Source organism: Streptomyces sp. NPDC014861 (genome assembly GCF_043081625.1).
Classification (GTDB): Bacteria; Actinomycetota; Actinomycetes; order Streptomycetales; family Streptomycetaceae; genus Streptomyces.
Genome location: NZ_JBIBWV010000029.1, coordinates 1 through 55,824, shown reverse-complemented (window position 1 = coordinate 55,824; position 55,824 = coordinate 1). Strand labels below are relative to the sequence as shown.

Sequence of the window (55,824 nt, the reverse complement as noted above, 5' to 3'; positions counted from 1 at the left end):
TGCGTTCACGGTGGGTACGGCCTTCCGTTCCAGTCCTCGGCGGGTACCGGACGATTTCTGGTCATGCTACGCCAGCGTTTCGTCCCTCCCCCGGTCGCCCGAAAGTCGTGAGCGGCGGCGTGGGTGACGGTGTGATGATCTGCCCATGGATGTGGATGGACTGCCACCGGAGACGCCCGGTGAGGTGACCGGCCCGACCGCCGCGGAGACGGCCGGCGAAGCTGCCGGGGAGGCGCCCGACGCGGGTGCGGCGCGGCGGTACCGGGCCCAGGTGTGGGGCGGGGCCGCGCGCTCGCTGTGGCGCCCCTCCGTGGAGGGCACGGTCGGCGGCCGGCTGCGCGCGCTGGCCGACTGGGCGGACGCCGCGGGGCTCGCCGACGCGGCTCTCGACGTGTACGGCGACGGGCTCGTGGAAGTGCTGGAGGAGCGGATCGCCGCCGAGCTGGGCATGCCCGCGGCCGTCTTCTTCCCCACCGGCACGATGGCCCAGCAGGTGGCGCTGCGGTGCTGGGCGGGGCGCACCGGAAGCCCGGTCGTCGCGCTCCACCCGCTGGCCCATCCCGAGGTCCACGAGGGCGGTGCCCTGGGAGCGGTGTCGGGGCTGCGGACGGTGCACCCGACGGACGCGCCCCGGCTGCCGACGGCCGAGGAGGTACGCGACCATCCGGAGCCCTTCGGGACGCTGATGCTGGAGCTGCCGCTGCGGGACGCGGGCTTCGTGCTGCCGTCCTGGGAGGAGCTGACCGCGACGGTCGACGCGGCCAGGGAGCGGGACGCCGTGGTCCACTTCGACGGCGCCCGGCTGTGGGAGTGCCCGACGCACTTCGGCCGTCCGCTCGCGGAGATCGCCGGGCTCGCGGACAGCGTGTACGTCTCGTTCTACAAGTCCCTCGACGGGATCTCCGGGGCGGCGCTCGCCGGACCCGAGGAGCTGGTGGCGGAGGCGCGGGTCTGGCTCCACCGCTACGGGGGCCAGGTCTTCCAGCAGTACCCGGTGGCGCTCTCGGCGCTGCGCGGCCTGGACGCCGAGCTGCCGCGGCTGCCGTCGTACGTGGCCCACGCGCGCGTGGTGGCCGACGCCCTGCGCGAGGTGCTCGCGGAGCGGGGCGGTCCCGGCTGGTTCCGGATCCACCCGGAGGCGCCGCACACCCACCAGTTCCAGGTGTGGCTCCCGTACGAGCCGGACGTCCTCACGGCGGCGGCCCTCGCCCAGACCGAGCGGACCGGGACCTGTCTCTTCCGCCGGTGGTTCACGCCGGGCGCGGCCGGCCCGCCGGGCACGGCCGTCACGGAGGTGACGGTGGCCGCAGACGGGCTGGAGTGGACGGCGGAGGACGTCAGGACGGCCGTACGGGACTTCCTGGCGCTCGTCGCCGGCTGAGGCCCCGCACCAGCCGGGCCAGGGCCGCGGCGAGCGGGCCGCCGGCGGGGCGGCCCGCCACCACGCGCGTGAAGCGGCGGTGGTCCCGGAGCTCGCGCAGCACGGCCAGGTCACGGGTGCCGGGTGCGGGCGGTGCGGGCTCGCCCCGCCGCGCGGCCCGGTAGCTGTCGAAGAGGTGCTGTTGCAGCGCGTCCATGGCCTCACCCTGGGGCCGCCGCCCGCCGTCCCGCGCTCCGATTGACGGCCCTCGTCAATCGGGGCGACGGACCGCCCGGTGCGTCCCGCAGGATGGGGGCGTGAGCGTGACCATCGACATCACCGGAGTGCCGCCCGAGCGGATCGTGTTCTGCCCCTCGCCGCTGGCCGAGCTCGGCAACGCCGTCCACGTCCTGGCGGAGCCGGGCCACCATCCCGGCCACCACGCGTGGGCGACGGCGACCACCGCCGCCCTGGAGCCCGGCCTCGCCGACCGGCTCCTGGAGGCCGACTTCATGTGGCGATCGACCCGCTCGGACTTCCTGCTGCCGGCGCGGCCCCGGGAGACGCTGGCCGAGGAGCTCGACGACCTGGACCGGCTGGACGACGAGAGGTTCGTCGGCGCCGCCCTGGAGATCTCGTGCAGCCCGCTCTACGCCCGGGGCGGCATCCCGTCGCCGCTGGTCGACGAGCGGTCCGCGCGCCGGGCCCTGGACCTGGCCGCCGCGCGCGGCCCGCGGCAGGCCGCCTTCGTGGAGCGGATGCTCTCCGCGCCGACCGCCACGCGCGCGTGGATCCGGCGTCTCCTGGAGGACTGCGACGAGGCGTTCTTCGCCGAGGCGTGGCGGCGGATCCGGGTGCAGCTCGCCGCCGACGCGCGCCACAAGACGGAGCTGATGCGCCACAAGGGTCTCGCCGAGGCCCTCGCGGACGCCTCGCCGGCGCTGAGCCTGGAGGAGGACGGCGAGAGCGCCCGGATCGTGGTCGACAAGCTGATGGAGGCCCGGGCGGACGCCCGGACCGGAGCGGTGACGCTGGTGCCGAGCGTCTTCGGCCGGCCGCACCTGATGGCCCTGTACGCGCCCGGCTGGCAGCCGGTGATCATGTACCCGGCCGCGAGCCGCGAGGTCGGCGGCCTGGAGTCGGTCGAGACGGTGCGGCTGCGCCTCGACGCGCTCGCCCATCCGGTGCGGATGCGGATGTGCCGCAGTCTGGCGCGCGGCCCGTACTCGACGAGCGAGCTGGCGGACACGTACGGCATCACCGCGCCGGAGGTCTCCCGGCACCTGGCGGTGCTCCGCAAGGCCGGGCTCCTCACCACCCGCCGCCGGGGCCGCTACGTCCTCCACCAGCTCGACTTCTCGGTCGTCGCCCGCCTGGGCAGCGACTTCCTGGAGTCGGTGCTGCGCTGAGCCGGGGCGCCGCCCCGGAGGCGGGCCGCGCGGGCCCGTCAGCCCTTGGCGCCGCCGCCCGCGCGGACCAGGCCCGTCTCGTACGCGAGGACGACGACCTGGACGCGGTCGCGGAGGCCCAGCTTGGTGAGGATGCGGCCCACGTGGGTCTTGACCGTCGCCTCGGAGAGGACCAGGCGGGCGGCGATCTCGCCGTTGGAGAGGCCCTGGGCGACGAGGAGCATGACCTCGCGCTCGCGGTCGGTCAGCTTCTCCACCTCGCGGTGCTCGGGCTCGCGGCCGGAGGACGGCAGCATCGGGGAGAAGCGGTCCAGGAGGCGGCGGGTGGTCGAGGGGGCGACGACGGCGTCGCCGCTGTGCACGGAGCGGATCGCGCCGAGGAGCTCGGCCGGGGGCACGTCCTTCAGCATGAAGCCGCTCGCGCCCGCCTTCAGGCCGGAGAACGCGTACTCGTCCAGGTCGAAGGTGGTCAGGATGAGCACCTTCGGGGCGTCGGGCTCGGCGCAGATCCGGCGGGTCGCCTCCACACCGTCGAGGCGCGGCATCCGGACGTCCATGAGGACCACGTCGACCCGGGTGGCCCGCAGCACCTCCAGGGCCTCCGCCCCGTCGCCCGCCTCCGCCACGACCTCCATGTCCGGCTGGGCGGCCAGCACCATGCGGAAACCGGTGCGGAGGAGCACCTGGTCGTCGACGAGCATCACGCGGATGGACATGCGGTTCCTTCGGTGAGTGGGGACGAAGCTCGGGTTCTCAGTGTGCTGGCTTGAGCGGAAGCAGCGCGCTGATCCGGAAACCGCCGCCCGGGCGGGGTCCCGCGTCCAGGGTGCCGCCGACCATGCCGACCCGCTCCCGCATGCCGATGAGGCCGTGGCCGCGCCCGTCGGCACCGCCGTCCTCGTACATCTCCTGGGGGGCGCCCCGGCCGTCGTCCTCGACGAGCAGGCCGAGGCCGTCGTCGAAGTAGACGAGCCGGACACGGGCGCCGACGTCGGGCCCGCCGTGCTTGCGGGTGTTGGTGAGGGCTTCCTGGACGATCCGGTAGGCGGTCAGGCCGACGCCGGTGGGCAGCTCGCGCGGGGTGCCCTCGACGATGAGGTCGACGGTGAGACCGGCGCCCCTGACCTGCTCGACCAGCTCCTCGATCTGCTCCACGTCGGGCTGCGGCACGTACTCGCCCGCCTCCTTGTGCTCGCCGGTGCGCAGGATGCCGAGCAGCCGGCGCATCTCGGCGAGCGCCTGCCGGCCGGTGGTGGAGATGGTCTCCAGGGCCTGCTTGGCGGTCTCCGGGGAGGAGTCCATGACGTAGGCGGCGCCGTCGGCCTGCACCACCATCACCGACACGTTGTGCGCGACGACGTCGTGGAGCTCGCGGGCGATCCGGGCCCGCTCGGCGGCGACCGCGACCTTGGCCTGCGCCTCCCGCTCCCGCTCCAGCCGGGCGGCCTTCTCCTCCAGCTGGGCGAAGTAGGCGCGGCGGGTGCGGAGCGAGTCGCCGAGGACCCAGGCGAGGGCGAACGGCACGGCCATGATCACCGTGAAGAAGACCTGTCCCGGCACCGAGACGCTGCCCTCCAGCGGCCATCTCAGCTGGGAGAGCGGGGCGGCGACGATGCCGCCGGCGAGGGCGAGCCGGGAGGCCCACCGGGGGCCGTCGTGGGCGGCGACGGTGAAGATCATGACGAGCATGGCGAAGTTCGCCACGAACGGCGCGAGGTCGAGGGCCAGCTGGACGACGCCGAGGGCGACGGTGAGCACCAGCATCCGCTCCGGCGCCCGCCGCCGCAGGGCGACGACCAGGGAGTAGAGCACGGCTACCGCCCCGTATCCGACGGGGTGGCCGAGGCTCGGCGTCGCCCCGACCCACAGCACGGACATCCCGAGGAGGACGACGGCCCAGAAGACGTCGACGCCCGTCGGGTGGCTGCGGATGAAGTCGTAGAGGCGCTGCACGTAACCCAGAGTAGGGAACGGGTACGGGCGGGGGATCAACCGTGCGGTCGATCCTTGCGGCCGGACCCGTACGACCGGGGGTGGAGACTGGGGCCCGTGACGGATGACGTGACGGACGGGACGGAGCCGCCGGCGGGCGACGGGCGGGAGTGGCGGGGCTGGCGGGAGGCCGCGGAGCGGGCGCTGTACGGACCCGGGGGGTTCTTCCTGCGCCCGGAGGGCCCCGCGGGCCACTTCCGCACCTCGGTGCACGCCTCGCCGCTCTTCGCGGCGGCGGTCGCCCGGCTGCTCGTCGCCACGGCGGAGGAGCTGGCCACCGACGAGGTCGCCCTGGTGGACATGGGCGCGGGCCGGGGCGAGCTGGTGACCGGGGTGCTGGCGGCGGTCCCGGCGGGGCTGCGGGTACGGGCGTACGCGGTGGAGCGGGCCGCCCGGCCGGACCGGCTCGACCCCCGGGTGGAGTGGACCGACCGGCCGCCGGAGGGGGTGCGCGGTCTCCTCTTCGCGAACGAGTGGCTGGACAACGTGCCGGTGGACGTCGCCGAGGCGGACGAGGACGGCACGGTCCGGTACGTGGAGGTGCGCGGCGACGGTACGGAGCGGCCGGGCGCCCCGGTCGAGGGCCCGGACGCGGAGTGGCTGGCCCGGTGGTGGCCGCTGTCCGGTCCGGGCGAGCGGGCCGAGATCGGCCGGCCGCGGGACGAGGCGTGGGCGGCGGCGGTCGGTTCGCTGGCGGCGGGCACGGCGGTGGCGGTGGACTACGGACACGTACGGGACTCCCGGCCGCCCTTCGGGACGCTCACCGGCTTCCGGGCGGGCCGCGAGGTCGCGCCGGTGCCGGACGGCCGCGGCGACCTCACCGCCCATGTGGCGATGGACGCGTGCGCGGCGGCGGTGCACGCGCGCGTGGCGGCGGAACTGACGACCCAGCGGGAGGCGCTGCGCCGGCTCGGGGTCTCCGGGGACCGGCCGCCACTGGCGCTGGCCTCGACCGACCCGGTGGCGTACGTGCGGGCGCTCTCCGCCGCCGGGGAGGCGGCGGAACTGACCGCGCGCGGCGGCCTGGGCGACTTCCTGTGGCTGAGCCAGCGGGTCTGAGGGGCGCCGCCGTGGGCGGGCGGGTTCGAGGGGACCGCCTAAGGGGCGGGTGGTCGGCCGGGGCTGAGGGGGCGGGCCCGAGGGGGGCTGGTCGTCCACAGGCCGGGCTCGTGCGGCGGGTTGTCCACAGGCCGGGGACCGGCCCGTCGGAGGGGTGCCGGAGCGGGGGATACTGTGCGGCATGACGGAGACCACGGTCGGCATCGGCGGCGCGGCGGAGAGCACCGACATGGTGCTGAACATCGGCCCGCAGCACCCCTCCACCCACGGCGTGCTCCGGCTGCGGCTCGTGCTCGACGGCGAGGTGATCCGGCACGCGGAGCCGGTCGTGGGCTACATGCACCGGGGTGCCGAGAAGCTCTTCGAGGCGCGTGACTACCGCCAGATCGTCATGCTGGCGAACCGGCACGACTGGCTGTCGGCCTTCTCCAACGAGCTCGGTGTGGTGATGGGCGTCGAGCGGATGCTCGGCATGGAGGTGCCTGAGCGGGCGGTGTGGCTGCGCACGCTGCTCGCGGAGCTGAACCGGGCCCTCAACCACCTGATGTTCCTCGGCTCGTACCCGCTGGAGCTCGGCGGGATCACGCCCGTCTTCCACGCCTTCCGGGAGCGCGAGGAGCTCCAGACGGTGATGGAGGAGGTCTCCGGCGGCCGGATGCACTACATGTTCAACCGGGTCGGCGGCCTCAAGGAGGACCTGCCGGCGGGCTGGCTCGGCCGGGCCCGGCAGGCGGTCGCGGACGTGCGCTCGCGGATGGACGTGTACGACCGGCTGGTCCTCGGCAACGAGATCTTCCGCGCCCGCACGCGCGGGGTCGGCGTGCTGGCCCCGGAGACGGTGCACGCCTTCGGGGTGTCCGGGCCGATCGCCCGTGCCTCGGGCGTCGACTTCGACCTGCGGCGGGACGAGCCGTACCTGGCCTACGGGGAGCTCCAGGACACCCTGCGGGTGGTGGTCCGCGAGGAGGGCGACTGCCTGGCCCGCTTCGAGTGCCTGCTGGAGCAGACGCACAACTCCCTGGAGCTGGCGGACGCCTGCCTGGACCGGCTGGCCGAGCTGCCGCGGGGGCCGGTCAACCAGCGGCTGCCGAAGGTCCTGAAGGCGCCGGAGGGGCACACGTACGCCTGGACCGAGAACCCGCTCGGGCTGAACGGCTACTACCTGGTGTCGAAGGGCGAGAAGACCCCGTACCGGCTGAAGCTGCGCTCGGCCTCGTACAACAACATCCAGGCGCTGGTGGAGCTGCTGCCGGGGACGCTGGTCGCGGACATGGTCGCGATCCTGGGGTCGTTCTTCTTCGTCGTGGGCGACATCGACAAGTGACGGCCGGGGTCGTTCAGGCCCGGTCCACCCGGGCCAGGCGCATCACCACGTAGTCGCGTTCCTCGCGGTCGGGGCGGCGGCGGTCGACGACGGACCAGCCCCAGCGCGCGTACCGCTCCGTCAGTTCCGGCACGTCGAGGGTCATGAGGAGCGCGGGGCCCGCCCCGGCGACGGCCAGCAGGGCGTCGTGGAGGGCCCGGCCGATGCCGCGGCCCTGGTGGGCGGGGGCGACGAGGAGTTCGGCGAGCTCGAAGGCGGGTTCGGCGCCGGAGAGGACGGTGTCGGTCCAGCCCGCAGCGAGGCCGAGGAGTGCGCCGTCGGGGCCGAGGGCCGTCACCGCGTGGAAGTCGGGGCGCCGGGCGGCGGAGTCGCAGAGCCGGTCCGCGGTCCTCACGGCGCCGAGCGGCGGTTCGTGCCAGGGGGCGCCGGCGAAGGCCTGGGCGCACAGGGCGATCAGTTCGTCGCGGCGGGCCGGGGCCTCCTTCGGGAGGAGGAGGCCGGGCCGGTGGGTCACTGGTTGACGGCGCCGCGCAGTTCGGCGAGGTCGAGCTGCTCGGTCTCGTCGTGCGCGGTCAGGTCGATGACCTGGCCGATCGGGCCGGTGGCGGAGGGGCGGACGACGACCGGTTCGTCGGCGGCCGGTTTCCCGCTTCCGGGCTCCTCGGCCGCGGGCTCCTCGCGCCGCCCGGCGGCGGCCGTGGCCGGGACCGGGGTGAGGGCGGGGCCGCGGTCCGGGAGCGCGGCGGCCGCGCGGGCCTCCTCCAGGACCTCCTCGCCCACCACGTCGGCGAGGTCGGTGTCCTGGACGGCCTCGATCGCCGCCGCCTTCTGCGTGCCGAAGAAGTCGAAGCCGCCCTCGGTGCGCTGGACGGGCCGGCGGGCCGCGTACGGGACGATCGCGCTGGCCGCCGGGACGGCCGGGGTGCGGTCCTGGGCCGGGGCCGCCGGGGGCAGCGCCTTCGCGGTGGCCGCGGGGGCGAGGGCGGCCGGTCCCGCCGGCGCGTCCTCGGTGTCCTCGGTGGCCCGGTCGTCCTGGCCGACCGGGCGGGTGTGCTGCTCGGCGGCGTGCCGGCCGCGCGGCTCGTCCGTCTCGGCGGCGCGCTCGGCGAGGTCGCGGGCGCGGGCCGCCTCGGCGGTGCGGCGGGCCTGCTGGGCGGCGGCGTTGCGGGGCAGGTCGCGCAGGGCCTGGGCGGCCCGGCGGTACGCCTCCGGGGTCGGCGTGGAGCTGCCGGCGGGCAGTTCCCTGGGGGCGTCGGCGCTCGCCTGGGCCAGGACGCGGCGGCCCTCCAGGGCGCTGGCCCGCTCGGTCTCCGCGGTCGCGTAGCGGCGCAGCAGGTCGGCGTGCTCGCCGCGCAGCCCGGCCAGTTCGACGCGCTTGGCGCGGAGCTTGGCGTCGAGGCGGATGCGCAGGGCGCGGGACTCCTCCAGGTCCGCTTCCAGTTCGGCGAGGCGCTCGTCGGCCTTCCACTGGTCGGCGGTGCGGGCGCGGGTCAGCTCGGCGACCTGGCGGCCGGCGCTGCGGTCCCAGCCGCGCATGAGGACGGCACCGGTGACGGCGGCGGCCGCCGCCGCGACGGCCAGCAGCCGCACGACCACGAGTTCCCCGGGGATCCAGGCCGCCGCGGCGCACACGGCCGCGGCGCCGGCGACCGCGGAGGGCGGCATCAGCTTGTGCAGAGGCGGGGAATGGCGATGGCGTCCACGTGGCATGGCCTGAAATTTACCGTGCGTAGGGACGGTGTGGGGGGTCGGCCCGGTAATCTCTTGGCCACTTCTCACCGACGGAATCGGAGAGAGGGCGTTCCGCTTCCGCTTCGGGCCGACTTCCCCTCTTCGGCGTCTACTTGCCGACCAGCCCCTTCTCCTTCAGATAGGCGGCCGCGACGTCCTCCGGCTTCGCCCGCTCGGCGTCGACCTTGCGGTTGAGTTCGGCGAGATCCGCTGTGGTGAGCACCTTGGTGATCTTGTCGAGCGCGGCGGTCACCTCGGGAGCCCCGGCCTCCTTCGCGTTCACCACCGGCAGCACGTTGTCCGCGTTCTGCAGCTGCTTGTCGTCCTCCAGGAAGACCAGGCCGAAGCTCTCCACCGTGGCGTCCGTGGTGGTCGTCAGGACCAGCTGGTCCACGCCGTCCTTGACGGCCTGCTTGGCCTGCGGGGTGCCGACCCCCTTCGGGTCGACGCCCGTCACGTCGATGCCGTAGGTCTTCTTCAGACCGGGGGCGCAGAAGGGGCGGACCGCGCATTCGTCACCCGCCGCGATCTTCACCTTCAGCTTCGCCGCTCCGAGATCCGAAAGCGTCTTCAGCTTGTTCTTCTCGGCGAATTCCCTCGACACCGCGAAGGCGTTCTGGTCGACGGCCTCCCCTGCGTCCAGGACCTTCAGCCCACGCGGTTCCGCGAGCTTCCGCAGCGCGTCCACGGTGGCCTTCGCGTCCCCGGAGGCGACCGGCTTCTCCTCGGGCGCCTTCGGGCCGTTGGCCTTCGCGTTGAGGAATTCCGCGAGCGTCGCCGCGTATTCCGGTACGACGTCGATCTCGCCCTTCTCCAGGGCGGGCTCGTACAGCTCCCGGTTCTTCACGGTGGTGACCGAGACCGCGTACCCCTCGTCGCGCAGCAGCTGCGCGTAGAGCTCGGCGAGCACCTTCGACTCGGTGAAGGCGGCCGCGCCGACGACCAGCGAGCCCTTGTCCCCGCCGGAGCCCCCGGACGTCTTCTCCTTGCCCTGCTCCAGGCTGTCGCCGCCGCACGCGGCGAGCGAGACGGCCAGCGCGGCGGCACCCAGCAGCGCGCCGGTGGCGCGCGAGATCCTGTTCACGGATTGGTTCCTTCGCTCTCTCGGTGTCCTGATACGTCAAGTCCGGGGCGGCCGGGGGACGAGCAGCCGGTCCAGGCCGATCAGCAGGCCCTCGACCACGAGCGCGAGCAGCGCCACCAGGACGGCGCCCGCGACCACCTGGGCGGTGTCGTAGAGCGCGAAACCGGCCGTGATGATCCGGCCGAGGCCGCCCTGGCCGACCATGGCGGCGATGGTCGCCGTGGCGACCACCTGCACGGCGGCGGAGCGCACCCCGGTCATCACGACCGGGGCGGCGAGCGGCAGCTCGACCGCGCGGAAGACCTGCCCACCGGTCATGCCCATGCCCCGGGCCGCGCGGACCGCCGCTCGGTCCACCTCGCGGACGCCCACGTACGCGTTGGTCAGCAGCGGCGGGATCGCGAAGAGGACCAGGGCGGTGACGGTCGGCACATAGCCCGCGTTCCTCAGCGGGGAGACCATGAAGAGGGCGAGGACGGCGAAGACCGGGACCGCCCGCCCCACGTTCGACACGTTGACCGCCAGCGCGCCGCCGCGCCCGACGTGGCCGAGCCAGAGCCCGAGCGGCAGCGCGATCGCGCCGGCGATCAGCAGCGCCAGCGCGCTCACGTAGGCGTGCTCGGCGAGGCGCGCGGCGATGCCCTCCTCGCCGCTCCAGTGCGCACCGGTGGTGAGCCAGGCCCACGCGTCCGTCACGGCCCCCATCTCACCCGCCTCCCGGCGCGCTCCGGTCCCGGGACCAGGGCGTGAGCAGCCGCTGGGCCCCCAGGAGGAGCAGGTCGGCGACGACGGCGAGGAGCACGCACAGCACGGAGGCGGCGAGCACCTGCGCCTTGAAGAAGGTGGGCAGGGCGTCCTCGATGAGATTGCCGAGGCCGCCGCGGCCGACGACCGAGCCGATGGTGGTGAGCGCGATCGTGGAGACGGTGGCCATCCGGACGCCGGCCATCAGGACCGGCAGCGCGAGGGGGAGTTCGACCTGCCAGAGCAGGCGCCAGGGGCCGAAGCCGAGGCCGCGCGCGGCCTCGCGGGTCTCCGCCGGGACGGCTTCGAGGCCGGCCAGGGTGTTCCGTACCAGGATGGTCAGCGCGTACAGGACCAGGCCGGTGACGACCAGCGCGGAGGAGAGCCCGAAGACCGGCAGCAGCAGCGAGAACATGGCGAGCGACGGCACCGTGTAGAGCAGCGTGGTCAGTCCGAGGACCGGAGTGGCCAGCCGGGGCCTGGCCCGCACGAGGAGGGCCAGCGGCACGGCGACGAGCAGGGCGATCACCACCGAGGCGGCGGTGATGCCGACGTGCTGGACCAGGGCCTCGGTCAGCTCCTCGCGGCGGGTACGCAGATACTCCGCGCAGATCCAGTCGTTGGCGACCAGGCAGTTCGACGAGCTCATCCGGACCTCCCCCCAGGTCGTCGTCGCTAGAACGTGTGTCTGGACGACCCTAACCGCCACCACCGACAATCCGGCCGATCCGCGGGCCCGCGCCGCCGATCCGCCACGTCGCCGCAACACCGCCTTCACACATGCCCGGTGGCGAGGGGCCAGAATGGGCGCATGATCCGGTTCGAACAGGTGACCAAGCGCTACCCGGACGGCACCACCGCGGTCGACGACCTCTCCTTCGAGGTCGCCGAGGGGGAGCTCGTCACGCTCGTCGGCCCCTCGGGCTGCGGCAAGACGACCACGATGATGATGGTGAACCGACTGGTCGAGCCGACCTCGGGCCGCGTCCTCGTCGACGGTCGGGACGTCGCGGAGGTGGACCCCGTCGCCCTGCGCCGCAAGATCGGCTACGTCATCCAGCAGGTCGGGCTCTTCCCGCACCGCACGGTCCTCGACAACACCGCCACCGTCCCCGCCCTGCTCGGCTGGAAGAAGGCGGCCGCACGCGCGCGTGCCGCCGAACTCCTCGAACTCGTCGGCCTCGACCCCGCCGTGCACGGCCCCCGCTACCCCGCGCAGCTCTCCGGCGGCCAGCGCCAGCGCGTCGGCGTGGCCCGCGCGCTCGCCGCCGACCCGCCGGTCCTCCTCATGGACGAACCCTTCGGCGCCGTCGACCCGGTCGTCCGCGAACGGCTCCAGAACGAGTTCCTCGCCCTCCAGGCCACCGTCCGCAAGACCGTCCTCCTCGTCACGCACGACATCGAGGAGGCCGTCCGGATGGGCGACCGCATGGCCGTCTACGGACAGGGCCGCATCGAGCAGTTCGACACCCCGGCCACCGTGCTGGCCTCCCCCGCCACCCCGTACGTGGCCGACTTCGTCGGCGGCGACCGGGCCCTCAAGCGGCTGGCGGTCACCCCCGTCACGGCCGAGGACCTGGACCCGCTGCCCGCCGGCCCCGCCGGGACGCCCGCCAAGCCCGCCACGCGCGCGCGTGCCGAAGCCGGACCCGCGCCCCGCTCCGTACCCCTCGGGGGAAGCCTCAAGGACGCGCTCGCGCTGCTCCTCCAGGACGACTCCGGGCATCTCACCGTCACCGGCGCCGACGGCCGGCCGCTCGGCACCCTCACCCCCGCGGGGGTGCACCGGGCCCTGCGCCGCGCGGCCTGACCGGGCCGACCGGGCCGGGCCGACCGGACCGACCGGGCCGGGCCGGGCCAACCTGACACCCGGACCGACCCGGACTGGCCCTGCGCGCCCGTCCTGACCGGGCCGCGGGCCCGGACTGCCCCGGCGCGCCCGACCCGGCGCGCCCGACCGGGCCGCGGCCCCGGCCGGGCTGCCCGGCCCGGCCCGGAAGGCGTCGCCTAGTCCGCCCGGAGCTTCCCGCTCATCCACACCAGACCGGGCGGGATCTCGCGGTTCCAGGTGGTGAAGTTGTGCCCGCCGCTGTCCAGCGTGATCGAGGAGACCCGCGCCGGGCTCTTCACCTTCCGGATGAACTCCTCGGTCCCCTTCCGGTTGCCCTCTCCGGACCTCGACGTCGTCACCAGGAACGACGACCTCGGCTGCGGCCGGTGGTCCAGGCTCCACAGCAGGTCGGCCCGGTGCCGCAACGCCTGGTCGCCGTGGAAGAGGTCACCCGTCGTCACGTCCTCCGCCGCCTTGTAGTACGCGGAGAAGCCCGCCCCGGCCACAAACCGGTCCGGGTGGTTCAGCGCGATCTTCAGCGCGCAGTACCCGCCCGTCGAGTTCCCCATGAACCCCCAGTTCCGCGGCTTCGTCCCCACCCGGTACGACTCCGACACCGCCCTCGGCAGGTCCTCGGCGAAGAAGGTCTCCGTCCGCGGGCCGCCCGGCACGTCCACGCACTCGGTGTCCCGCGGCGGCGCCACCGTCGGCCGCAGCATCACCAGGATCATCGGCTGCATCCGCCCCTCCTTCGCCTGGAGGTACGCCGTCCGCGGGTACTTCAGCCCCTTGATCAGGTTCTCCGCCGTGCCCGGATACCCCGTCAGCACCACCGACGCCGGGAACGACTTCTTCGCGTACCGCTCCTGGAAGTACTCCGGCGGCAGATAGACGAAGGCCGGCGAGGTGATCCCCGACCGGTCCCCGCGGACCACCACCTCCTGGATCTGGCCGCCCACCGCCGGCCGCGTCCCGCCCGGCACGTCCAGGGCCCGCGTCCCCACCACCCGCACGTCCGCGGAGCCGGCGCCGTGGTCGACGACCACCCCCATCTCCTGCTCCTGGCCGAACAGGTCCGCCCAGGATCCGTAGAAGAGGAAGGAACGATTCGCCGCGAGCCCCACCGCCGCGAACAGCGCCAGCTGCGTCGCCAGCAGCAGCCCCACCCTGGCGAAGACCGGCCGCCACCCCCGCCGTGCCAGCCGCGGCCACAGCACCACCGTGACCGAGAAGAGCGCGACGGCCACCGCCACCGCCGTGACGAGGGCTTTGCCGCTGGTGAGACCCATGAGACGTCCGAACCTTCCTGCGTACGACTTCCCGGACGTCCCGACGACTTCCTGAGAATTTCCTGTGACCGGATGAACCCGCCCGCGCACAGCCCCGTCCTAAGGGGAGCCCCGAACGGGGCCGAAAACGACCACGAACGCACGGGGAGCGCGGGAAGCGATGTCTGTCACGGTAGATGGGGACAAAACATCATCGGTTCCGGTTCGGGTCCGCCGAATTCTCAGCGGCCCGGCCCCCGAGAAGGTCCCCTCGCTCGTCGGTACCGCCTGCACCCTGGTCGGACTCCTCGACATCGCGGCCGGGGTCTTCCCCCGCTTCCGCGCCAGCCGGGTCCACGCCCTGGCCGAAGTCCTCCCCGGCACCCTCGGACCGCTCTCCGCCGCCGTCTCGCTGAGCGCCGGCGTCCTCCTGCTCCTCCTCGCCCACGGCCTCAAGCGCCACAAGCGCCGCGCCTGGCGGGCCGTCGTCCTGCTCCTCCCCCTCGGCGCCGCCGCCCAGTTCGTCTGGCGCCACTCGATCCTCGGCTCGCTGCTCTCGCTCGCCCTGCTCGCCCTGCTGCTGCGCCACCGGGACCAGTTCGCCGCCCTCCCCGACCCCCGCAGCCGCTGGCGCGCCCTCGCCAACTTCGTCGTCATGGGCGCCGGCTCGCTCGCCCTCGGCCTCGTCGTCGTCAGCGCCCACCCCCGCCGCGTCGTCGGCGACCCCAGCCTCACCGACCGCCTCGAACACGTCCTCCTCGGACTCTTCGGCGTCGAGGGCCCCGTCGCCTACACCCACGGCGTCGACTGGACCGTCGGCTACTCCCTGGGCGCCCTCGGCATGCTCACCGCCCTCACCACGCTCTACCTCGCGCTCCGCCCCGAACACCCCGCCGCCCGCCTCACCGCCGACGACGAGACCCGGCTCCGCGCCCTCCTCGAACGCCACGGCGGCCGCGACTCCCTCGGCCACTTCGCCCTCCGCCACGACAAGGGCGTCGTCTTCTCCCCCAGCGGCAAGGCCGCCGTCTGCTACCGCGTCGTCTCCGGCGTCATGCTCGCCAGCGGCGACCCCATCGGCGACGTCGAAGCCTGGCCCGGTGCCATCGAACGCTTCATGGACGAGGCCCGCGCCCACTCCTGGACCCCCGCCGTCATGGGCTGCTCCGAGACCGGCGGCCAGGTCTGGACCCGCGAGACCGGTCTCGACGCCCTCGAACTCGGCGACGAGGCCGTCATCGACGTCGACGCCTTCTCCCTCTCCGGCCGCTCCATGCGCAACGTCCGCCAGATGGTCAAGCGGATCGAACGCAACGGCTACACCACACGCGTGCGCCGGGTCCGCGACCTCGACGACGCCGAACTCGAACTCGTCCGCCGGGCCGCCGCCGACTGGCGCGGCACCGACACCGAACGCGGCTTCTCCATGGCCCTCGGCCGCATCGGCGCCCCCGGCGACGGCGACGCCGTCATAGCGACCGCCCACCTCACCGACCCGGACGACCCCGGCGGCGCCCCCTACGGCGACCTCAAAGCCATGATCCACTTCGTGCCCTGGGGCCCCGACGGCATGTCCCTGGAGCTCATGCGGCGCGACCGCTCCGCCGACCCCGGCATGAACGAGCTCCTCATCGTCGCCGCCCTCCAGGCCGCCCCCGGCCTGGACATCCGCCGCGTCTCCCTCAACTTCGCCATGTTCCGCTCGACCCTCGCCCGCGGCGAACGCATCGGCGCGGGCCCCGTCCTCCGCCTCTGGCGCGGCCTGCTCCTCTTCCTCTCCCGCTGGTTCCAGATCGAGTCGCTCTACAAGTTCAACGCCAAGTTCCAGCCCCGCTGGGAACCCCGCTTCGTCGTCTACCGCGCCGGCCGCGACCTGCCCCGCATCGGGCTCGCCGCCATGCAGGCCGAAGGCTTCCTCACCCTCGCCCTGCCCCGCCCCTTCGCCCGCCGCCGCAGCCGCGCCCCCCGCCCCTGCGCCCACGTCGTCGCCCCGCGCACCGGCCGGGAGCACGAGGTCGGTGCGGCCTGAAACCGCCCGCGGCCCCGGCGGGCCCTACGCTGGTCGTATGAGTACGACGATCGACCGGGGCGCCCCCCTCGGCCTCCCCGAGTGGGACCGCTGCGCGGTCATGGGCGTGGTCAACGTGACCCCGGACTCCTTCTCCGACGGCGGCCGCTGGTTCGACACCACGGCCGCCGTCAAGCACGGCCTCGACCTCATCGCCCGGGGAGCCGACCTCGTCGACGTCGGCGGCGAGTCCACCCGGCCCGGCGCCAGCCGCGTCGACGAGGACGAGGAGCTCCGCCGCGTCGTCCCCGTCGTCCGCGGCCTCGCCGCCGAAGGCGTCACCGTCTCCGTCGACACCATGCGGGCCTCCGTCGCCGCCGCGGCCGTCACGGCGGGCGCCGTACTCGTCAACGACGTCAGCGGCGGCCTCGCCGACCCCGGCATGGTCCCCGCCGTCGCCGCCGCCGAGGTCCCCTTCGTCGTCATGCACTGGCGCGGCTTCAGCGACAACATGAACAGCCTCGCCGTCTACGAGGACGTGGTCGCCGAGGTCGTCACCGAGCTCCGCACCCGGATGGAGGCCGTCGTCGACGGCGGCATCGCCCCCGAGCGGATCGTCATCGACCCCGGCCTCGGCTTCGCCAAACTCGCCCCGCACGACCTCGCCCTCGTCGCCCGCCTCCCCGAGCTGCGCGCCCTCGGCCGCCCCCTCCTGGTCGCCGCCTCCCGCAAACGCTTCCTCGGCCACGTCCTCACCCGCGAGCCCGGCGCCACCCCGCCGCCCGCCCGCGAGCGCGACGCCGCCACCGCCGCCGTCTCGGCCCTCGCCGCCCACGAGGGCGCCTGGGCCGTCCGCGTCCACGAGGTCCGGGCCAGCGCCGACGCCGTCCGCGTCGCCCGCGCCGTCGAAGGAGCCCGGTGACCGGCGGGCGCGAGGCCGACCGGGCCGCGGACCGCGCCGCCGTGGAGGCCGCCAACACCGCCTTCTACGAGGCGATGGAGGAGGGCGACTTCGACCGGCTCGAAGACCTCTGGCTCGACGACGGCGCCTCCGAGATCTCCTGCGTCCACCCCGGCTGGCCCGTCCTGACCGGCCGCGGCGAGGTGCTCCGCTCGTACGCGCTGATCATGGCGCACACCGACTACATCCAGTTCTTCCTCACCGACGTACGCACCTCGATCGGCGGCGACACCGCGCTCGTCACCTGCACCGAGAACATCCTCAGCGGCGGCCCCGCCGAGGACGGCGCCGAGCTCGGACCCCTCGTCGGGCAGCTCGTCGTCGCCACCAACACCTTCCGCCGGACCCCCGAGGGCTGGCGGATCTGGTCGCACCACGCCTCCCCCGTCCTCGGCGGACCCGACGACGAGACACCCCCCGCGACCACCGCCGACGACGCCGGACCCACCGCCTGACGGCCCCGACAGCAAGCGCTGTCGGTGCCCGCAGGTAGATTCGATGGAGGACACCCGGCCGTCCGCACCCGGCTGCGTGCCCCCGCAACTACGACAGCAGGAGTGATTCGCGTGGATCGTGTCGCGCTGCGCGGCCTCAAGGCCCGAGGTCACCACGGCGTCTTCCCCAAGGAGCGCGAGGAGGGGCAGACCTTCATCGTGGACCTGGTCCTCGGCCTCGACACCCGCCCGGCGGCCGCAGACGACGACCTCACCAAGACCGTCCACTACGGCGTCGTCGCCGAGGAGGTCGTCGACGTCGTCCAGGGCGAGCCCGTCGACCTGATCGAGACCCTCGCCGAGCGCATCGCCCAGCAGTGTCTGAGCCACGCCGGCGTCCAGGAGGTGGAGGTGGTCGTCCACAAGCCCGACGCCCCCATCACCGTCCCCTTCGACGACGTCACCATCACGATCACCCGGAGCCGTCGATGAAGCCGAACCAGAGCGACCCCACCGTCCAGCCCGTACCGGCCGCGGTGGTCGCCGCCGTCGACGCCGCGGACACCACCCTGTCCAACCCGCGCTGGGCGGTCCTCGCCCTCGGCGCCAACCTCGGCAACCGCCTGGAGAACCTCCAGGGGGCCCTCGACGCCCTCGCCGACACCCCCGGCCTCCGCGTCAAGGCCGTCTCCCCGGTCTACGAGACGGCGCCCTGGGGCGTCGAGCCCGGCAGCCAGCCCTCGTACCTCAACGCCGTCGCCCTCGTGAAGACGACCCTCCCGCCCTCCTCCCTCCTGGAGCGCGCCCAGGCCGTCGAGGAGGCCTTCCTCCGCGTACGGGAGGAGCACTGGGGCGCCCGCACGCTGGACGTCGACATCATCACGTACGCGGACACGGTCTCCGACGACCCCGTCCTCACCCTCCCCCACCCCCGTGCCCACCAGCGCGCCTTCGTGCTCGCCCCCTGGCACGACATGGACCCGGAGGCCCAGCTCCCCGGCCACGGCCCGGTGGCGGCCCTCCTGGCCGCCGCGGACCGCGCCGGCGTGACACCTCGGACCGACCTGGAACTCCGCCTCCCCGAGTAGTCGTTACGCTACGTGGCAGACCACCCGCGACCACGTGAAGGACACCCGGTGAAACAACTGCGGCTCAAGGTGCTCGCCGGACTCTTCCTGGTCGCCGGCATCCTCTCCTGGGGCGGCGCCCGCCTCTGGGACTCGGTCGGCACGCTCCCCAGCGTGCCGATCGCCGCGCCCATCGTCCTCGCCGTGATCGCGGTGGTCCTCACGGCCACCGCGCTCTCCATCCGGGCCCGCCTCAAGGCCCAGCGGGAGCGGCGCCCCGGCGCCAAGGGCGTCGAGCCCCTGATGGCCGCCCGCGCGGTCGTCTTCGGCCAGGCCAGCGCCCTGGTCGCCGCCCTCGTCGCCGGTCTCTACGGCGGCGTGGGCGTCTTCCTCCTCGGCTCCCTCGACGTCCCGGCCCGCCGCGACCAGGCCCTCTACGCCGCCGCCTCCGTGGTGGCCGGCTTCGCCGTCATCGCCGCCGCCCTCTTCCTGGAGCGCGTCTGCAAGCTCCCGGAGGACGACGAAGGCCCGGGCGGCGCCCGGGCCTGACATCGACGGAGCTCGTCAGCGCGCCATGATGAGGCTCATCGCCTCGGCGCGGGTCGCGGGGTCGCGCAGCTGGCCCCGGACCGCCGAGGTGATCGTCTTCGCGCCCGGCTTGCGGATGCCGCGCATCGACATGCACATGTGCTCGCACTCGAAGACCACGATGACGCCGCGCGGCTCCAGGATCTCCATCAGCGAGTCCGCCACCTGCGTGGTGAGACGTTCCTGCACCTGGGGCCGGCGGGCGTAGACGTCGACCAGCCGGGCCAGCTTCGACAGGCCCGTGATCTTGCCCGTGGTGGAGGGGATGTACCCCACGTGGGCCACCCCGCGGAACGGGACGAGGTGGTGCTCACAGGTCGAGTACACCTCGATGTCCTTGACCAGCACCATCTCGTCGTGGCCCAGGTCGAAGGTGGTCGTCAGCACGTCCTGGGGCTGCTGCCACAGCCCCGCGAAGATCTCCTTGTACGCCCGCGCCACGCGCGCCGGGGTCTCCCTGAGCCCCTCGCGGTCCGGGTTCTCGCCGACCGCGATGAGGAGCTCCCGTACGGCGTTCTCCGCGCGCTTCTCGTCGAACTCGCCGATCGTGCCCTCGCCGTCCAGCGTCACCGGGTCGGTCATCTGTGCCTCGTTCCGTCTGGTCTGACATGGCGCGAAAAAGGGCCGCGCCCCCACAGGCTAGAACCTGTGGGGGCGCGGCTTCCATTCCGGGGGCCGGGGCTCAGGGCTCCGGGGTGTCCTCGGGGGCGATGTCGATGCCCTTGGTGGTGTCCACCGGGGTGGTGCCGTTCGCCGAGGTGCCGTTCGCCGTGTTCGTCAGGGCCAGCTCCTTGGGGGAGAGGACCGGCGGACGCGTGGACGGGGTGCGGCGGGACGAGCCGGTCCAGGCCGGACGGGCCGGGCGCTTGACGATCGGCCGGAAGATCTCGGCGATCTCCTCCTTGCCCAGGGTCTCCTTCTCCAGGAGGGCCAGGACCAGGTTGTCGAGGACGTCGCGGTTCTCGACCAGGATCTCCCACGCCTCGTTGTGCGCGGTCTCGATGAGCTTCTTGACCTCTTCGTCGACCAGCGCGGCGACCTCTTCCGAGTAGTCGCGCTGGTGCGACATCTCACGGCCGAGGAAGGGCTCGGTGTTGTCGCCGCCGAACTTGATGGCGCCGAGCCGCTCGGTCATGCCGTACTGGGTGACCATCGAGCGGGCGGTGGCCGTGGCCTTCTCGATGTCGTTCGCGGCACCCGTGGTCGGGTCGTGGAAGACGAGCTCCTCCGCCGCGCGCCCGCCCAGCATGTAGGCCAGCTGGTCGAGCATCTCGTTGCGGGTGGTGGAGTACTTGTCCTCGTCCGGGAGGACCATCGTGTAGCCCAGGGCGCGGCCGCGGGACAGGATGGTGATCTTGTGGACGGGGTCGGCGTTCGGGGAGGCCGCCGCGACCAGGGCGTGGCCGCCCTCGTGGTACGCGGTGATCTTCTTCTCCTTGTCCGACATGATCCGGGTCCGCTTCTGCGGGCCCGCGACCACGCGGTCGATCGCCTCGTCCAGCATGTGGTTGTCGATCAGCTTCTTGTCCGAGCGGGCGGTCAGCAGCGCCGCCTCGTTCAGGACGTTGGAGAGATCGGCACCCGTGAAGCCGGGGGTGCGGCGGGCGACGGCGCCGAGGTCGACGTCGGGCGCGACCGGCTTGCCCTTCTGGTGGACCTTGAGGATCTCCAGACGGCCCTGCATGTCGGGGCGGTCGACCGCGATCTGGCGGTCGAAGCGGCCCGGGCGCAGGAGGGCGGGGTCGAGGATGTCGGGGCGGTTCGTGGCGGCGATCAGGATGACGCCGCCCTTCACGTCGAAGCCGTCCATCTCGACGAGCAGCTGGTTGAGGGTCTGCTCGCGCTCGTCGTGGCCGCCGCCGAGGCCGGCGCCGCGGTGGCGGCCGACCGCGTCGATCTCGTCGACGAAGACGATGGCCGGGGCGTTGGCCTTGGCCTGTTCGAAGAGGTCGCGGACCCGGCTGGCGCCGACACCGACGAACATCTCGACGAAGTCGGAGCCGGAGATCGAGTAGAAGGGCACCCCGGCCTCGCCGGCGACGGCGCGCGCGAGGAGCGTCTTGCCGGTTCCGGGCGGGCCGTAGAGCAGGACGCCCTTGGGGATCTTGGCTCCGACCGCCTGGAACTTCGCGGGCTCCTGGAGGAACTCCTTGATCTCGTGGAGTTCCTCGACGGCCTCGTCCGAGCCGGCGACGTCGGCGAAGGTCGTCTTCGGCGTGTCCTTGGTGATGAGCTTCGCCTTGGACTTGCCGAACTGCATGACGCGGGAGCCGCCGCCCTGCATCTGGTTCATCAGGAACAGGAAGACGACCACGATGAGGACGAAGGGGAGGAGCGAGAGCAGGATCGAGACGAAGGGCGACTGCTTCGTCGGCGAGACGGTGTAGCCCTTCTCGATCTGCCCGGCCTCGAACTTCTCCTGGAGCTTGTCGGCCAAGTCTGCGCCCTGGGTGCCGATGTAGCTGGCCTGGATCTTGCTGCTGTTGTCGATCTTCTGGCCGTCGACCAGCTCGGCCTTGATGATCTGTTCGTCACCGGTGGTGAGCTTGACCTGCTTGACCTGGTTCTTGTCGATCGCCTGGACGACCTGGCCGGTGTCCACCGTCTTGTAGCCCTCGGACGAGCCGACGACCTGCATCAGCACGACCACGGCGAGGACGGCCAGCACGATCCACATGACCGGCCCACGGAAGTATCGCTTCACGTCCATCCATACGGAGCGAGAACGCCCCGTCCCTCCTGCCCGTAGGTAAATGCCTCTGTGTGAGAAAGCTGTATCGAGAAAGCTGTGCGGGAAACGCGGTGTGAGAAAAGCTGTTCTTCGGACGGTACCTCAGCATCGTCGCCCGCGACCGCCTTCCCGTGGTTCAACGGGGGGAAGGCGGTGCGGGTTCCCCGAACGCGGAAGGCAGCTCAGCCGCCGTAGACGTGCGGGGCGAGCGTGCCGACGAAGGGGAGGTTCCGGTACTTCTCCGCGTAGTCGAGGCCGTAGCCGACGACGAACTCGTTGGGGATGTCGAAGCCGATCCACTTGACGTCGATGGCGACCTTGGCGGCCTCCGGCTTGCGCAGCAGGGTGCAGACCTCCAGGGAGGCCGGCTCGCGCGAGCCGAGGTTCGACAGGAGCCAGGAGAGCGTCAGGCCGGAGTCGATGATGTCCTCGACGATCAGGACGTGCTTGCCCTTGATGTCGGTGTCGAGGTCCTTGAGGATGCGGACGACGCCGGAGGACTGGGTGCCCGCGCCGTAGGAGGAGACGGCCATCCAGTCCATGGTGACGGGGGTGGACAGGGCGCGCGCCAGGTCCGCCATCACCATCACGGCGCCCTTGAGGACTCCGACGATGAGCAGGTCCTTGCCCGCGTATTCCGCGTCGATCTTCGCGGCCAGCTCGGCCAGCTTCGCGTCGATCTCTTCCTTGGTGATGAGCACCGACTGGAGGTCGGTGCCCATGTCCTTCTCGTTCACCCGGGTCACTTTCGTTGCAGCGTGCGTCAGCCTTGCCGGATGACCAGTCTGCCACCCTGACGACGGGCTTCGACGCGGCCGGGCAGGTTGATGGCGCCCTGGCCGCGCCAGCCGGTGATGAGCCGGTCGAGTTCTTCGATGTGGCGGGCGAAGAGGGAGCCGGCGGGGGCGCCCTCGGCGATCACGGCGCGGCGCAGCACGCGGCGGCGCACGGCGGGGGGCAGTCCGTGGAGCTTGGCGCATTCGAGGGCGCCCGCCTCGTCGCGCACGGTGGTCTCGGCGTCGGCGGCCCAGGTGTCGAGGGCGTCGGCGTCGTCGCGGGAGAGCTGGGCCGTTCGGGCGAGGGCTTCGACGACGCCCTTGCCGAGGGCCTTCTCCAGGGCGGGGAGGCCCTCGTGGCGGAGGCGGGAGCGGGTGTAGGCGGGGTCGCTGTTGTGGGGGTCGTCCCAGACGGCGAGCTCCTGCGCGATGCAGGCCTTGCGGACGGTCTGGCGGTCGAGCTGGAGGAAGGGGCGGCGGTAGCGGCCGCGGGCGCCGGAGACGGCGGCCATGCCGGAGAGGGAGCGGATCCCGGAGCCGCGGGCGAGGCCGAGGAGGACGGTCTCGGCCTGGTCGTCGCGCGTGTGCCCGAGGAGGATCGCGGTGGCGCCGTGGCGTTCGGCGGCGGCGTCGAGGGCCGCGTAGCGGGCGTCGCGGGCGGCGGCCTCGGGTCCTCCTTCGCGTCCGACGGTGACGGCGAGGGCTTCGACGGGGTCGAGGCCGAGGGCGGTCATGCGGCCGGCGACCTCGTCGGCGCGGCCGGCGGAGCCGTCCTGGAGGCCGTGGTCGACGGTGATGCCTCCGGCGCGGAGGGGGAGTTTGCGCGCCTCGAAGGCGAGGGCGGAGGCGAGCGCCATGGAGTCGGCTCCGCCGGAGCAGGCGACGAGCACGAGGGGGTGCGTGTCGCGGGGGGCGGCGGGGTCGGTGGGGTGCTCGGTGAGGACGTCGTGGAGTACGCGGCGGACCGCCAGGCGTATCGCCGCGACCGCAGGATGGGGACCCATGGTTCGGTGCCCTTCGTGAATGGGGTGGGGTGCCTCGGTCGGAGTCTTAACGGTCGGAATGGGGTGTTCGGTCACTCAGAGTGCGTCGATGGTGACAGAAACGTGGCCCTTACCCGAGCATTGCACGCCTCACCCCACCCGAAGGGTCCCTCGGATGGGTGATAGGCGGGGACTTCGCCGGTGTCGCCGTGCCGTACGGCTCTCCCGCCCCAGGAGTCTGCCGTACGGTTCACCCTTCGCCGGGTCCCGGCCTCAGGCGCGGTCCTCCGGGCCGGGCCTCAGGAGTCGGCCCTGCGGTGCACGCGCGCGATCCAGTCGGCGGGGGCGGAGATCTCGCTCTTGGTGGGGAGCGTGTTGGGGGAGGTCCAGACGCGGTTGAAGCCGTCCATGCCGACCTCGTCGACGACGGCGCGGACGAAGCGCTCGCCGTCGCGGTACTGGCGGAGCTTGGCGTCGAGACCGAGGAGCTTGCGCAGGGCGAGGTCGAGGCGGGAGGCGCCGCGGGCGCGGCGCTGCTGGAACTTCTCGCGGATCTCGGCGACGGAGGGGACGACCTGGGGGCCGACGCCGTCCATGACGTAGTCGGCGTGGCCTTCGAGGAGCGACATCACGGCGGTGAGGCGGCCGAGGATCTCGCGCTGCTCGGGGGTCTGGACGAGTTCGACGAGGGAGGGCGACGGGTCGCCCTCCTCGGCCTCGGGGCGGCCGCCGGCGAGGGTCTGGGCGGCTTCGCGGAGGCGTTCGACGAAGGTGCCGGGGTCGACCTCGGTGGCGGCGAGGAATGACTGGATCTCGCCCTGGAGGTGGTCGCGGAGCCAGGGGACGGCGGTGAACTGGGTGCGGTGGGTCTCCTCGTGGAGGCAGACCCAGAGGCGGAAGTCGTGCGGGGAGACGCCCAGTTCGCGCTCGACGTGGACGATGTTGGGGGCGACGAGGAGGAGCCGGCCGCCGCCCTGGGGGGCGCCGGGGAGGTCGCGGGTGACGGGCGCGAAGGTCTCGTACTGGCCGAGGATGCGGGAGGCCAGGAAGGAGAGCAGCATGCCGAGCTCGACGCCGGTGACCTTGCCGCCGACGGCGCCGAGGACGGTGCCGCCGGGGGTGGTGGTGCGGCGCTCCTGCATCTTGCCGAGGAGTGGGGTGAGGAGCTCGCGGAAGCCCGCGACGTTGGCCTTGATCCAGCCGGTGCGGTCGACGACGAGGACCGGCGTGTCGTGCGGTTCGGCGCCTTCGGGGAGCATCCGGGTGTAGGCGCGGACGTGTTCCTCGGCGGCCTTGGCGTGCCTGCGGAGTTCGGCGACGACGGCCCGTGCCTCGTCGCGCCCGACGTCGGGGCCGGGGCGGACCAGCCTGGTCGCGGTCGCGACCGCGAGGTTCCAGTCGACCATTCCGGACGTGCCTGCACCACCGATGCTCGTCATGCGTCAACGGTACGGGGTCCCGGCCGGTCGGTGCCCTGTCCGGAGGGTGGGTCAGGTGGCTACTTCTGGCCGGTGAGGGCGGCGGAGAGGCGGTCGAGGGCGGGCTGGGCGAGGTCGGGCGAGGGGGTGCGGGAGGCGAGGAAGGCGAAGGCGAGGAGGCGCCCGTCGGTGGTGACGACGGTGCCGGCGAGGGTGTTGACGCCGGTGAGGGTGCCGGTCTTGGCGCGGACGAGTCCGGCGCCGGCCGGGGCCTGGCCGTAGCGGCCGGCGAGGGTGCCGGTGAAGCCGCCGACGGGGAGGCCGGTGAGGAGCGGGCGGAGCTCGGGGCGGGCGGGGTCGGCGGCGCGGGCGAGGAGGCCGGTCAGCAGGCCGGCGGAGACGCGGTCGCGGCGGTCGAGGCCGCTGCCGTCGGCGAAGCGGGCGCCCGCGAGGGGGAGGCCGAGCTCGCCGAGTTCGTCGCGGACGGCCTTCTCGGCGCCGCGGAAGGAGGCGGGCTGCTCGCGGGCGAGGGCGGTCTGCCGGGCGAGGGCCTCGGCGAGGTCGTTGTCGCTGTTCGTGAGGGTGCGCTCGACGAGGTCGGCGAGGGGGGCGGAGTGCGTACGGGCGAGCGGGGCGCCCTTCGGGGCGCGACCGGGGGCGGGGTCGCCGGTGACCTTCAGGCCGGCGTCGGCGAGGTGGCCGGCGAAGGCGGTCGCGGTGTCGCGGGCGGGGTCGCCGGAGCGGGGGGCGGGTCCGGACGTGCTCCCGTCGAGGCGTCCCGCTCCGGTCATCAGGGCGGTGACCGGGGCGATGTTCTCGTTGGGGCCGATGGGGTGGAGGGCCGGGCCGCGGTAGAGGCCGGTGTCGTAGGCGAGGCGTACGGAGGCGACGCCGCGCTTCTTCAGGACGCGGGCGGTGTCGGCGGCGAGCTTCCTCAGGCGGGCCTCGTCGAGGGTGGGGTCGCCGCCGCCGGTGAGGGTGACCGTCCGGCCGTCGGGGGCGGCGGTGACGGTGGTGGCGATCCGGTGGTCGGGGCCGAGGGCGGAGAGGGCCGCGGCGGCGGTGGCGATCTTGACGGTGGAGGCCGGGGTCATGGGGGTGCCGGCGCCCTCCCCGTACAGCTGCTCGCCGGTGGCGGTGTCCACGACGGAGGCGGTGCGCGAGGTGCCGAGGCCGGGGTCGGCCAGGAGGGGGACGAGGGTGCGGGCGAGGTCCGCCGGGCGGGTGCCGGGGGCGGGGGCCGCGAGGGCGGTGAGGACGCCGGGGGCGCTGGGGGCCGGGGCGGGCTCGGTGCGGCGCGGGGCCGCGGGGGCGGCGGCGGGGGCGGGGTGACGCTCGCCACCCGCCGAAGGGGCGGCGGCGCGGGCCCGCTCGGCCGTACGCTGGCCTCCGTCCCATGGGCCTGCCGCGGTCGCCGCCGCGGCGGCGAGAGCCAGACCGAGCACGGCGGAGCCCGCCGTGAGCTGCCACACCCTCGGCTCCGGCATTGCTGACCAGCCCCTTTCGCGATCACGTACCTGCGTGAGAGACACTTAATCACCGCGCGTCGTCGCGAGCATTCACTTGTGTTGATTCAGGAGGAGCCACCCGTGGAGTTCGACGTTCTCATCGAGATCCCCAAGGGATCGCGGAACAAGTACGAGGTCGACCACGAGACCGGTCGTATCCGTCTTGACCGTCGCCTCTTCACGTCGACGGCCTACCCGACCGATTACGGCTACGTGGAGAACACCCTCGGCGAGGACGGCGACCCGCTGGACGCGCTGGTCATCCTCGACGAGCCGACGTTCCCGGGCTGCGTCATCAAGTGCCGCGCCATCGGCATGTTCCGCATGACGGACGAGGCCGGCGGCGACGACAAGCTGCTGTGCGTCCCGGCGACGGACCCGCGCATGGAGCACCTGCGCGACATCCACCACGTGCCGGAGTTCGACCGCCTCGAGATCCAGCACTTCTTCGAGGTCTACAAGGACCTGGAGCCGGGCAAGTCGGTCGAGGGCGCCGACTGGGTCGGCCGCGAGGAGGCCGAGGCGGAGATCGAGAAGTCGATCGCGCGCGCCAAGGAGCAGGGCGCTCACTGACGCCTGATCGTCGCGTGAGGCGGCGCACCCTCCGGGGTGCGCCGCCTTTCGCGCGTCCGCGGGCCGCTCGCGCGTCCGTACCGCCTTTCGCCCCTCCACGTTTCACACACCCGTCTGACGCTCATACTGGAATCCAAGATTCCCTGGGTGTGAGGCGGAGAGCGCGTGGTGGCGGAGCCGGAGGGCCCCGAGGAGGCTCCGGAGGACCGGAAGCCCCTGTCGGACGAGGCGACCTCGGAGTTCGCGCTGCCGGAGGGCCTGGTGCCGGAGCCGCCGCCCGCGGAGCCGGAGGGATCGGCGTTCGTGGTGCCGGAGGGGCTGGAGCCCGAGCCGCCGCCCGAGCCCGAGGGGTCGGCCTTCGCGCCCCCCTCGACGTACTCATCGAAGGACTCCCCGCCCGCCTTCACCCCGGCCTACGGGGTGCCGCTGGCGCGGCTGCCGCACAACGCGCCCTGGCAGGACCGGATGCGGACGATGCTGCGGCTGCCGGTGGGTGACCGGCCGGTGCCGGAGGCGGCCGCCGCGAAGGGCGAGACGGGGCCCTCGGTGCCGCGCGTGCTCGACCTGACCCTCCGGATCGGCGAGCTGCTGCTCGCGGGCGGTGAGGGCGCGGAGGACGTCGAGGCGGCGATGTTCGCCATCTGCCGGTCGTACGGGCTCGACCGCTGCGAGCCGACGGTGACCTTCACGCTGCTGTCGATCACCTACCAGCCCTCGCTGGTGGACGATCCGGTGACGGCGAACCGGACGGTACGGCGCCGGGGCACCGACTACACCCGCCTGGCGGCCGTCTACCAGCTGCTCGCGGACATCAACGCGCCGGCGCACGAGGTGTCGCCGGAGGAGGCGTACCGGCGGCTCGCGGAGATACGGCGCAACCGGCATCCGTACCCCGGCTGGGTGCTGACGGCGGCGGCGGGCGTGCTCGCGGGCGCGGCGTCGACGCTGCTGGGCGGCGGGGCGACGGTGTTCTTCGTGGCGGCGCTGGGCGCGGTGCTGGGCGACCGGCTGGCGTGGCTGTGCGCGGGGCGCGGGCTGCCGGAGTTCTACCAGTTCCTGGTGGCGGCGATGCCGCCGGCCGCGATGGGGGTGCTCCTCACGCTGCTCCACGCGGATCTGCGGCCCTCGGCGGTGATCACGGGTGGCCTGTTCGCGCTGATCCCGGGGCGGGCGCTGGTGGCCGCGGTGCAGGACGGTCTGACCGGCTTCTACATCACGGCCTCGGCCCGGCTCCTGGAGGTCGCCTACTTCTTCGTGGCGATCGTGGTGGGCGTGCTGTCGGTGCTGTACCTGGCGGTCCAGTTCGGCGCGAAGCTCAACCCGGAGGGGGCGCTGCAGGCCGTGGAGCGGCCGGTGACGCAGACGGTGGCGGCGATGGTGCTGTGCGCGACCTTCGCCATCCTGTTGCAGCAGTCGCGGGCGACGGTGCTCTTCGCGACGCTGAACGGCGGGGTCGCCTGGGTGGTCTACGCGTCGATCGCGGTGACGGCGGAGGGGTCCACCGTGATGGCGACGGCCCTGGCGGCGGGCCTGGTCGGCCTCTTCGGGCAGCTGATGGCCCGCTACCACCACACGTCGTCGCTGCCGTACGTGACGGCGGCGATCGGCGCGCTGCTGCCCGGTTCGGCGACGTACTTCGGGGTACTGGCGATCGCCCAGAACAATCTGGACGGGGGCTTCGCGTACCTGGCGAAGGCGGCGGCGCTGGCGCTGGCGATCGCGATCGGCGTGAACCTGGGCGGCGAGCTGGCCCGGCTCTTCATGCGGGCCCCGGGTGCCGTCTCCCGCAGCGCGGCGAAGCGGACCAGGGGGTTCTGAGGCCCCGTCCGCGTCACGACGAAGCCCCGCTCCCCCTCGGCCTTCCGGCGGAGGGGGAGCGGGGCTTCGTCGGTGTCCTAGCGCTGGGCGGGCCGGCCGCCGTCCTCGCCGTGCGGCGGCTGGTGGTGACCGCCCCGGCCGCTCTGGGCGTCGTAGCCGCCCTGGGCGTCGTAGCCGCCCTGGCCTCCGTAGCCGGGCTGGGCGTCGTAGCCGGGCTGGGCGTCGTAGCCGGGCTGGGCGTCGTAGCCGGGCTGGGGGGCCTGGGCGCCGCCGTAGCCGGGCTGCTGGTCCTGCTGGGCGCCGTAGCCGGGGTGGGGGGGCTGAGCGCCGCCGTAGCCGGGCTGCCGGCTCTGCTGACCGGCATAGCCGGGCTGGGGGGTCTGGGCGCCGTAACCGGGCTGCTGACCCTGCTGACCGCCGTAACCGGGCTGGTTGCCGTAGCCGTGGCCGACCTGGCCGTCGTAGCCCGCCTGTCCGGCGTACCCGGCCTGGTCGCCGTAGCCACCCTGTCGGCCGTACCCGCCCTGCCCCGCGTACCCGCCCTGGTCGCCGTGGCCGGTGTAGCCGCCCTGACCGGCGTAGCCGCTCTGGCCGGCGTGACCACCCTGCCCGGCGTAACCACCCTGGTCGCCGTAACCGCCCTGCCCCGCGTAACCGCTCTGGTCGCCGTACCCGCCCTGGGCGCCGTGGCCGGTGTAGCCGCCCTGGCCGGCGTGGCCGTCCTGGGCTCCGTAGGCGTCCTGGGCGCCGTGGCCGCCCTGCTCCGGCCGGCCGGCGGGACCGGGTCGGCCGTCCTGGTGGCCGTAACCGCCGGGCTGCTCGCCGTACGCGGCCTGGCCCTGGTCGGCCCGGGCGCCGGGGGTGTCCTGGTCCGCGGGGGCGGCCGGGTCGGCGGGGGCCGCGGCGCGGGCGGCGGCGACCTTCTTCGACTGGGAGCGGGCCTTCAGGTACTCGATCACGATCGGGACGACCGAGAGGAGCACGATGCCGATGAGGATGGCCTCGATGTGCTCGTGCACGAAGTCGATCTTGCCGAGGGAGGCGCCCAGCAGGGTCACGCCGGCGCCCCAGAGCACACCGCCGATGATGTTGAAGGTGATGAACGAGCGGTAGTTCATCCGGCTGACGCCCGCGATGATCGGCGTGAAGGTGCGGATGATCGGCACGAAGCGGGCCAGGATCAGCGACTTGGGGCCGTGCTTCTCGAAGAACTCGTGCGCCTTCTCGACGTTCTCCTGCTTGAAGAGCTTGGAGTCGGGGCGCCGGAAGAGCGCCGGGCCGACTTTCCGTCCGAAGAGGTAGCCCACCTGGTCGCCGATGATCGCCGCGGCGACGATCAGCGTGCAGACCAGCCAGAGGGGCGAGTCGAGCTTGCCGGTGGTGACCAGGAGACCGGTCGTGAAGAGCAGCGAGTCACCGGGCAGGAAGAACCCGATGAGCAGGCCGGACTCGGCGAAGACGATGACGAGGACACCGATCAGGCCGAAGGTCTGGATCAGGTAGTCCGGATCCAACCAGCTCGGTCCGAGGGCAAGCGTGTTCACGGTTCCGGGCTCCTGCGGGTGGTGTGGGGGGCATGTCGGAGGGGGACATGCCGACGGCGCGCCCCAAGCTATCAACGTGGCGGAGGGTGCCCCGGTTCCACCTGGACCCCGCGGGATTGCGGAGCGGCCCGGCCCCCGCGACGCTGGGTGGCCAGGAGGTGAGTGCCGATGGGCATCGAGGAGTACGGAGGCGGTCAGGGACCGCACCCCGACGTACTGGTCGTGACGACGAACGACGTCCCCGGATTCGAGGTACGCCAGGTGATCGGCGAGGTCTTCGGGCTGACGGTCCGGTCGCGCCATCTGGGCAGCCAGATCGGCGCCGGTCTGAAGTCGATGATCGGCGGCGAGCTGAAAGGGCTGACGAAGACCCTGGTGGAGACCCGGAACCAGGCGATGGAGCGCCTGGTGGAGCAGGCCAGGGCGCGCGGCGCCAACGCCGTGCTGATGTTCCGCTTCGACGTGACCGAGGCGGCGGACGTGGGGACCGAGGTCTGCGCGTACGGCACCGCCGTCGTCATCGCACCCCGCGGCTGAGCCCGCCGGCCGGGCCCCGGCTCACCGGGCCGCGGGCCCGGAGGGCCGGAAGTCTCGGCCTTTCGAAGTGTTATGGGGCATTTGCTCACCTATGGTGGGGCGGTGGCCACCGATCATGACGCGACCGCCCCCGCCGAAGCCCCGGTACGAGTCCTGCTCCCGCAGGTGCTGCCCGCCCTCGCGGTGGGCGTCGGATCGGCCCTGCTGTTCCTCGGCGTCAGCGAGGCGGCCGAGGGACTTCAGGCGGTGCTCTGGGAGACCCTGCCCGACGCGCTGGACGTCGGCCGGTACTCCTCGCTCTGGATGATCTGCGTCCTGACCGCGACCGGCGTCGCCGTCGGACTGGTCATCTGGAAGGTGCCCGGGCACGCCGGACCCGACCCGGCCTCCGAAGGGCTCGGCGGGCCCCCGCTGCCACCGGTGATCGTGCCCGGTCTGCTCCTCGCCAGCGCCCTCGCCCTCGCGGGCGGTGTCAGCCTCGGCCCCGAGCAGCCGACGATCGCCTCCGCGATCGCCCTGGCCGCCTGGCTGGGCCTGAAGGCCGCGCCGAACGTACCGGGCGCCTTCTGGGGCTCCCTCGCCGTCGCCGGCACCTTCGGCGCCCTCTTCGGCACCCCCGTCGCCGCCGCCCTCGTCCTCTCCGAGGCGCTCGTCGGCAAGCCCGGCCGCGGCTCGCTCTGGGACCGCCTCTTCGCCCCGCTGGTCGCCGCCGGGGCGGGCGCGATGACCACTCAGCTCCTCTCGGACCCCAGCTTCGCGATGGGCCTCCCGCCACTGACCGACCCCGGCTGGGAGGACCTGCTCGCCGCGCTCGTCGTCGCCACCCTCGGAGCCCTCTTCGGCCTCCTCGGCTGCTACGCCTTCCCCCACCTCCACCGGGCCTTCCACCGACTGCGGCACCCCATGCTGATGCTGCCCGTCGGCGGCCTCGTCCTGGGCCTGCTGGGCGCCCTCGGCGGGCATCTGACCCTCTTCAAGGGCCTCCACGAGACCCAGGAGCTCGTCGACTCCATCGGGGTGTACTCCTCCGGCGAACTGGCCCGGCTGGCCGTCGTGAAGATCGTCGCCCTGCTGGTGGCCGCCGCCTGCGGCTTCCGCGGCGGCCGGGTCTTCCCCGCGGTCTTCATCGGCGCCGCCTTCGGCCTCGTCGCCCAGGCGCTCGTGCCGGAGATCCACCCGGCGGTCGCCGTCTCCTCCGCCGTCCTCGGCGTCCTCCTCGCGACCACCCGGCAGGGGTGGGTGAGCCTCTTCATCGCCGCCGTCATCGCCGCCTCCCCCGCCATGCTCACGCTGCTCTGCCTGGCCACCCTGCCCGCCTGGCTGGTCGTCACCGGCCGCCCGCAGCTCGAACTCGACCACCGGGGCGACTCCCTCCGCTGACCCCCTCCCCCATTCCCCTCCCCCGTCCGACCGTCCGACCGACCGCCCGTCCGCCCGTCCGCAGAAGGAGCTCCCGATGGCCCCCCTCCACAAGGGAACCGACGACACCGACTCCGAGCCCTTCCGCCGGCTCGCCCTCAACCCCTTCTACGGCGAGGCCGACCCGATCGGCGGGATGACGGAGGCCCCGCCCCGCCACCGGATGCCCGAGCGGCCCCTGCCGCCGTCCAGCGCCTACCAGCTGGTCCACGACGAGCTGATGCTCGACGGGAACTCCCGGCTCAACCTCGCCACCTTCGTCACCACCTGGATGGAGCCCCAGGCCGGTGTCCTCATGGCCGAGTGCCGCGACAAGAACATGATCGACAAGGACGAGTACCCGCGCACCGCCGAACTCGAACGCCGCTGCGTCGCCATGCTCGCCGACCTCTGGCACGCCCCCGACCCGAGCGCGGCCGTAGGCTGCTCCACCACCGGCTCCAGCGAGGCCTGCATGCTCGCCGGCATGGCCCTCAAGCGCCGCTGGGCGAAGCGGAACGCCGACCGCTACCCGGCCACCGCCCGCCCCAACCTGGTGATGGGCGTCAACGTGCAGGTCTGCTGGGAGAAGTTCTGCACCTTCTGGGAGGTCGAGCCCCGGCTCGTCCCCATGGAGGGCGACCGCTACCACCTCGACGCCGCCTCCGCCGCCGCCCTGTGCGACGAGAACACCATCGGCGTCGTCGCCGTCCTCGGCTCCACCTTCGACGGCTCCTACGAGCCCGTCGCCGACATCTGCGCCGCCCTCGACGCCCTCCAGGCGGACACCGGCCTCGACATCCCCGTCCACGTCGACGGCGCCTCCGGCGCCATGGTCGCCCCCTTCCTCGACGAGGACCTGGTGTGGGACTTCCGCCTCCCCCGGGTCTCCTCGATCAACACCTCCGGCCACAAGTACGGGCTCGTCTACCCGGGCGTCGGCTGGGCCCTCTGGCGCAGCGCCGAGCAGCTGCCCGAGGAGCTGGTCTTCCGGGTCAACTACCTCGGCGGCGACATGCCGACCTTCGCCCTCAACTTCTCCCGCCCCGGCGCCCAGGTCGTCGCCCAGTACTACACCTTCCTCCGGCTCGGCCGGGAGGGCTTCCGGGCCGTCCAGCAGACCAGCCGGGACGTCGCCCGGGGCCTCGCCGAACGCATCGAGGCCATGGGCGACTTCCGCCTCCTCACCCGCGGCGACCAGCTGCCGGTCTTCGCCTTCACCACCACCCCCGACACCACCTCCTACGACGTCTTCGACGTCTCCCGCCGGCTCCGCGAGAGCGGCTGGCTCGTCCCCGCCTACACCTTCCCGGCCCACCGCGAGGACCTGTCCGTCCTGCGGATCGTCTGCCGCAACGGCTTCTCCGCCGACCTCGCGAGCCTTCTCGTCGAGGACCTGAACCGGCTGCTGCCCGAACTCCGGAGCCAGCCCCGCCCCTTCACCCACGACAAGGCCGCCGCGACCTCCTTCCACCACTGAACCGGCCCCCTACGGCCCTCCCACCGAGGCGTCGCCGTCGCACGCCAGCAGGAACTCCGACCAGCGCACCCCGTCCCGCGTCAGCTCGTACCGGCAGCGCGATCCCTCCCGGAGCAGGCCTAGGCCGGTCCTGCGGACGTACGAGGTGCCGTCGTCCAGCTCCTCGAAGGTCCGGCCGCCGTCCAGGCTGCGGTACCCGGACCGCTCGCCGCCGATCTCCACCCGGCCGCCCGGCCCCGGCACCGGCGACCCGAGCAGCGTGCGCGGCTCCGCCACGGCGCCCGTGGTCCACACCCGCTGCCAGCTCCGGCCCCCGTCGAGGGAGCGGTGGAGCGCCCGCAGCGGGTTGGTCACGGGCGTGCCCTCACTCAGCTCGCCCAGCTCCGCCGCGTACACGGCGTCGGGCCCCACCACGACCTTGATGAACCGACCGGGCTCCTCCGTCGGGCTCGACGGTCTGCTCAGGGACCAGCTCCGCCCCGCGTCCCGGGAGACCGCGACCACCGCCCGCCCGCTCGACGGCTCCACACCCGACACCCACCAGGACCCGTCCGGCTCCACCACGCCCGCAGGTACGGGGTGCGCGCCCAGCGGCGGCTGCGCCACCAGGGTCCGCCGCCGCCCGTCCCGCGGCGAGATCACGGCCAGCAGCTCCCGCTCGCACCGCTCCGCCGGCTCACCCGGGCTCGTGGCACACTCGGTGGTGAGCACCGCCCCGGCGGGTATCTCCGGGGTCCGCCCCGCCGGCCGCCGGTCGACGCTCCGCCAGCTCCGCCCGCCGTCCGCGGTGAACCAGCCCTCCAGCGGCTCCTCCCCGCCCCCGTCCTCGATCAGTGCCCGCCCGGGGCCGAGCACCGTCAGCTGCGCCGACACCCCCTCGTCGCCGCGCAGTTCGGGCAGCGGCGAGCGGCCGAGCCGCCATGCCCCGGCGTCCCGGTCGAGCACCGCCACGCGCTGGCGGCAGAAGCCGTTCGCCGGCCGGGCCGGGTCGCCGGCGCACTCCGCGAGCAGCGCGAAGCCGCTGCCGTCGGCGGCGAACCCCACGTCGGCCGCCCAGCCGGGCAGCCCGGCGCCGTCACCGACCCTCGGAGGAGCTCCGAACTCCCCCTCCGCCGAGGGCTCTTCGTCCGCACGCACCGGCTCGCTCCCGCCCGTACAGGCGGCCAGCAGCCAGGCGAGCAGCAGTGCCACGAGCGCGCGGAGCGGAGCCGGCGCCCGGGAAGCGGGAACACGCATCGGACTTCCCCCTGTCCCTCGGGCGGTTCGCGGTGAACCGTCTGCTTCTGGTACACCGCGAACCGCCTTCGGGTTCCCACCCGGGAGGAAGAATCTTCGACCGGACCGACCGGACCGACCGGACCGCCGCACGCCGACCGGACCGACCGGACCGCCGCACGCCGACCGGACCGCGGCACGCTGAGCGGACCGCCGCACGCCGACCGGACCCGGCCTCCCGCCGCCCCGGAGGCCCCCGCCCTACCCCTGGGCCGCCAGCGCCATCAGCTCGTGGGAGTCCTTGCCGTCGAGGGATTCGCGGATCACGTCCGCGTGTCCGGCGTGCCGCCCCATCTCCTGCACCAGGTGCAGCACCATCCAGCGGACGGACACCCGCCCGTTCTCGGGGAACCAGGGAGCGGGCGGCAGCGGAAAGGTGTCGTCCAGACTCGGAGCCGTACGGACGAACTCCTCGGTCTCCTTCGCCACCCCGTCCCAGAAGGCGAGCACCTCGGGCACGGTCTCGCCGGCGACGAGCCGGAAACCGTCCTCCCAGTTCGCCTCGCACTGCTCCCGCTCGTTCTCCCGCTCCTGCGCGAGCCGGAGCCAGCCCAGCTCGACCTCGGCGACGTGCTTGACCAGCCCGGCGAGGTTCAGCCCACTGGCGCTCGGCCGGCTCGACGCCTGCTCCGCGGTGAGACCGAGCAGGGCGCGGCGGAGCGCGGCACGCTGGGCCTCCACGAATTCGAGGAGCGTGCCGCGCTCGTCGCCGGGGTTGTCCGCGGGTGCGAGAGCCACCATGGTGTCCGCCTTCCGTCCGTCTGTCTGGCAAGTACCACGGTACGGAGGAATTAGGACAGATCCTGTCCTCTTCGAGGCCGAGGACCGGAACGATCACCGGGACAAGGACCGGTACGAGGACCGGTACGAGGACCGTGGCTAGAAGGGGAAGCGGCTGCGTCCGTGCTGGATCGAGATCCACTTCTGGGTGGTGAACGCCTCGATCATCGCGTCGCCGTTGAGCCGCCCGATGCCCGAGTGCTTCTCGCCGCCGAAGGGGACGATCGGCTCGTCGTGCACGGTGCCGTCGTTGATGTGGATCATGCCGGTGTGGATCCGCTTCGCCACCCGGACGCCCCGCTCGACGTCGGCGGTGTGGACGGCGCCGCTGAGCCCGTAGGGGGTGTCGTTGGCGATCCGTACGGCCTCGTCCTCCCCGTCGAAGGGAAGGATCAGGGCGACCGGGCCGAAGATCTCCTGGGTGAGGACGGGGGCGTCGGCGGGGATGCCGGCCAGGACGGACGGCGAGACGACATTGCCCTCGACCGTGCCGTGCAGCAGCGCGGTGGCGCCGGCGGCGACGGCCTGCTCGACCGCCCCGGCGACCGACTCGGCCTGCTGGGAGTTGATGAGCGGGCCGATGTGGGTGCCGGGGTCGGCCGGGTCGCCGACCCGCAGGGTGCGCACCTTGGCGACGAACTTCTCGGTGAACTCCGCCTCCACCCGGCGGTCGACCAGGACGCGGTTGGCGGCCATGCAGACCTGGCCCTGGTGGACGAAGCGGCTGAAGACGGCGGCGTCGACCGCGTAGTCGAGGTCGGCGTCGTCGAGGACGATCAGGGCGCTGTTGCCGCCGAGTTCGAGGACGGCGTGCTTGAAGTTCTGGGCGCAGACGGTGGCCACGTGACGGCCGACCCTGTCGGAGCCGGTGAAGGAGATGACCTTCGGCACCGGGTGGGTCAGCAGCGCGTCGCCGATCTCGGCGATGTCGGTGACGACGACGTTGAGCAGACCGGCGGGGAGGCCCGCCTCCTCCAGGATCTTCGCGACCAGCGTGCCGCCGCAGATCGGGGTGTTCTGGTGCGGCTTGAGGACGACCGCGTTGCCGAGCGCGAGCGCCGGGGCGACCGACTTGATGGAGAGGAGGAAGGGGAAGTTGAAGGGGGAGATGACGCCGACGACGCCGACCGGGAGGCGGTAGACGCGGTTCTCCTTGCCGTCCACCGGGGACGGCAGGATGCGGCCCTCGGGGCGCAGCGCCAGCTGGATCGCCTCGCGCAGGAACTCCTTGGCGAGGTGGAGTTCGAAAGCGGCCTTGAGGCGGGTGCCGCCGAGCTCGGCGACGATCGTCTCGGCTATCTCGTCCTCGCGGTCCTCGACGATCCGCAGGGCGCGCTCGAAGACGAGCCGGCGGGTGTACGGGTTGGTCTCCGCCCAGGCGGTCTGCGCGCGCTCGGCGGCGCGGTAGGCGAGGTCCACCTCCCCGGCGGTGGCCACCGTGATCGAGGCGAGCTTCTCCCCGGTGTACGGGTTGAAGTCGATGATGTCCCAGGAGCCGCTGCCCGGCTTCCACTCGCCGTCGATGAACTGGTGGGCCAGGTCGGTGAAGTGCGACATGGACGGATAACCCCTCTGCCGGCTGCCGGTCGTCAGGCGCGCGCGGGCGCCTGATCGCCGGGGCTACTGATGCGCCGTCATCGTACTGATGTCTCAGGAGAGTTGAAGGAGTCCCCGGAGAAGATCACGGCTTTCGGCCGGATCGGGACTGTCCTTCGCCAGCTTCTCCATCACGGCGCCGTACTGGGCGACCTCCTCGCGCTTGTCGAGATAGAGGGCGCCGGTGAGCTGCTCCAGGTAGACGACGTCGGAGAGGTCGGACTCGGGGAAGCTGAGCATGGTGAAGGAGCCGCTCTCGCCGGCGTGCCCGCCGAAACTGAAGGGCATGACCTGGAGGGTGACCCCGGGGTGCTCGGAGACCTCGATGAGGTGCTTCAACTGCCCCCGCATCACGGCCCGGTCGCCGTACGGGCGGCGGAGCGCGGCCTCGTCGAGGATGACGTGGAAGTGCGGGGCGCGCTCGGAGACGAGGACCTTCTGGCGCTCGACACGGAGGGCGACGCGGCGGTCGATCTCGGCCTGCGAGGCACCGGGCATGCCCCGGGCGACGACCGCGTGGGCGTACTCCTCCGTCTGCAACAGGCCGTGGATGAACTGCACTTCGTAGACGCGGAGGAGGGAGGCCGCGGCCTCCAGGCCGATGTACGTCTGGAACCAGCCCGGCAGGACGTCGCCGAAGCTGTGCCACCAGCCGGCGAGGTTGGCCTCGCGGGCGAGGCCCAGGAGGGCGCCGCGCTCGGTCTCCTCGGTGACTCCGTAGAGAGTGAGCAGATCCTCTATGTCCCTGGCCTTGAAGCTCACCCTTCCCAACTCCATGCGGCTGATCTTGGATTCGGAGGCGCGGATCGAGTAGCCGGCGGCCTCTCGGGTGATGCCCCTCGATTCGCGCAGGCGCCTCAGCTGGGAGCCCAGCAGGATGCGCCGGACGACGCTCCCGCCCGCTCCGTTCATTTCGCCTGCGGTCACGGCTCCAGCCTTCCCTTCACGGTGACGAGCCCCCGTCGAGCCCCGGATTCTGCCACCAAACGCTTCAGCGCGTACACATCTGATTACGGAAGGGGAGGCAGAGGGGTGAGATCTGGACGAGGGTCGGTCACGTCCGCGTCAAGAAGATTTCCACAGATTCACCACAGGGTCGGACAGGTCCGGCACCCGAGGGCCGCGTGCACGTGCATCTGCCCTTGCATCCCGTGGGCGCATTCGGAACCATGGACCCCGCGCAGCCGCGTACTCGTTCGCGTTGTCGTGTTGTCGCAATGTTTCGCACTGTTCGCACCGTTGTCGCACCACCACCGCGATTCCCGGGAGTGCCTCGCATGGGGACGAATGGATCGACCGTGCTCGAGCCTTTACGGCAGGGTCTCCCGCCGATCGACCCCGGCGCCGTCTCCACCTCCGCCTCCTGCGCCCTGCCCGCCCGGTACGACGCCGTGCGCGGGGCCCGGAAGTTCACCAGCGCGACGCTGGACAGCTGGAATCTCGGCGACCGCTTCGACGACGTGGCCCTCGTGGTCTCCGAGCTCGTCACCAACGCCCTGCGGCACGCCGTCCCGGACGGCGGCTGTCCCGACGACCCGCAGGCGCCGCCGGTGCGGCTGCACCTGATGCGCTGGGCCTCCCGCCTGGTGTGCGCGGTGCGCGACCCCAGCCGGGAGAGCCCGGAGGCGCGCGGCGGCGAGGAGGATTTCTCCGCCGAGTCGGGTCGGGGCCTGTTCCTGGTCGAGTCGTTCAGCGACAGCTGGGGCTGGCACCCGCTGGCCGGACGGCTCCAGGGCAAGGTGGTCTGGGCGCTCTTCCGGGTGGGCCCGGAGGAGGAGTAGGCCGGGGACGGACGGTCCCGGGCACCGAACGGAACAGAACAGGGGAATGGCCCCGGCGGCACACCGCCGGGGCCATTCCCCTGTTCGTGACGCGCACCCGTCCCGCACGCGCGAGTGTCAGACGAGGTGGTCGAACTCCCCGTCCTTGACTCCCAGCAGCAGCGCCTCTATCTCGGCCGGGGTGTAGACGAGCGCGGGCCCGTCCGGGTGGCGGGAGTTGCGCACGGCAACGTTTCCCCCGGGCAGTTTGGCGAACTCGACGCACGAGCCCTGGGAGTTGCTGTGCCTGCTCTTCTGCCAGACGACACCTCGCAGCTCCGTGGCCGCCATGCCGTTGTACGCGTGGTGCGCGTGATGCACTGAAGGCTCCCCGAGTTGCTTGGTGCAGGTCTCAACTTCCCCGGATCATAGCTTCGTTCATATGCCGATGCATGAGCAGATGCACGTGCACGAGGCGTGGCGTAGTCGCTACGCGACTCAGCGTGCGACGACGCGTCCGCATAAGGCGAAGCCCCCGCGATCTTCCCATCCGGGTGGACGGGAGCGCGGGGGCGGTGGTTCCCGCCGGCGGCCTCAGAGGGCGGGAAGGTCGGAGAGGAGCCGGTCCTCGCGGTCGAGGAGGCGGACGGCCATGGGCGACCGGTCGGGGGTCACGGCGTACCAGACCCCCCAGCCGGGGCGGCCCGCCAGTTCGAGGAGGGCGGCGGTCGTGGTCCGGCCCTTCGCGTCCACGAGGTCGACCCGGCCCGCGTCCCGGGTCCCGTAGTAGAGACCGGAGCGGAAGGTGCCCTCGCCCTGGAAGCTGACGCCGGGGACGCTCAGGTCGATGTTGCCGTCGTCGACGGGCCGGAACTGCCGCGTGCCGTCCTCCCCGCCCTCCCAGTACTTGCCCCGGCCCGTGAGCCACACCGTCCACCCGGGCGCCGCCGCCACCCGCTCCTCCGCCGCCACGGTCCGCACCGGGGTCGGGATCCGCGGGGCGGTGGCGGAGGTCAGGGGGGTGGTGGGGGTCCGGGAGGTGGCGGAGGTACGGGGGGTGGTGGGGGGCGTGACCGGGGATGCGGTGACGGAGGCGGAGGCGGAGGCGGAGGCGGAGGCGGTCGCGAACGGCGGGGCGGCCAGGCCCGCGGCGGGGTGCGGGTCGCCGGCCAGGGCCGTACCCGCCGCGACGGCCGCCGAGACGCCGAGGACGGCGAGGACGGAGAGGGCGACGGTACGGCGCCGGCGGCGGACGCGGCCCGCCCGGACGACCGCCGCCACGGGCGCGGGCCCCGGGGTCACGTCGTGGGCGGCGCGGGCGAACTCGGCGCGGAGCAGGTCGTCCCACGCCTCGGCGGCGTCGGGACCGGCGTCGGGGGCGGGGGTCATGAGGGGGCTCCGTAGGGGGTGCGGAGGGACGGGCCGGACAGCGGCGGAGCGGCGGAGGCGAGCCGGGGGTGGGCCCGCAGGGCGGCGAGACCGCGCCGGGCATGGGTCTTCACGGTGCCGATCGAGCACCGGAGGACGTCCGCGATCTCCTGCTCGGTCAGATCGTCCCAGTACCGCAGGACCATCACCGTGCGTTGGCGGACGCTCAGATCGGCCAACGCCTCCAGGAGGACGGCTCGTTCCTCGACCTGCTCGGCGTGGCCCGCGTCCCGGTGCCGGGCCGACTCCGGCAGCACCGGCACGAGGAGGTGGGCGACCCTGCGGCGGCGCAGACGGCTGATGTTGTTGTTGACGAGGGCCCGGCGCACATAGAGGTCGACCTCCTCGCGCGGGACCCTGTGCCAGCGTCCGTACACCTTGGCCAGCGTCGTCTGCACCAGGTCCTCGGCCTCGTGGAAGTCGCCGGTGAGCAGCCGGGCCGTGCGGACGAGCCGGGGCCAGGCGGCGGAGGCGAAGGCGGCGAAGTCGGCGTCGGGCTCGGGAGCCGGTGGGTGGGTCACGGTGGCGGACCTCGCGTTCGGGAGGTGGTACGGCGGGGCCCGCCCCGTGCCGGGCCCCGCCGAGCGTGGTGGACGGCCCGTCAGTGGTCCAGGGCGGGCAGCTCGACGAGGAGCCGGCCCTTCCCGGAGTAGAAGGCGACGGAGACGTCGTGGCCGGTCGGCGCGGTGTGGGCGTACCAGACGCCCCAGCCGGGGCGGCCGGGCAGCTGGAGGAGCGTCGCGCGGGTGACGCGGCCCTCGGAGTCGGTCACCTCGACCCGTCCGGGGCGGACCGGGCCGCCGTGGACGCCCGAGTGGAAGGTGCCCTCGCCCTGGTGGCTGAGGGCGGGCCGGGTCAGGTCGAGGTTGCCATCGACGACGCTGCGGAACTGCTCGACTCCGTCCGGACCGGTCCAGTGCTTGCCCTGGCGGGTGAGCCAGATCGTGTGGCCTCCGCCCGCGTCGACGCGCTCCCCGGAACGGACGGTCCGCACGGCGGACGAGGGGGCGGCGGAGAGGACGGTGGAGGGGGCGGTGGAGGGAGTGGCGGAGGCGGTGGCGGAGACGGCTGTGGTCACGACGGCTGTGGTCACGACGGCCGGGGCGGGTGCGGAGAGGACGGCGGGGGCGGCCGGGGCCGGACCGGCGGGTGCGGCAGGTGCGGAGGAGGCGGCCGTGGCCGGACCGGCCGGGGCGGCGGGTGCGGCGGGGGCGGCGGCGGCCGGGGCGGCGAGGACGGCGGCGGCCACCGCCGCCGTGACGGCGGCGCCCGCGGCGAGCAGGTGCTTCTTCATGGGTACGCTCCTGGTTCCGTACGGTCTTCCACCCTTCTCAACTCCGCCCGCACCGACCCCGGATGACACCGCGGCGGAAGTTTTCCGAAACGGCGAGAGGCGCGCGGCCTCAGGCGTCGGCGAGCGCGGTCGAGAGCTCGTCCAGGGCGGCCAGGAGCAGCCGGGCCGCCTTCCGCAGCAGCGGATCGGTGACCTCCGTGTCCCAGGCCGCGACGGTCTCCCGCAGGTCGTCCCAGGCAGGGACCTTCCGCTCGCGCACCGCCTTCGCGCCCCGCTCGGTCGCCCGGCGCAGCGCCTCCGCGAGACCGGCGGCGGCCGGGAGGGGCGGGGCACCGCGCTCGGGGAGGTGGGCCTCCAGGAGCATCGCGGCCCGCCCGAACTCGGCGAGCGCGTGGCCCGCGCCCTCGGCCGCCGCGTGCGAGAGCCCCCGGTGCCGCACCGGCTCGTGTCCGGCCAGTCCCAGGGCGTCGTGCCAGGCCACGCGGGCGGCGCGGGTGGAGAGCAGCGCCTCGCGCACGTCGGGGCTGCCGGGGCCCGCGGGGTCGGCGTACCGGGCGGCGACGGAGGCCGCGTACCGTCCGGAGGTGGTGAGCCAGTCGGCGAGCCGGCCGCGCAGCCGGGGCGTCTCCCAGGCGGGGTAGAGGGCGTAGCCGAGCATCGCGAGAAGGCCGCCGAGGAGGGTGAGCAGGACCCGGTCCCGTACGGTCTGGCCCACCCCGGAGCCCTCCATGCCGAGGAGGAAGACGACGTACGCGGCGACGCAGACCTGGCTGACGGCGTACCCGGTGCGCATCAGCAGGTACATGCCGAAGGCGCAGAGGACGGCGAGACCCGCGGAGAGGTACGTCCCCGGGTGCGCGGTCCGCACGACGGCGGTCGCGAGCGCGACGCCGACGAGCGTGCCTCCGAAGCGGGCCACCGAGCGGGCGTACGTCTGTGAGAAGTCCGGGCGCATCACCATCACGGAGGTCATCGGCGCCCAGTACCCGTGCCCGAAGGGCAGGGCCAGACCGAGCAGATAGCCGGCGGCGGTGACCCCGGAGACCCGGAGCGCGTGCCGCAGGACGGCGGAGCCCGGCCGCGCCTCGGCCCGCATCTTCGCGAGGACGAGCGGCGCGAGGCGGAGGAGGGTGGGGCGGGTGCGGGGGGTGAGGGGGCCGGGGTCCGGGCCCCGCACCGGCTCCGCCCGCCGCCCGGCCCCCGATCCCGTCCCCGCGTCCGGGCCCGATCCCGTCCCCGCGTCCGGGCCTGGGCCCGCGCCCGCGTCGGCTTGGGCGGTCCCCGCGTCCGCGCCCCCGCCCGCTTGGACGGTCCCCGTCCCCCCGCCTTCCCGGGCGATCCTCTCGCCTCTGCCTTCCTGGCCGGTCTCCTCCGTACCTCCCTCCCGGCTCGCCTCCGCGCCCCCGTCCCGCGGACGCGTCTCCGTGCGGGGTTCCGCGGTCTCGACGACGTCGTCGAGGAGGGCGATGAGGCGGAGGGCGGCGCGGTGGGCGCGGTCGGTGAGGATCGTGCCGGTGTCCGGGGTCCGCAGCGCGGCGACGGCGGCCGGGGGCAGCCGGACCGGCTCGCCGTGCCGGATGGCGTGCGCGGCGGCGTCGAGGACCTCGCCCGCGGCGGCGAGCAGTTCACGGACCCGGTCGCGCTGCGGGCCCTCGGCGGGGACGCCGACGGCGGGATCCGCGAGCGAGGCGAGCACCGGCCGGATCCGCTCGGCGAGCCGTCGCGGTCCGTGCAGTTCGGCGGGCCGGCGCCGGGCCTGGCGCGGGGTGACGGCGGCGGCGCTGCGGGCCGTCATGAGCGGGACCGGGTCGAAGGGCGCGACCGGGTCGTGGCGCAGCCTGCGGGCGTAGTCCGCCTCCGCGGCGAGCGCGTCCGCGAGGGCGTCGCGCTGGGCGCCCCAGGGCCGTACCGGGATCAGCACGACCAGCGCGGCCTGGACGACCCCGCCCGCGAAGATCATGACGGCGTGCCCGGCGGCGGTCGCGACGGAGGTGGGGAGGGTGATGGTGACCAGCATGATCGCCACGTTGGAGGAGGCGATGATGCCGGCCGTGGGCCCGGCCGCCCAGGCGAGCCCGGAGAGGAAGGTCCACAGCACCAGGAGGGCGAGGAAGAGGACCAGATGGGAGCCGGTCAGATACCCCAGGAAGGTGGAGACCGCGAGGCTGCCGCCGGAGGCGAGGGCGAGGGTGGGCATGGGGCGCCAGGACCGCTGGAAGGTCGCGATGGCGGCCTGGAACGCGCCGAACGCGGACGAGGCGGCGACCGCGGGACCGAAGAAGGCCAGCGAGAAGCCGACGACGAGCGCGAGTCCGAGGGCACCCCGGGCGGCGATGACGGGAGCGAGCCGCCGCCGCTCGACGGTGAGTCCCGAGCGCGCGGTCTCCTTCAGCGCCCGGAGCCAGCTCATGGACCGAGCGTAGCGACGATCACCCCGTAACCCGACATTTCACCCCACGGTCCTGGCCTTGGGCGCGCCTGCCTGCCGCCGTGGGTCTGTCCGGCCCGGAGCGTGTCCGGCCCGGAGCGTGTCCGGCCCGGAGCGTGCCCGGCCCGTGGCCTGTCCAGCCCGGGGCCTGTCCAGCCCGGGGCCTGCCTAGTCCGGGGCCTGTCCAGCCCTGGGCCTGTCCAACCCTGGGCCTGTCTAGTCCGGGGCGCGGTGGTGCAGGCGGGCGCGGTCCGGGGTGAGGGTGGCGGTCTCGGCGGCGGTGGCGCCGTGGTTCCAGCCGTCCTCGTCCCACATCGCGCGGACCCGGGTGGCCCGCGTCTCCGGGAAGAGCTCGTCGGTGCGGGCGGTCACGGCGACCTCCCGTGAGGCGAGGACCGGGAGCAGGGTCGGGGCCTCGGCGGCCACCCGCCGGGAGGTCGCCTCCAGGCGGGCGCCGAGCCTGTTCGCGTACGCGAGCAGGAAGGACTGGCGGAAGGACTTGGTGCGCTTGCGACCTCCCCTGCGCTGCTCCGCCTCCGCGCGCGTCATCGCGGCCGTCCCCTGCACGAGGAGCGAGGTGTACAGCAGCTCGACCGGGTCGAGGTCCGCCTCGAAACCGACCACCGTCGAGAAGCCGTACGCCTCGTTCCAGACCGCCCGGCAGTGGTTCGCGGTCGCCACCGCGTCGAGCAGGATCGCCTTCGCCTGCTCGTACGGCGGCTCCACCCCGATCCGGAGGGCGCCCGGCGCCTGCGGCGACGGCGCCCCGGCCGCGAGCCCCGCCTCGTCGAGGCTGTGCCGGGCCATCAGCTCCTGCGCCTTCGCGGTCAGCGCCTCCGCCTCCTCCGGGTAGCCGGTGGCCTCCGCCTTGGCGAGCAGCGCGCGGATCCGGGTGAGCATCCGCGGCTCCCCGACCGCCGCCGGCGGCAGCGTCTCACCGGGTACGGGCCCCACCGCGTCGAGCCGGGGCAGCCGGACCAGCAGCCGGTACAGCTCCAGGACGGCCGTGGCGGACGAGAAGCGGTCGGCGGGGGGTCCGGCCGCCGCCCCGTCGTCCAGTCCGTCGATCTGCTCGCGCCAGCGCCGGGGCAGCGTCGCGTACCGCGCCGTCTCGCCCCGCACCAGGCCGCCGAGCAGCCTCAGGTGTTCCTCCGCCAGCTCGCGCCGGACCGTGCGCGCCAGGTCGGCGGGCTGCCAGCCGCGCTCCCACAGCGTCCGTACGAACTCCTCGCCGCGCCGCGCGAGACCGGCGTCGGCGGCCGGGTCGGCGGCGAGCAGGGAGGCCGCCGTGTCGAGGGAGCGGTCGTCGCGGTCGTGCAGCGACTCGCGCAGCGCCCGTTCGACGGTGGACTCCCGTGCCTCCTCCTGCATGACCGTGACCGTTCCCTTCCGTACCTCGCGCCGGCCTCCTCCCCGATGGTCTCAGCCCGGCGGGGGCGGGCCTGGTCCGCCCCCAGGACGACCGGGCGTCCCGGGGCAGGCCTGGTCCCCGTCCCCGTCCCGTCCCGGGGGCGCCCGGTAGGGGTAGGCCTGGTCCGCGTCCCCGGGGCGCCCGTCGGGGACGGGCCTGGCCACACGCGGGACACTCGGCGGGGACGGGCCTGGCCACACAGGGGACGTCCGGCAGAAGTAGGCCTGGCCCTACCTCCGGGACGCCCGGCAGAGGTAGGCCTGGCCCTACCCCCGGGACGCCCGGCAGACGGCGTGACCCGGCCCCGGCGAAACGGTTCGCTGGAGCCATGACCAGCACCCTTCCTTCCTCCGTCCCCGCCGTACGGCTCCGGGGGCTCGTCCGGCGGCACGGGGACGTCCGGGCCCTCGACGGCGTGGACCTCGACGTCGCCGCCGGGACCTTCACGGCCGTCATGGGGCCGTCCGGTTCCGGCAAGTCGACCCTGCTGCGCTGCGCCGCCGGGCTCGACCGCCCGGACGCGGGCCGCGTCGAGGTCGCGGGCACGGCCCTGGAAGGGCTGAGCGAGCGGCGGCTCACGCTGCTGCGGCGGGACCGGATCGGTTTCGTCTTCCAGTCCTTCAACCTGCTGCCGACACTGACGGCCGCGCAGAACGTGGCCCTCCCGCTCCGGCTCGCGGGCCGCCGTCCCGCGAGCGGCGAGGTCCGGTCGGCGCTCGCCCGGGTCGGGCTCGCCGGGCGTGAGCGGCACCGGCCCGCCGAACTCTCCGGCGGCCAGTGCCAGCGGGTCGCCCTCGCCCGGGCGCTGATCGCCCGCCCCGCCGTCCTCTTCGGCGACGAGCCGACCGGCGCGCTCGACTCCACCACCGGCGCGGAGGTGATGGACCTGCTCCGCGCACTCGTCGACGAGGAGGCCCGGACGCTCGTCATGGTGACCCACGACCCGCTCGCCGCGGCCCGCGCGGACCGCGTCGTCTTCCTGGTCGACGGACGTCTGGCGGGCGAACTCACCGCCCCCACCGTGGACGAGGTGGCGACCCGGCTGGCCGGGCTCCGCACGGGCGGCGGCCCGGCGGCCCCACCGCTCCGCTCGGGCGACCCGACGGGCCCACCGGAGGAACGGCCTGCGGAGGAACAACCCGCGGAGCAGCGGCGCGCAGGAGAGCCGTACGCGGAAGACCCGTACGCTCAAGACCCGTACGGGGAGGACCCGTACGAGGAGGACTCGTACGCGGAGGCCCCGTACGCGGGGACGAGGTCCGGCGGCTCAGGCGCGCGGTCCAGCGGCGCCCCGTCCAGCGGCGCACGGTCGGGCGGCACACGGTCCAGCGGCGCCCCGTCCAGCGGCGCGCGGTCCAGCGGCGGCCGCCCCGGCGGGCGGGACGGGGGTGCGGCGTGCTGAGCGTCGTCGTGAGCGGGCTGCGGGGGCGATGGGCGTCGTTCCTGGGCGGGTTCCTCGCGCTCGTGCTGGGCGTGGGCATGCTGGCGGCCACCGGGCTGGGGCTCGCCGCCGCGCTCGACCCGCCGGACCGCGCGCCCGAGCGCTTCGCGTCCTCGCCCGTCGTCGTCCTCGGCCAGGACCGGCTCACCGTGGAGGTCCGGCGCGGGCCCGGTACCGCGCTCGTCTCCCGGCCGCTCGACCGTCCACAGCCTGTGGACACCGCCCTGCTGCGCGACCTCCGCGCCCGGTGGCCCCTGACGGAGAACCCGGCGGGCGTCCGGCGCCCCGACGCCGTCGGGCTCGACGCCCCCGCCGACCTCGTCCGGGCCCTCGTCGGCGACCGGGCGCAGGTGCTCACCGGCACCGAGCGCCGCCGCGCCGACCCGGACCACGCACGCGACGGCCACGAACTCACCGGCCTCAACGCCCTCCTCGGCACCGCCGGCGGCGTCGCGGCCTTCGTCTCCGTCTTCGTCGTCGCCTCCGTCTTCGCCTTCTCCGTGGCCCTGCGCCGCCGCGAGTTCGGGCTGCTCCGCACCGCCGGGGCCACCCCCGGCCAGGTCCGCCGGCTGCTGCTCGCCGAGGCGACCGTGCTGGGCGTGACCGCGTCCGCGGCGGGCTGCGCGCTCGGCGGCCTGGCCGCGCCGCCGATGGCCCGGGCGCTGACCGGCCGGGGCCTGGCGCCGGAGTGGTTCGCCGACGCCGTCGGGGGGAGCGCCGGATGGCCGTACCACCTGGCCTTCTGGACGGGCCTCGGCGTCGCCCTGGCGGGCGCGGCCGCCGCCGCCCACCGCGCCGGGCGGACCGGTCCGGTGGACGCGCTGCGCGAGGCCGACGTCGACCGGGACGTGCTGCCGCCGGGCAGGGCGCTGCTCGGCGCCGGACTGCTGGCGGCCGGGCTCGGACTGCTGGTCTGGACGTACGCCACCGAGCCGGAGGCGCTGCTCAAGCGGAAGACGTACACGACCCTGCCGATGCTCCTGACCGGCGGCGCGGCCCTGCTCGCGCCGCTGCTCGTGCGGCCGGTGGCCCGGCTGCTCCCGGTCCCCGGGAGCGGGGCCGTCGGGCTCCTGGTCCGGGAGAACGGCGCCGCCGCGGTGCGCCGTACCGCCGCCGTCGCCGCGCCGGTCCTGGTGACCGTGGCACTGGCGGGGACGCTCTTCGGCGCCTCGGAGAGCGTGGCGCGCGCCAAGGAGTCGGAGGCGCGGGAGCGGACGGCGGCGGCCTACGTGGTCGAGGGACCGGCGGCGGCCCGGCTCCCTTCCCGTACGGATCGCGGCGCGGTCGTCGCCGCCTCCGGGCCGACCTCGCTCTTCGTCCGGGACGGGGCCGAGGCGGTGGTGAAGTACGGGGCCAGGGCCGTCGCCGACCCGGCGGCCTTCGCGGCGCTCTCCCGGCTCCCCGTGGTCGCCGGGGACCTGCGGGACCTCGACGACCGGTCGATCGTCGTGAACGAGGAGTTCGAGCGGCGGCGGATCGGCGAGGAGGTGGAGGTGTGGCGGGCCGACGGCAGCGGTCCGGTACGGCTCCGGGTCGCGGCCGTCCTGGCGCGCGGGACCGGCGACAACGGGCCGTACGTCACCCGCGCCCAGGCACCCGGCGCCGTGCTCGACCGCCTGGAGTCCGACCGGCCGCTGCCGGCGGCGGGCGACACCTCCGCCGCCCCGGCGGCCGTGAACCAGGCCGCGGCGACGGGCCTGCGGCTGCTCCTCGTCCTCGTGCTCCTCTACACGGTGATCGCCCTGGCGAGCACGCTGCTCATGGCCACGTCGGTACGCGGCGGGGAACTGGCCTCGCTCCGGCTGGCCGGCGCCACCCGCGCCCAGGCCCTGCGGGCGGTGACCGGCGAGGCGGTCCTCGCGGTCGCCATCGGCACGGCCCTCGGGCTCGGCGTGACGGCCGCGGTCCTCGGCGCGCTCGGCGCGGGACTCGCGGCGCTCTCCGCCCCGGTCGTCCTGGCGGTCCCGTGGGCCCCCATGGGCGCGGCGGCGGGAGTCTGCGCGGTGGTCGCCGTCGCCGCGTCGGCCCTTCCCGCGTGGCGGCTCTCCCGCTGACCGGCGATGGTGGGACAGGGCGGTGGCCGGGGTCGGAGCCGGGCCACCGCCCCTCCCCGCGGCCCGGCCCCGCCGGCCACACGGCACGCGGCCTCCCAGCCACCGGCTCAGGCGCACACACCGCACCGCGCCGCCGCTCGCCGCCCGGGACAGGCGCACACACCGCACCGCCGCCCACCACCGGGCGCACGTGCCCGGCGCGGCCCAGCACCGAGGTCCGGCGCACATGCGGGGGCGGGGCGGCCCGGCTCCGAGGTCCGGCACACGTGCGGAGGCGTGGCCCGGCTCCGGGAGTCCGGGATGTCGTGATCCGCCGCTGTCAGTGCCGGATGCCAGACTCGCACCCATGAGCGAGAGGTGGGCGCTGGCCCCGGAGCCGGAGGGGGAGGGCGCGGTCCTCGTCCCCCTCGGGCCGGACGGCGCGCCCGTCGGCGAGGTGCGCCGCGAGCCCGACCTGGCCGCGGCGGTCCGGGCCCGGCCGGAGGTGGCGCGCTGGGTGTGGCGGTCGACCGCCGAGGTGTACCCGCGGCTGCTCGCCGCCGGCGTCCGCGTCGAGCGGTGCTACGACGTCGAGGACGCCGAGCAGTTGCTCCTCGGCCACGAGGGCCGGCTCGGCGAGCCCCGTTCGGCCGCCGCCGCGTGGGCCCGGCTGCGGAACGGCCCGGTGCCCCCCGACCCGCCGCAGCGGACCGCGGAGCCCGGTTCGCAGGACTCCCTCTTCGAGCCGAGACCCGTCGTCTCCGTCCCCTTCGAGGGGCTGCTCGCGGTCTACGCCGAGCAGCAGCGCCGGCACGACCGGGCCGAGCACCCGGGCCGGATGCGACTGCTGACGGCCGCCGAGTCGGCCGGGATGCTGGTGGCCGCCGAGATGCACCGGGCCGGGCTGCCCTGGCGGGCCGACGTGCACCGGGAGCTGCTGCACGAGCTGCTGGGCGAGCGGTACGCGGGCGGGGGCGAGCCGCGCCGCTTGGCGGAGCTCGCGGACGAGGTGTCGGCCGCCTTCGGCCGCCGGGTCAGACCCGATCTGCCCGCCGACGTGGTGAAGGCGTTCGCCCGGGCCGGCGTCCGGCTGCGGTCCACCCGCCGCTGGGAGCTGGAGGAGGTCGACCATCCGGCGGTGGAGCCGCTCATCGCCTACAAGAAGCTGTACCGCATCTGGACCGCGCACGGCTGGTCCTGGCTGGCGGACTGGGTGCGTGACGGCCGCTTCCGGCCGGAGTACCTGCCGGGCGGCACGGTCAGCGGCCGGTGGACGACGAACGGCGGCGGGGCGCTCCAGATCCCGAAGGTGATCCGGCGCGCGGTCGTCGCCGACGACGGCTGGCGGCTCGTGGTGGCGGACGCCGACCAGATGGAGCCCCGGGTGCTCGCCGCGATCTCCCGCGACCCGGGCCTGATGGAGGTCGCCGGGCACCCCGACGACCTCTACACCCGCCTGTCCGACCGGGCGTTCTCCGGCGACCGCGACCACGCGAAGATCGCCCTGCTGGGCGCGATCTACGGCCAGACCAGCGGCGACGGCCTCAAGAACCTGGCGGCGCTGCGCCGCCGCTTCCCCCGCGCGGTCGCCTATGTCGACGAGGCGGCGAAGGCCGGCGAGGAGGGCCGGCTCGTCCGCACCTGGCTCGGCCGGACCAGCCCGAAGGCGGTCGGCGCGGGCGACGACGGCGAGGCCGGCCTCCCCCAGGAAGCCGCCGAGCAGGCCGCCGCGGAGGAGGGCTTCACCCCCGGCTACGCCTCGAACAACGCCCGGGCGCGCGGCCGTTTCACCCGTAACTTCGTCGTCCAGGGCAGTGCCGCCGACTGGGCGCTGCTGATGCTGGCGGCGCTGCGCCGCACCCTGTCGGCGGCCGGGATGCGGGCCGAGCTGGTGTTCTTCCAGCACGACGAGGTGATCGTGCACTGTCCCGCGGAGGAGGCCGAGGCGGTGACGGCGGCGATCCGGGCGGCCGGGGACGAGGCGGGCCGCATCGCCTTCGGCGCCACTCCGGTCCGCTTCCCCTTCACGACGGCGACGGTGGAGCGGTACGCGGACGCCAAGTAGCCCCCGCGTACCGCTGCCCGGCCTTCCGCTGCCCGCCTACGCGGCGGGGAGCTTCGCCCACTTCGGGTCGAGGGCGATCGCCTTCAGCTGCTCCATGGTGAGCGCCGGCTCCGCGCGGGTGGCGGGCTCGTGCTGGGCGCCGGTGTTGAAGGCGGAGACGACGACCCGGAAGCCCTTCTTCGTCATGGTGTCGGCGGACCACCACACGACACCCGCGCCGCCCTTCTCGCCGGGCTGCCGGCTGAGCTTCAGCTTGCCGCCGCCGGGGAGGGTGGTGACCTCGCCGGAGCCGTACAGCTCGTGGGCGACATCGCCCATGCCGTACTGGACGTTGACCTGGACGAGGGTCCTGCCCTTGCCGTCGTCGACGACGGCGTGGCCGAACCCGCTGTCCCCGCCCGTCTCGACGATCTGAAGGCCCTTCGGCAGCAGGGCGCGCAGGGTGTCGGGGACGCCGGTGCCGGTCACCTGCGGCGGGGCCTTGTGCTGCTTGCCGGGGTCGACGGCCTGGACGGCCGGCTTCGGGATGAGCCGGAGCAACGGCCGCCACTCGTCGGCCGTGACCAGTGACTTGAGCTGCGCCGGGGTGAAGGGCGGATTGTCGCGGGTCACCGCCGAGCCCTTCTCCTCGCGCGCGTTGTACTCGCTCGCGTCGATGAGGAAGCCGTCCTCGGTGAGCAGGGTGGCCCGCCAGTTCTTGGTCTCCTCGCGCTTGTCCGGGTACTCGTACCCCTGGAAGACCATCAGCCGGGAGCCGTCCGGCAGCCGCTCCTCGACGCAGTCGTCGTGGGGGGTGAACGCCTTCGAGGGGCAGGTGACCATGTCCACGCCCGACTCTGCGGTGGCGCCGACGCGGCTGAGGTGGATGCCGAACCCGCCTTCGCCCAGCCCGTCGTCGAAGACGCCGGTGACGCCCTGGCCGGTGCCGTCCTCCTTGACGAAACTCCACTGGCCGGCGGGAGTGTTGGCCTTCACCGTGGCGATGATGTCGGCGAGCGGGATGGGCGCCTCGGGGGGCAGTTCGTGCTTGCCCGGGGCGGGCGTCGCCCGCCCGGTCGCGCCCCTGTCGCCCGTGCGCTCGGGCGCTCCGGCGACGGAGGCCTTGTCGGCGGGGCCGGCGGGGGTGACGACGGAGCCGGCGTACACGCCGCCGACGCCGATGGCGGCGAGCGCGAGGGCGCCGCCGGTGACGGCGAGGCGGCGGCGGAGCAGCCGTCGGCGGCCCCGGGCGAGCCCGCCGGAGACCAGCTCGGGCCGTCCGTCGAGGGCGAAGCTCTCGCCGGTGGAGCGCAGGACCGAGCCGAGTTCGTCGGCGAACCGGCCGTCGGGGTCGTGGTCGTGCTGGTCGTGGTCGGGCATGGCGAGATCACCGTCTCTGCTTCGGGGGGTACGCGCCCGCGAGGGGCGCGTCTGCGGATGGGGGGGGTGGCCGCTCTGCGGCCGGAAGGACGTACGCGTGGTGCGGCCGGTCGCTCGGCGGGGGGCTCGTCGGGGGTTCGACGAGGCCGCTCGGCAAGGGCTTTGGAGTCGACTCTCCGCGGTCGGCCCCGCGGTCGCCGGCTCGGCGAAGGATCTGCGAAGGCTCGTGCCGGGCTCAGCGGGGCTCGTGCGGAGGATCTACGGGGGGCTCGTTAGGGGGCTCGTGCGAAGGATCTGCGGAGGCTCGTGCGGGGCCTCAGCGGGTGGCGAACTCGGCGATGCTGCCGCCGAGTCGTTGTCGGAGCTTGCCGAGCGCGCGCGTGCAGCGGGTGCGGACGGCGGCGGAGCTGGTGTGCAGGGCGTCGGCGGTCTCCTCGACGCTGCGGTCCTCCCAGTAGCGCAGCACCACGACCGCCCGGTCCTTCGGGGGCAGCGCGGCGAGCGCGTCGAGGAGGGCGATCCGCAGCAGCGGGTCGGCACCGTCGTCCGGTGTGTGGTCGGGCAGTTCGCCCAGCGGGCGTTCGGTCGCGGAGCGGCGCCGCTGATGGCTGAGGAACGTGCGGACGAGGACGGTCTGGGCGTACGCGGCGGGGTTGCCGATCCGGGACGTGCGGCCCCAGAGGGCGTACATCTTGCCCAGCGTCTCCTGCGTGAGGTCCTCGGCGAGGTGGACGTCCCCGCTGGTCAGCAGGCACGCCGAGCGGAACAGCTGCCCCGTGCGCGCCGATGCGAACTCCAGGAACTCGTTCGCGCGGGACGCTCTCATGCCCCTCCTCTCCCTGGCGGTCGCGAGAGGTCACGGGTGGTCGCCCTGTGCGACCGCCCCCCTCGCTGTCGTGCCGTACACCCCTTCGACGCGGCGGAGCCGGGGAAATGTTTCATCGAACCCGCCCGCCGAGGCATCCAAAGAAGCGGAATCGGGTAATCCTGTTGATATGAACACTCTCAGCGCAGAGACCCTGGCCGCTGGAGTCTGGCAGTCAGGTCTCGGACAAGTGCTCGGCGGCATCATCCTCGTCGCCGTCCTCATCACGGCCTTCTGGTTCGGCTACCGGGTACGCACCCGCGAGTCCCGTCCACCGCAGCCCGAGGAACAGCCGCACCGGCCGGACACCGGCGCGCTCCCCGGCGAGACGACGGAGTACCGCCGGCCCAACGAGATGCCCCAGACCGACGGCGAGCACCGGCTCATGCCGTACCAGCTCAAGGGCGGCGGGACCGCCGACACGGAGCCGCAGAGCGAGGAGAAGCGCAAGTGGGGCGGCATCTCCAGCGGAGGCTTCGGCAGCGGAGGCACCGGACACGGCGACTGACGTGCACACCACCCCGCCGAGCCGGCTGAGGGCGATGGCCCAGGGCCTGCTCGGCTCCGCCCCCGAGGCGGCGCGCGCGGTGCGGACCACCGAACGCGTCCTCGCCTCGTACGGCCCCGGCCCCCGCGCGCGCCGGGGCCCCGGACCCGTGCCCGACCCGGGGCCCGCGCCCGAGTCCGTCCTGGCCCGGGTCTGCCTCGGGCGGCTCCGGGCCAGGGAGGCCCGCCGCACCGAGCCGTGGGACCCCTGGTCGGACGCGCCCGACGCCCCCGTCCTGACCCCGGCGGAGCGGCTCGTCCTCGTCCTCCACGACCGCTTCGGCGTCCCGTACGAGGACCTCGCCCCGGCGCTGGAGCGCGCCCCGGCGGCGGTCCGCCAGATCGGCGTCCGCGCCCGGGCGCGCGCCCGGGGCGCCGAGGAGATGCCGGTGACCGACCCCGTCCGCCTCCGGGCCGCGGTCGACGCGGTCCTCGTCGCGGCCCGGGAGGGCGACACGGCGGCGCTGCGCGCCCTGCTCGACCCGGACGCCGTCCTGCGGGCCGACCCCGGCGCCGTACGCGGCGGGGTCAGGCCCGCCCACGGCGCCCCGGCGGTCGCCCGGGTCCTCGCGGCCCGCGCGTCGGTGGCCCGCCCCGTCCTGGTGGACGGGGCGCCCGCCCTGGTCGCCGCCCCGGACGCGGTCTACCGCTTCACGGCCCCGGCCGGGACGATCACCTCGGTCGACGTCCTGGCCGACCCGCCCCACCTCTCCCGCCTGGCCATCACGTCCTAGGCTCCCGGCGCCGGACTCCCGTCGGCCCGCCGACCGGCCCGTTCCGCGATGTGCCCGGGCACGGCGGCGGCGAGCTCCGCCGGCAGCGCCGGATCGGCGACGGGCGCCCCGAAGGTGGTCACCAGCGGCAGCACCCCCGCCCACAGTCCGAGCTCGGCGTCCTCGGAGTCCCCGTCGTCCGGCGGCCCGCCGCGCGTCTTGACCGACGCCTCGGCGAGGTCGAGCGCGAGGAGCGAGGTGGCGGCCAGTTCCTTGCGGCTGGGCTGCCGCACGTAGTCCCACTGCCCCGGGCTGCTCTGCTCGGTCAGCGCCCGCAGCCCCCTCAGCTTCTCCTCCGGGTCGGTCACCAGCTCGGGCACGCCGTAGACCATGGCGCACCGGTAGTTCACCCCGTGCTCGAACACCGACCGGGCGAGGACCAGCCCGTCCACGTGCGTGACCGTCACGCACACCGTGCTCCCCGGCGCCCGCACCAGACTCCGCGAGGCGACCGAGCCGTGCACGTACAGGCGGTCCCCCTCGACCCCGTACGCGGTCGGCACCACCATCGGCACGCCGTCCACGGTCACCCCGAGATGGCACAGCCACCCCGCCGCCAGCACGGCGTCCAGGTCCGCCCGCCGGTACGAGCCCTTCTCCCGCATCCGCCGCAACCGCGTCCGCTCGGTGACGGCCAGCTCGCTCTCGTCCACGCTTCCCCCTGCTCCAGACAACGGCCCCGGCCCGACCGGGACTTCGGCCGTGGCGATCTAACCACCCCGCCCGCGCCGGCTCGACCACGAGCTCGGAAGCTCCCGGAGCCGCGCGACCGCCCCCGGAACCACGAAACCCCAGGCCGGATGAGATCCGACCTGGGGTTCCAAGTGAGCCGCCTTCGGGATTCGAACCCGAGACCTACGCATTACGAGTGCGTTGCTCTGGCCAACTGAGCTAAGGCGGCGTGCTGCGCGACACCATGGTGGGTGCAGCAGCGTCGCCAAGTCTACACAGTTTCCGGGGGTGCTCCGACCAGGGGCGGAGCCGGTGGACCAGGGGTGGGCCAGGGGTGGGTCCTGGGGGCGTCCGGGGGCGTCCGGGGGGCGTCTGGGGGCTAGGCCGTGTTTTGAAAATCGGCTCGGCGCCTCGTCCCGCATCGCGATGATCTGGGTGTGGGGCGAGGGGATCTTTCTGACGAACAGTGGGC

Annotated in this window: 51 protein-coding genes, 1 tRNA gene and 1 pseudogene (1 of these 53 only partly in view); 22 read left to right on the top strand and 31 right to left on the bottom strand. The window is 74.1% G+C overall.

Annotated elements, in window-relative coordinates; genetic code table 11:
• Positions 1–9, bottom strand: the start of a protein-coding gene (locus tag ACF1BN_RS34040; RefSeq protein WP_392335446.1) for a Rossmann-like and DUF2520 domain-containing protein. The gene continues 951 nt to the left of window position 1, outside the view; only the first 9 of its 960 coding nucleotides appear in the window; the start codon lies at positions 7–9; its stop codon lies off the left edge, out of view.
• Positions 10–145: 136 nt separating this feature from the next.
• Here ACF1BN_RS34040 and ACF1BN_RS34035 point away from each other — a divergent pair, with 136 nt between their 5' ends.
• Positions 146–1,381 (top strand): threonine aldolase family protein, encoded by a 1,236-nt coding sequence (locus ACF1BN_RS34035; protein WP_392335445.1) that lies wholly within the window; start codon positions 146–148, stop codon positions 1,379–1,381.
• Here the strand turns inward: ACF1BN_RS34035 and ACF1BN_RS34030 are convergent.
• Positions 1,338–1,577, bottom strand: coding sequence for a hypothetical protein (locus tag ACF1BN_RS34030; RefSeq protein ID WP_392335444.1), 240 nt, complete (start codon positions 1,575–1,577; stop codon positions 1,338–1,340). The two genes, ACF1BN_RS34035 and ACF1BN_RS34030, sit on opposite strands and share 44 nt — an antisense overlap.
• Before the next feature lie 100 nt (positions 1,578–1,677).
• Here ACF1BN_RS34030 and ACF1BN_RS34025 point away from each other — a divergent pair, with 100 nt between their 5' ends.
• Complete coding sequence (locus ACF1BN_RS34025) at positions 1,678–2,769, top strand: DUF5937 family protein (RefSeq protein ID WP_392335443.1); 1,092 nt, start codon at positions 1,678–1,680, stop codon at positions 2,767–2,769.
• Between the two features lie 38 nt (positions 2,770–2,807).
• Here ACF1BN_RS34025 and ACF1BN_RS34020 read toward each other — a convergent pair whose 3' ends face one another.
• Together ACF1BN_RS34020 and ACF1BN_RS34015 are read right to left on the bottom strand one after the other, a co-directional pair.
• Positions 2,808–3,485 carry a response regulator gene (locus ACF1BN_RS34020; protein ID WP_392335442.1) on the bottom strand — a complete coding sequence of 226 codons (678 nt, stop codon included), beginning with the start codon at positions 3,483–3,485 and terminating at the stop codon, positions 2,808–2,810.
• A gap of 37 nt (positions 3,486–3,522) precedes the next feature.
• Positions 3,523–4,722 (bottom strand): sensor histidine kinase, encoded by a 1,200-nt coding sequence (locus ACF1BN_RS34015; RefSeq protein WP_392335441.1) that lies wholly within the window; start codon positions 4,720–4,722, stop codon positions 3,523–3,525.
• Between the two features lie 96 nt (positions 4,723–4,818).
• On the opposite strand from ACF1BN_RS34015, the gene ACF1BN_RS34010 reads away from it, so the two are divergent.
• Positions 4,819–5,820: an SAM-dependent methyltransferase gene (locus tag ACF1BN_RS34010; RefSeq protein WP_392335440.1), complete on the top strand. Its 1,002-nt coding sequence runs from the start codon at positions 4,819–4,821 to the stop codon at positions 5,818–5,820.
• Between the two features lie 181 nt (positions 5,821–6,001).
• A complete protein-coding gene (locus ACF1BN_RS34005; RefSeq protein WP_392335439.1) occupies positions 6,002–7,144 on the top strand; it encodes an NADH-quinone oxidoreductase subunit D in 1,143 nt (380 codons plus the stop codon).
• A gap of 13 nt (positions 7,145–7,157) precedes the next feature.
• On the opposite strand, the gene ACF1BN_RS34000 is transcribed toward ACF1BN_RS34005, so the two are convergent.
• The 5 genes from ACF1BN_RS34000 to ACF1BN_RS33980 form a co-directional block, all read right to left on the bottom strand.
• Positions 7,158–7,658, bottom strand: coding sequence for a GNAT family N-acetyltransferase (locus ACF1BN_RS34000; RefSeq protein WP_392335438.1), 501 nt, complete (start codon positions 7,656–7,658; stop codon positions 7,158–7,160).
• Positions 7,655–8,854, bottom strand: coding sequence for a hypothetical protein (locus ACF1BN_RS33995; protein ID WP_392335437.1), 1,200 nt, complete (start codon positions 8,852–8,854; stop codon positions 7,655–7,657). Before ACF1BN_RS33995 ends, ACF1BN_RS34000 begins: the two co-directional genes overlap by 4 nt.
• Before the next feature lie 130 nt (positions 8,855–8,984).
• Positions 8,985–9,959: an ABC transporter substrate-binding protein gene (locus ACF1BN_RS33990; RefSeq protein WP_392335436.1), complete on the bottom strand. Its 975-nt coding sequence runs from the start codon at positions 9,957–9,959 to the stop codon at positions 8,985–8,987.
• Positions 9,960–9,995: 36 nt separating this feature from the next.
• Positions 9,996–10,664: an ABC transporter permease gene (locus ACF1BN_RS33985; protein ID WP_392335435.1), complete on the bottom strand. Its 669-nt coding sequence runs from the start codon at positions 10,662–10,664 to the stop codon at positions 9,996–9,998.
• Position 10,665: 1 nt separating this feature from the next.
• The gene (locus ACF1BN_RS33980; protein ID WP_392335434.1) at positions 10,666–11,352 is read right to left on the bottom strand and encodes an ABC transporter permease; all 687 of its coding nucleotides are present in this window, start codon (positions 11,350–11,352) and stop codon (positions 10,666–10,668) included.
• A gap of 162 nt (positions 11,353–11,514) precedes the next feature.
• Between ACF1BN_RS33980 and ACF1BN_RS33975 the strand changes: the two genes are divergently transcribed.
• Complete coding sequence (locus tag ACF1BN_RS33975; protein ID WP_392335433.1) at positions 11,515–12,513, top strand: ABC transporter ATP-binding protein; 999 nt, start codon at positions 11,515–11,517, stop codon at positions 12,511–12,513.
• 197 nt (positions 12,514–12,710) lie between these two features.
• Here the strand turns inward: ACF1BN_RS33975 and ACF1BN_RS33970 are convergent, their stop codons facing one another.
• The gene (locus tag ACF1BN_RS33970; protein ID WP_392335432.1) at positions 12,711–13,823 is read right to left on the bottom strand and encodes an alpha/beta hydrolase; all 1,113 of its coding nucleotides are present in this window, start codon (positions 13,821–13,823) and stop codon (positions 12,711–12,713) included.
• A gap of 160 nt (positions 13,824–13,983) precedes the next feature.
• Between ACF1BN_RS33970 and ACF1BN_RS33965 the strand changes: the two genes are divergently transcribed.
• The 6 genes from ACF1BN_RS33965 (at position 13,984) to ACF1BN_RS33940 (ending at position 18,821) form a co-directional block, all read left to right on the top strand.
• Complete coding sequence (locus ACF1BN_RS33965; RefSeq protein WP_392335431.1) at positions 13,984–15,831, top strand: phosphatidylglycerol lysyltransferase domain-containing protein; 1,848 nt, start codon at positions 13,984–13,986, stop codon at positions 15,829–15,831.
• Between the two features lie 37 nt (positions 15,832–15,868).
• Positions 15,869–16,732 carry a dihydropteroate synthase gene (folP, locus tag ACF1BN_RS33960; RefSeq protein ID WP_392335430.1) on the top strand — a complete coding sequence of 288 codons (864 nt, stop codon included), beginning with the start codon at positions 15,869–15,871 and terminating at the stop codon, positions 16,730–16,732.
• Entirely contained in the window at positions 16,729–17,226 is a 498-nt protein-coding gene (locus tag ACF1BN_RS33955) for a nuclear transport factor 2 family protein (protein ID WP_392335429.1), read from the top strand. Before folP ends, ACF1BN_RS33955 begins: the two co-directional genes overlap by 4 nt.
• A 111-nt stretch (positions 17,227–17,337) precedes the next feature.
• Positions 17,338–17,697 (top strand): dihydroneopterin aldolase, encoded by a 360-nt coding sequence (gene folB / locus ACF1BN_RS33950; protein ID WP_015034453.1) that lies wholly within the window; start codon positions 17,338–17,340, stop codon positions 17,695–17,697.
• Positions 17,694–18,293, top strand: coding sequence for a 2-amino-4-hydroxy-6-hydroxymethyldihydropteridine diphosphokinase (gene folK / locus ACF1BN_RS33945; protein ID WP_392335428.1), 600 nt, complete (start codon positions 17,694–17,696; stop codon positions 18,291–18,293). The genes folB and folK overlap by 4 nt, the downstream gene beginning before the upstream one ends.
• A 48-nt stretch (positions 18,294–18,341) precedes the next feature.
• Positions 18,342–18,821, top strand: a complete 480-nt coding sequence (locus ACF1BN_RS33940; protein ID WP_392335427.1) for a DUF3180 domain-containing protein — start codon at positions 18,342–18,344, stop codon at positions 18,819–18,821.
• Positions 18,822–18,836: 15 nt separating this feature from the next.
• Here the strand turns inward: ACF1BN_RS33940 and folE are convergent, their stop codons facing one another.
• The 6 genes from folE to dacB all read right to left on the bottom strand — a co-directional run bounded on the left by folE (position 18,837) and on the right by dacB (position 26,255).
• A complete protein-coding gene (folE, locus tag ACF1BN_RS33935; protein ID WP_376603027.1) occupies positions 18,837–19,442 on the bottom strand; it encodes a GTP cyclohydrolase I FolE in 606 nt (201 codons plus the stop codon).
• A gap of 100 nt (positions 19,443–19,542) precedes the next feature.
• Positions 19,543–21,570, bottom strand: a complete 2,028-nt coding sequence (gene ftsH, locus ACF1BN_RS33930) for an ATP-dependent zinc metalloprotease FtsH (RefSeq protein WP_392335426.1) — start codon at positions 21,568–21,570, stop codon at positions 19,543–19,545.
• 203 nt (positions 21,571–21,773) lie between these two features.
• Positions 21,774–22,313 carry a hypoxanthine phosphoribosyltransferase gene (gene hpt, locus ACF1BN_RS33925; protein WP_030219931.1) on the bottom strand — a complete coding sequence of 180 codons (540 nt, stop codon included), beginning with the start codon at positions 22,311–22,313 and terminating at the stop codon, positions 21,774–21,776.
• Positions 22,314–22,354: 41 nt separating this feature from the next.
• Positions 22,355–23,371 carry a tRNA lysidine(34) synthetase TilS gene (tilS, locus tag ACF1BN_RS33920; protein WP_392335425.1) on the bottom strand — a complete coding sequence of 339 codons (1,017 nt, stop codon included), beginning with the start codon at positions 23,369–23,371 and terminating at the stop codon, positions 22,355–22,357.
• A 278-nt stretch (positions 23,372–23,649) separates the two neighbouring features.
• Entirely contained in the window at positions 23,650–24,789 is a 1,140-nt protein-coding gene (locus ACF1BN_RS33915; protein ID WP_392335424.1) for a zinc-dependent metalloprotease, read from the bottom strand.
• A gap of 59 nt (positions 24,790–24,848) precedes the next feature.
• On the bottom strand, positions 24,849–26,255 hold the full coding sequence (gene dacB / locus ACF1BN_RS33910) for a D-alanyl-D-alanine carboxypeptidase/D-alanyl-D-alanine-endopeptidase (RefSeq protein WP_392335423.1): 1,407 nt from the start codon (positions 26,253–26,255) through the stop codon (positions 24,849–24,851).
• Between the two features lie 102 nt (positions 26,256–26,357).
• On the opposite strand from dacB, the gene ACF1BN_RS33905 reads away from it, so the two are divergent.
• Together ACF1BN_RS33905 and ACF1BN_RS33900 are read left to right on the top strand one after the other, a co-directional pair.
• Entirely contained in the window at positions 26,358–26,849 is a 492-nt protein-coding gene (locus ACF1BN_RS33905) for an inorganic diphosphatase (RefSeq protein ID WP_376602461.1), read from the top strand.
• Between the two features lie 165 nt (positions 26,850–27,014).
• A complete protein-coding gene (locus tag ACF1BN_RS33900; protein WP_376602460.1) occupies positions 27,015–28,667 on the top strand; it encodes a threonine/serine exporter ThrE family protein in 1,653 nt (550 codons plus the stop codon).
• 77 nt (positions 28,668–28,744) lie between these two features.
• Here the strand turns inward: ACF1BN_RS33900 and ACF1BN_RS33895 are convergent, their stop codons facing one another.
• Positions 28,745–30,211, bottom strand: a complete 1,467-nt coding sequence (locus ACF1BN_RS33895) for a VTT domain-containing protein (protein WP_392335422.1) — start codon at positions 30,209–30,211, stop codon at positions 28,745–28,747.
• A 168-nt stretch (positions 30,212–30,379) separates the two neighbouring features.
• Here ACF1BN_RS33895 and ACF1BN_RS33890 point away from each other — a divergent pair, with 168 nt between their 5' ends.
• From ACF1BN_RS33890 to ACF1BN_RS33880, 3 genes are all read left to right on the top strand, one after another.
• Entirely contained in the window at positions 30,380–30,748 is a 369-nt protein-coding gene (locus ACF1BN_RS33890) for a YbjQ family protein (RefSeq protein ID WP_392335421.1), read from the top strand.
• Between the two features lie 102 nt (positions 30,749–30,850).
• Positions 30,851–32,128, top strand: a complete 1,278-nt coding sequence (locus ACF1BN_RS33885) for an ion channel protein (protein WP_392335420.1) — start codon at positions 30,851–30,853, stop codon at positions 32,126–32,128.
• Between the two features lie 76 nt (positions 32,129–32,204).
• The gene (locus ACF1BN_RS33880; protein WP_392335419.1) at positions 32,205–33,626 is read left to right on the top strand and encodes a glutamate decarboxylase; all 1,422 of its coding nucleotides are present in this window, start codon (positions 32,205–32,207) and stop codon (positions 33,624–33,626) included.
• 9 nt (positions 33,627–33,635) lie between these two features.
• On the opposite strand, the gene ACF1BN_RS33875 is transcribed toward ACF1BN_RS33880, so the two are convergent.
• The 4 genes from ACF1BN_RS33875 to ACF1BN_RS33860 all read right to left on the bottom strand — a co-directional run bounded on the left by ACF1BN_RS33875 (position 33,636) and on the right by ACF1BN_RS33860 (position 38,204).
• Positions 33,636–34,862, bottom strand: a complete 1,227-nt coding sequence (locus ACF1BN_RS33875) for a WD40/YVTN/BNR-like repeat-containing protein (protein ID WP_392335418.1) — start codon at positions 34,860–34,862, stop codon at positions 33,636–33,638.
• A gap of 240 nt (positions 34,863–35,102) precedes the next feature.
• A complete protein-coding gene (locus tag ACF1BN_RS33870; protein ID WP_392335417.1) occupies positions 35,103–35,642 on the bottom strand; it encodes a DinB family protein in 540 nt (179 codons plus the stop codon).
• 138 nt (positions 35,643–35,780) lie between these two features.
• Positions 35,781–37,238, bottom strand: coding sequence for an aldehyde dehydrogenase family protein (locus ACF1BN_RS33865; protein WP_392335416.1), 1,458 nt, complete (start codon positions 37,236–37,238; stop codon positions 35,781–35,783).
• A gap of 93 nt (positions 37,239–37,331) precedes the next feature.
• Complete coding sequence (locus ACF1BN_RS33860; RefSeq protein ID WP_392335415.1) at positions 37,332–38,204, bottom strand: helix-turn-helix domain-containing protein; 873 nt, start codon at positions 38,202–38,204, stop codon at positions 37,332–37,334.
• 350 nt (positions 38,205–38,554) lie between these two features.
• Between ACF1BN_RS33860 and ACF1BN_RS33855 the strand changes: the two genes are divergently transcribed.
• Positions 38,555–39,058: an ATP-binding protein gene (locus ACF1BN_RS33855; RefSeq protein ID WP_376598736.1), complete on the top strand. Its 504-nt coding sequence runs from the start codon at positions 38,555–38,557 to the stop codon at positions 39,056–39,058.
• Positions 39,059–39,175: 117 nt separating this feature from the next.
• Here the strand turns inward: ACF1BN_RS33855 and ACF1BN_RS33850 are convergent, their stop codons facing one another.
• From ACF1BN_RS33850 to ACF1BN_RS33825, 6 genes are all read right to left on the bottom strand, one after another.
• A complete protein-coding gene (locus ACF1BN_RS33850; RefSeq protein WP_030219358.1) occupies positions 39,176–39,388 on the bottom strand; it encodes a DUF397 domain-containing protein in 213 nt (70 codons plus the stop codon).
• A gap of 243 nt (positions 39,389–39,631) precedes the next feature.
• Complete coding sequence (locus ACF1BN_RS33845; RefSeq protein WP_392335414.1) at positions 39,632–40,426, bottom strand: hypothetical protein; 795 nt, start codon at positions 40,424–40,426, stop codon at positions 39,632–39,634.
• On the bottom strand, positions 40,423–40,986 hold the full coding sequence (locus ACF1BN_RS33840) for a SigE family RNA polymerase sigma factor (RefSeq protein ID WP_392335413.1): 564 nt from the start codon (positions 40,984–40,986) through the stop codon (positions 40,423–40,425). The genes ACF1BN_RS33845 and ACF1BN_RS33840 overlap by 4 nt, the downstream gene beginning before the upstream one ends.
• An 80-nt stretch (positions 40,987–41,066) precedes the next feature.
• Entirely contained in the window at positions 41,067–41,759 is a 693-nt protein-coding gene (locus ACF1BN_RS33835; protein ID WP_392335412.1) for a hypothetical protein, read from the bottom strand.
• Positions 41,760–41,868: 109 nt separating this feature from the next.
• Entirely contained in the window at positions 41,869–44,169 is a 2,301-nt protein-coding gene (locus tag ACF1BN_RS33830) for an FUSC family protein (RefSeq protein WP_392335411.1), read from the bottom strand.
• Between the two features lie 234 nt (positions 44,170–44,403).
• Positions 44,404–45,558, bottom strand: a complete 1,155-nt coding sequence (locus tag ACF1BN_RS33825) for a DUF2786 domain-containing protein (RefSeq protein WP_392335410.1) — start codon at positions 45,556–45,558, stop codon at positions 44,404–44,406.
• 368 nt (positions 45,559–45,926) lie between these two features.
• Here ACF1BN_RS33825 and ACF1BN_RS33820 point away from each other — a divergent pair.
• From ACF1BN_RS33820 to ACF1BN_RS33810, 3 genes and pseudogenes are all read left to right on the top strand, one after another.
• A pseudogene (locus tag ACF1BN_RS33820) lies at positions 45,927–46,673 on the top strand (ABC transporter ATP-binding protein); the annotation flags it as partial.
• Between the two features lie 320 nt (positions 46,674–46,993).
• Positions 46,994–49,093: an FtsX-like permease family protein gene (locus tag ACF1BN_RS33815; protein WP_392335409.1), complete on the top strand. Its 2,100-nt coding sequence runs from the start codon at positions 46,994–46,996 to the stop codon at positions 49,091–49,093.
• Positions 49,094–49,439: 346 nt separating this feature from the next.
• Entirely contained in the window at positions 49,440–51,137 is a 1,698-nt protein-coding gene (locus ACF1BN_RS33810) for a bifunctional 3'-5' exonuclease/DNA polymerase (RefSeq protein ID WP_392335408.1), read from the top strand.
• 36 nt (positions 51,138–51,173) lie between these two features.
• On the opposite strand, the gene ACF1BN_RS33805 is transcribed toward ACF1BN_RS33810, so the two are convergent.
• The gene (locus tag ACF1BN_RS33805) at positions 51,174–52,496 is read right to left on the bottom strand and encodes a hypothetical protein (RefSeq protein ID WP_392335407.1); all 1,323 of its coding nucleotides are present in this window, start codon (positions 52,494–52,496) and stop codon (positions 51,174–51,176) included.
• A 316-nt stretch (positions 52,497–52,812) separates the two neighbouring features.
• Complete coding sequence (locus tag ACF1BN_RS33800) at positions 52,813–53,322, bottom strand: SigE family RNA polymerase sigma factor (protein ID WP_392335406.1); 510 nt, start codon at positions 53,320–53,322, stop codon at positions 52,813–52,815.
• A gap of 169 nt (positions 53,323–53,491) precedes the next feature.
• Between ACF1BN_RS33800 and ACF1BN_RS33795 the strand changes: the two genes are divergently transcribed.
• Both ACF1BN_RS33795 and ACF1BN_RS33790 read left to right on the top strand, forming a co-directional pair.
• Positions 53,492–53,869 (top strand): DUF6479 family protein, encoded by a 378-nt coding sequence (locus ACF1BN_RS33795; protein WP_392335405.1) that lies wholly within the window; start codon positions 53,492–53,494, stop codon positions 53,867–53,869.
• A 1-nt stretch (position 53,870) separates the two neighbouring features.
• Positions 53,871–54,641, top strand: a complete 771-nt coding sequence (locus tag ACF1BN_RS33790) for an RNA polymerase subunit sigma-70 (protein ID WP_392335404.1) — start codon at positions 53,871–53,873, stop codon at positions 54,639–54,641.
• Here the strand turns inward: ACF1BN_RS33790 and ACF1BN_RS33785 are convergent.
• Positions 54,638–55,285, bottom strand: coding sequence for a pyridoxamine 5'-phosphate oxidase family protein (locus ACF1BN_RS33785; RefSeq protein WP_392335479.1), 648 nt, complete (start codon positions 55,283–55,285; stop codon positions 54,638–54,640). The two genes, ACF1BN_RS33790 and ACF1BN_RS33785, sit on opposite strands and share 4 nt — an antisense overlap.
• Before the next feature lie 222 nt (positions 55,286–55,507).
• A tRNA-Thr gene (locus ACF1BN_RS33780) sits at positions 55,508–55,581 on the bottom strand.
• Between the last annotated feature and the right edge of the window lie 243 nt (positions 55,582–55,824).

Excerpts from the sequence above, each read along its gene's own strand:
- ACF1BN_RS34035 (WP_392335445.1), top strand. The coding sequence starts at position 146 with ATGGATGTGGATGGACTGCCACCGGAGACGCCCGGTGAGGTGACCGGC.
- ACF1BN_RS34030 (WP_392335444.1), bottom strand. The coding sequence starts at position 1,577 with ATGGACGCGCTGCAACAGCACCTCTTCGACAGCTACCGGGCCGCGCGG.
- ACF1BN_RS34020 (WP_392335442.1), bottom strand. The coding sequence starts at position 3,485 with ATGTCCATCCGCGTGATGCTCGTCGACGACCAGGTGCTCCTCCGCACC.
- ACF1BN_RS34005 (WP_392335439.1), top strand. The coding sequence starts at position 6,002 with ATGACGGAGACCACGGTCGGCATCGGCGGCGCGGCGGAGAGCACCGAC.
- ACF1BN_RS33995 (WP_392335437.1), bottom strand. The coding sequence starts at position 8,854 with ATGCCACGTGGACGCCATCGCCATTCCCCGCCTCTGCACAAGCTGATG.
- ACF1BN_RS33985 (WP_392335435.1), bottom strand. The coding sequence starts at position 10,664 with ATGGGGGCCGTGACGGACGCGTGGGCCTGGCTCACCACCGGTGCGCAC.
- ACF1BN_RS33980 (WP_392335434.1), bottom strand. The coding sequence starts at position 11,352 with ATGAGCTCGTCGAACTGCCTGGTCGCCAACGACTGGATCTGCGCGGAG.
- ACF1BN_RS33975 (WP_392335433.1), top strand. The coding sequence starts at position 11,515 with ATGATCCGGTTCGAACAGGTGACCAAGCGCTACCCGGACGGCACCACC.
- ACF1BN_RS33970 (WP_392335432.1), bottom strand. The coding sequence starts at position 13,823 with ATGGGTCTCACCAGCGGCAAAGCCCTCGTCACGGCGGTGGCGGTGGCC.
- ACF1BN_RS33965 (WP_392335431.1), top strand. The coding sequence starts at position 13,984 with ATGTCTGTCACGGTAGATGGGGACAAAACATCATCGGTTCCGGTTCGG.
- folP (WP_392335430.1), top strand. The coding sequence starts at position 15,869 with ATGAGTACGACGATCGACCGGGGCGCCCCCCTCGGCCTCCCCGAGTGG.
- folK (WP_392335428.1), top strand. The coding sequence starts at position 17,694 with ATGAAGCCGAACCAGAGCGACCCCACCGTCCAGCCCGTACCGGCCGCG.
- folE (WP_376603027.1), bottom strand. The coding sequence starts at position 19,442 with ATGACCGACCCGGTGACGCTGGACGGCGAGGGCACGATCGGCGAGTTC.
- ftsH (WP_392335426.1), bottom strand. The coding sequence starts at position 21,570 with ATGGACGTGAAGCGATACTTCCGTGGGCCGGTCATGTGGATCGTGCTG.
- hpt (WP_030219931.1), bottom strand. The coding sequence starts at position 22,313 with ATGGGCACCGACCTCCAGTCGGTGCTCATCACCAAGGAAGAGATCGAC.
- tilS (WP_392335425.1), bottom strand. The coding sequence starts at position 23,371 with ATGGGTCCCCATCCTGCGGTCGCGGCGATACGCCTGGCGGTCCGCCGC.
- ACF1BN_RS33915 (WP_392335424.1), bottom strand. The coding sequence starts at position 24,789 with ATGACGAGCATCGGTGGTGCAGGCACGTCCGGAATGGTCGACTGGAAC.
- dacB (WP_392335423.1), bottom strand. The coding sequence starts at position 26,255 with ATGCCGGAGCCGAGGGTGTGGCAGCTCACGGCGGGCTCCGCCGTGCTC.
- ACF1BN_RS33890 (WP_392335421.1), top strand. The coding sequence starts at position 30,380 with ATGGGCATCGAGGAGTACGGAGGCGGTCAGGGACCGCACCCCGACGTA.
- ACF1BN_RS33880 (WP_392335419.1), top strand. The coding sequence starts at position 32,205 with ATGGCCCCCCTCCACAAGGGAACCGACGACACCGACTCCGAGCCCTTC.
- ACF1BN_RS33875 (WP_392335418.1), bottom strand. The coding sequence starts at position 34,862 with ATGCGTGTTCCCGCTTCCCGGGCGCCGGCTCCGCTCCGCGCGCTCGTG.
- ACF1BN_RS33870 (WP_392335417.1), bottom strand. The coding sequence starts at position 35,642 with ATGGTGGCTCTCGCACCCGCGGACAACCCCGGCGACGAGCGCGGCACG.
- ACF1BN_RS33865 (WP_392335416.1), bottom strand. The coding sequence starts at position 37,238 with ATGTCGCACTTCACCGACCTGGCCCACCAGTTCATCGACGGCGAGTGG.
- ACF1BN_RS33855 (WP_376598736.1), top strand. The coding sequence starts at position 38,555 with ATGGGGACGAATGGATCGACCGTGCTCGAGCCTTTACGGCAGGGTCTC.
- ACF1BN_RS33850 (WP_030219358.1), bottom strand. The coding sequence starts at position 39,388 with ATGGCGGCCACGGAGCTGCGAGGTGTCGTCTGGCAGAAGAGCAGGCAC.
- ACF1BN_RS33845 (WP_392335414.1), bottom strand. The coding sequence starts at position 40,426 with ATGACCCCCGCCCCCGACGCCGGTCCCGACGCCGCCGAGGCGTGGGAC.
- ACF1BN_RS33835 (WP_392335412.1), bottom strand. The coding sequence starts at position 41,759 with ATGAAGAAGCACCTGCTCGCCGCGGGCGCCGCCGTCACGGCGGCGGTG.
- ACF1BN_RS33830 (WP_392335411.1), bottom strand. The coding sequence starts at position 44,169 with ATGAGCTGGCTCCGGGCGCTGAAGGAGACCGCGCGCTCGGGACTCACC.
- ACF1BN_RS33825 (WP_392335410.1), bottom strand. The coding sequence starts at position 45,558 with ATGCAGGAGGAGGCACGGGAGTCCACCGTCGAACGGGCGCTGCGCGAG.
- ACF1BN_RS33810 (WP_392335408.1), top strand. The coding sequence starts at position 49,440 with ATGAGCGAGAGGTGGGCGCTGGCCCCGGAGCCGGAGGGGGAGGGCGCG.
- ACF1BN_RS33805 (WP_392335407.1), bottom strand. The coding sequence starts at position 52,496 with ATGCCCGACCACGACCAGCACGACCACGACCCCGACGGCCGGTTCGCC.
- ACF1BN_RS33800 (WP_392335406.1), bottom strand. The coding sequence starts at position 53,322 with ATGAGAGCGTCCCGCGCGAACGAGTTCCTGGAGTTCGCATCGGCGCGC.
- ACF1BN_RS33795 (WP_392335405.1), top strand. The coding sequence starts at position 53,492 with ATGAACACTCTCAGCGCAGAGACCCTGGCCGCTGGAGTCTGGCAGTCA.
- ACF1BN_RS33785 (WP_392335479.1), bottom strand. The coding sequence starts at position 55,285 with ATGCGGGAGAAGGGCTCGTACCGGCGGGCGGACCTGGACGCCGTGCTG.